57 protein-coding genes, 2 tRNA genes, 1 other RNA gene, 1 riboswitch and 1 other annotated feature (2 of these 62 cut by a window edge) are annotated in these 57,671 nt (G+C 41.6%); of the genes, 54 read left to right on the forward strand and 6 right to left on the reverse strand.

Annotated elements, in window-relative coordinates:
* From Ga0466249_RS12695 to Ga0466249_RS12745, 11 genes are all read left to right on the forward strand, one after another.
* Positions 1-557, forward strand: partial view of an HD family phosphohydrolase gene (locus tag Ga0466249_RS12695; protein WP_215829837.1) — the 3' end only. The gene continues 1,630 nt to the left of window position 1, outside the view; only the last 557 of its 2,187 coding nucleotides appear in the window; the start codon falls outside the window, past its left edge; the stop codon is at positions 555-557.
* Positions 517-933, forward strand: a complete 417-nt coding sequence (gene ybeY / locus Ga0466249_RS12700; protein ID WP_246588682.1) for an rRNA maturation RNase YbeY — start codon at positions 517-519, stop codon at positions 931-933. The genes Ga0466249_RS12695 and ybeY overlap by 41 nt, the downstream gene beginning before the upstream one ends.
* Before the next feature lie 64 nt (positions 934-997).
* On the forward strand, positions 998-1,894 hold the full coding sequence (gene era / locus Ga0466249_RS12705; RefSeq protein ID WP_215829839.1) for a GTPase Era: 897 nt from the start codon (positions 998-1,000) through the stop codon (positions 1,892-1,894).
* A gap of 180 nt (positions 1,895-2,074) precedes the next feature.
* Positions 2,075-3,367: a hemolysin family protein gene (locus Ga0466249_RS12710; protein ID WP_215829900.1), complete on the forward strand. Its 1,293-nt coding sequence runs from the start codon at positions 2,075-2,077 to the stop codon at positions 3,365-3,367.
* A gap of 55 nt (positions 3,368-3,422) precedes the next feature.
* Entirely contained in the window at positions 3,423-4,157 is a 735-nt protein-coding gene (gene recO / locus Ga0466249_RS12715) for a DNA repair protein RecO (RefSeq protein WP_215829840.1), read from the forward strand.
* A gap of 33 nt (positions 4,158-4,190) precedes the next feature.
* Entirely contained in the window at positions 4,191-4,634 is a 444-nt protein-coding gene (locus Ga0466249_RS12720) for a DUF4342 domain-containing protein (RefSeq protein ID WP_215829841.1), read from the forward strand.
* 303 nt (positions 4,635-4,937) lie between these two features.
* Positions 4,938-5,816 (forward strand): glycine--tRNA ligase subunit alpha, encoded by an 879-nt coding sequence (gene glyQ / locus Ga0466249_RS12725; protein WP_215829842.1) that lies wholly within the window; start codon positions 4,938-4,940, stop codon positions 5,814-5,816.
* The gene (gene glyS / locus Ga0466249_RS12730) at positions 5,816-7,873 is read left to right on the forward strand and encodes a glycine--tRNA ligase subunit beta (RefSeq protein ID WP_215829843.1); all 2,058 of its coding nucleotides are present in this window, start codon (positions 5,816-5,818) and stop codon (positions 7,871-7,873) included. Before glyQ ends, glyS begins: the two co-directional genes overlap by 1 nt.
* 370 nt (positions 7,874-8,243) lie before the next feature.
* Complete coding sequence (ppsA, locus tag Ga0466249_RS12735; protein ID WP_215829844.1) at positions 8,244-10,634, forward strand: phosphoenolpyruvate synthase; 2,391 nt, start codon at positions 8,244-8,246, stop codon at positions 10,632-10,634.
* A 34-nt stretch (positions 10,635-10,668) separates the two neighbouring features.
* Positions 10,669-11,313, forward strand: coding sequence for a transcriptional regulator CcpN (gene ccpN / locus Ga0466249_RS12740; protein ID WP_215829845.1), 645 nt, complete (start codon positions 10,669-10,671; stop codon positions 11,311-11,313).
* Between the two features lie 14 nt (positions 11,314-11,327).
* Complete coding sequence (locus tag Ga0466249_RS12745; RefSeq protein ID WP_281422638.1) at positions 11,328-12,137, forward strand: pyruvate, water dikinase regulatory protein; 810 nt, start codon at positions 11,328-11,330, stop codon at positions 12,135-12,137.
* Positions 12,138-12,183: 46 nt separating this feature from the next.
* Here the strand turns inward: Ga0466249_RS12745 and Ga0466249_RS12750 are convergent, their stop codons facing one another.
* Positions 12,184-12,681, reverse strand: a complete 498-nt coding sequence (locus tag Ga0466249_RS12750) for an LptA/OstA family protein (protein WP_215829846.1) — start codon at positions 12,679-12,681, stop codon at positions 12,184-12,186.
* Positions 12,682-12,873: 192 nt separating this feature from the next.
* On the opposite strand from Ga0466249_RS12750, the gene Ga0466249_RS12755 reads away from it, so the two are divergent.
* The 21 genes from Ga0466249_RS12755 (at position 12,874) to Ga0466249_RS12855 (ending at position 30,237) form a co-directional block, all read left to right on the forward strand.
* Entirely contained in the window at positions 12,874-13,872 is a 999-nt protein-coding gene (locus tag Ga0466249_RS12755) for a deoxyguanosinetriphosphate triphosphohydrolase (protein WP_215829847.1), read from the forward strand.
* Between the two features lie 230 nt (positions 13,873-14,102).
* A complete protein-coding gene (dnaG, locus tag Ga0466249_RS12760; RefSeq protein ID WP_215829848.1) occupies positions 14,103-15,905 on the forward strand; it encodes a DNA primase in 1,803 nt (600 codons plus the stop codon).
* Positions 15,906-15,967: 62 nt separating this feature from the next.
* Complete coding sequence (rpoD, locus tag Ga0466249_RS12765) at positions 15,968-17,059, forward strand: RNA polymerase sigma factor RpoD (RefSeq protein WP_215829849.1); 1,092 nt, start codon at positions 15,968-15,970, stop codon at positions 17,057-17,059.
* Positions 17,060-17,133: 74 nt separating this feature from the next.
* A tRNA-Asn gene (locus Ga0466249_RS12770) sits at positions 17,134-17,209 on the forward strand.
* A gap of 45 nt (positions 17,210-17,254) precedes the next feature.
* Positions 17,255-17,329: transfer RNA gene (locus Ga0466249_RS12775), tRNA-Ile, on the forward strand.
* 85 nt (positions 17,330-17,414) lie between these two features.
* Complete coding sequence (locus tag Ga0466249_RS12780; RefSeq protein WP_215829850.1) at positions 17,415-18,122, forward strand: tRNA (adenine(22)-N(1))-methyltransferase; 708 nt, start codon at positions 17,415-17,417, stop codon at positions 18,120-18,122.
* A complete protein-coding gene (locus Ga0466249_RS12785) occupies positions 18,113-19,216 on the forward strand; it encodes a Nif3-like dinuclear metal center hexameric protein (RefSeq protein ID WP_215829851.1) in 1,104 nt (367 codons plus the stop codon). The genes Ga0466249_RS12780 and Ga0466249_RS12785 overlap by 10 nt, the downstream gene beginning before the upstream one ends.
* 39 nt (positions 19,217-19,255) lie before the next feature.
* Positions 19,256-19,608, forward strand: an RNA gene (gene rnpB, locus Ga0466249_RS12790) — RNase P RNA component class A.
* A gap of 231 nt (positions 19,609-19,839) precedes the next feature.
* Complete coding sequence (trxA, locus tag Ga0466249_RS12795; RefSeq protein WP_215829852.1) at positions 19,840-20,163, forward strand: thioredoxin; 324 nt, start codon at positions 19,840-19,842, stop codon at positions 20,161-20,163.
* Positions 20,164-20,269: 106 nt separating this feature from the next.
* Complete coding sequence (gene nirJ2 / locus Ga0466249_RS12800; RefSeq protein WP_215829853.1) at positions 20,270-21,253, forward strand: putative heme d1 biosynthesis radical SAM protein NirJ2; 984 nt, start codon at positions 20,270-20,272, stop codon at positions 21,251-21,253.
* 167 nt (positions 21,254-21,420) lie between these two features.
* Positions 21,421-21,720, forward strand: a complete 300-nt coding sequence (locus Ga0466249_RS12805) for a hypothetical protein (RefSeq protein ID WP_312889767.1) — start codon at positions 21,421-21,423, stop codon at positions 21,718-21,720.
* A gap of 34 nt (positions 21,721-21,754) precedes the next feature.
* On the forward strand, positions 21,755-22,120 hold the full coding sequence (gene aroH / locus Ga0466249_RS12810) for a chorismate mutase (protein ID WP_215829854.1): 366 nt from the start codon (positions 21,755-21,757) through the stop codon (positions 22,118-22,120).
* Between the two features lie 113 nt (positions 22,121-22,233).
* Positions 22,234-23,187, forward strand: coding sequence for a glycosyltransferase family 2 protein (locus tag Ga0466249_RS12815; protein ID WP_246588685.1), 954 nt, complete (start codon positions 22,234-22,236; stop codon positions 23,185-23,187).
* 45 nt (positions 23,188-23,232) lie between these two features.
* Positions 23,233-23,365, forward strand: a riboswitch (cyclic di-AMP (ydaO/yuaA leader).
* A 9-nt stretch (positions 23,366-23,374) separates the two neighbouring features.
* Positions 23,375-24,046: a C40 family peptidase gene (locus Ga0466249_RS12820; RefSeq protein ID WP_215829856.1), complete on the forward strand. Its 672-nt coding sequence runs from the start codon at positions 23,375-23,377 to the stop codon at positions 24,044-24,046.
* A 91-nt stretch (positions 24,047-24,137) separates the two neighbouring features.
* Entirely contained in the window at positions 24,138-25,853 is a 1,716-nt protein-coding gene (locus Ga0466249_RS12825) for an ABC transporter ATP-binding protein (RefSeq protein ID WP_215829857.1), read from the forward strand.
* Between the two features lie 78 nt (positions 25,854-25,931).
* On the forward strand, positions 25,932-26,858 hold the full coding sequence (locus tag Ga0466249_RS12830) for a metal ABC transporter substrate-binding protein (protein WP_215829858.1): 927 nt from the start codon (positions 25,932-25,934) through the stop codon (positions 26,856-26,858).
* 11 nt (positions 26,859-26,869) lie between these two features.
* Entirely contained in the window at positions 26,870-27,319 is a 450-nt protein-coding gene (locus Ga0466249_RS12835) for a Fur family transcriptional regulator (protein WP_215829859.1), read from the forward strand.
* Positions 27,312-28,028 carry a metal ABC transporter ATP-binding protein gene (locus Ga0466249_RS12840; protein ID WP_215829860.1) on the forward strand — a complete coding sequence of 239 codons (717 nt, stop codon included), beginning with the start codon at positions 27,312-27,314 and terminating at the stop codon, positions 28,026-28,028. The genes Ga0466249_RS12835 and Ga0466249_RS12840 overlap by 8 nt, the downstream gene beginning before the upstream one ends.
* A 22-nt stretch (positions 28,029-28,050) precedes the next feature.
* A complete protein-coding gene (locus Ga0466249_RS12845) occupies positions 28,051-28,869 on the forward strand; it encodes a metal ABC transporter permease (RefSeq protein WP_215829861.1) in 819 nt (272 codons plus the stop codon).
* A gap of 109 nt (positions 28,870-28,978) precedes the next feature.
* Positions 28,979-29,569 carry a spore protease YyaC gene (gene yyaC, locus Ga0466249_RS12850; protein ID WP_312889768.1) on the forward strand — a complete coding sequence of 197 codons (591 nt, stop codon included), beginning with the start codon at positions 28,979-28,981 and terminating at the stop codon, positions 29,567-29,569.
* Positions 29,570-29,763: 194 nt separating this feature from the next.
* Positions 29,764-30,237 carry a sigma-70 family RNA polymerase sigma factor gene (locus Ga0466249_RS12855; protein ID WP_215829863.1) on the forward strand — a complete coding sequence of 158 codons (474 nt, stop codon included), beginning with the start codon at positions 29,764-29,766 and terminating at the stop codon, positions 30,235-30,237.
* Here the strand turns inward: Ga0466249_RS12855 and Ga0466249_RS12860 are convergent.
* Positions 30,215-31,798: a recombinase family protein gene (locus Ga0466249_RS12860; RefSeq protein ID WP_215829864.1), complete on the reverse strand. Its 1,584-nt coding sequence runs from the start codon at positions 31,796-31,798 to the stop codon at positions 30,215-30,217. The genes Ga0466249_RS12855 and Ga0466249_RS12860 overlap by 23 nt on opposite strands.
* Positions 31,799-31,970: 172 nt before the next feature.
* Here Ga0466249_RS12860 and Ga0466249_RS12865 point away from each other — a divergent pair, with 172 nt between their 5' ends.
* Positions 31,971-32,159: a hypothetical protein gene (locus Ga0466249_RS12865; protein WP_215829865.1), complete on the forward strand. Its 189-nt coding sequence runs from the start codon at positions 31,971-31,973 to the stop codon at positions 32,157-32,159.
* 65 nt (positions 32,160-32,224) lie between these two features.
* Here the strand turns inward: Ga0466249_RS12865 and Ga0466249_RS27800 are convergent, their stop codons facing one another.
* The 3 genes from Ga0466249_RS27800 to Ga0466249_RS27200 all read right to left on the reverse strand — a co-directional run bounded on the left by Ga0466249_RS27800 (position 32,225) and on the right by Ga0466249_RS27200 (position 33,004).
* Positions 32,225-32,572, reverse strand: coding sequence for a YbaK/EbsC family protein (locus Ga0466249_RS27800; RefSeq protein WP_376769301.1), 348 nt, complete (start codon positions 32,570-32,572; stop codon positions 32,225-32,227).
* Positions 32,542-32,676: a hypothetical protein gene (locus Ga0466249_RS27195; RefSeq protein WP_281422639.1), complete on the reverse strand. Its 135-nt coding sequence runs from the start codon at positions 32,674-32,676 to the stop codon at positions 32,542-32,544. Before Ga0466249_RS27195 ends, Ga0466249_RS27800 begins: the two co-directional genes overlap by 31 nt.
* Positions 32,677-32,872: 196 nt before the next feature.
* Positions 32,873-33,004, reverse strand: coding sequence for a hypothetical protein (locus Ga0466249_RS27200; protein WP_281422640.1), 132 nt, complete (start codon positions 33,002-33,004; stop codon positions 32,873-32,875).
* 268 nt (positions 33,005-33,272) lie between these two features.
* Between Ga0466249_RS27200 and Ga0466249_RS12875 the strand changes: the two genes are divergently transcribed.
* Together Ga0466249_RS12875 and Ga0466249_RS12880 are read left to right on the forward strand one after the other, a co-directional pair.
* Positions 33,273-33,422, forward strand: a complete 150-nt coding sequence (locus Ga0466249_RS12875) for a hypothetical protein (RefSeq protein WP_215829866.1) — start codon at positions 33,273-33,275, stop codon at positions 33,420-33,422.
* Positions 33,423-33,611: 189 nt separating this feature from the next.
* Positions 33,612-33,869 carry a sigma-70 family RNA polymerase sigma factor gene (locus Ga0466249_RS12880; RefSeq protein WP_312889771.1) on the forward strand — a complete coding sequence of 86 codons (258 nt, stop codon included), beginning with the start codon at positions 33,612-33,614 and terminating at the stop codon, positions 33,867-33,869.
* Positions 33,870-33,972: 103 nt separating this feature from the next.
* On the opposite strand, the gene rbr is transcribed toward Ga0466249_RS12880, so the two are convergent.
* Positions 33,973-34,557 (reverse strand): rubrerythrin, encoded by a 585-nt coding sequence (gene rbr / locus Ga0466249_RS12885; RefSeq protein WP_215829867.1) that lies wholly within the window; start codon positions 34,555-34,557, stop codon positions 33,973-33,975.
* Positions 34,558-34,766: 209 nt separating this feature from the next.
* Between rbr and Ga0466249_RS12890 the strand changes: the two genes are divergently transcribed.
* The 19 genes from Ga0466249_RS12890 to Ga0466249_RS12980 all read left to right on the forward strand — a co-directional run.
* Positions 34,767-35,945 carry an exonuclease SbcCD subunit D gene (locus tag Ga0466249_RS12890; protein WP_215829868.1) on the forward strand — a complete coding sequence of 393 codons (1,179 nt, stop codon included), beginning with the start codon at positions 34,767-34,769 and terminating at the stop codon, positions 35,943-35,945.
* A 2-nt stretch (positions 35,946-35,947) separates the two neighbouring features.
* Positions 35,948-39,094, forward strand: coding sequence for an AAA family ATPase (locus Ga0466249_RS12895; protein ID WP_215829869.1), 3,147 nt, complete (start codon positions 35,948-35,950; stop codon positions 39,092-39,094).
* 23 nt (positions 39,095-39,117) lie between these two features.
* On the forward strand, positions 39,118-41,604 hold the full coding sequence (hrpB, locus tag Ga0466249_RS12900; protein ID WP_215829870.1) for an ATP-dependent helicase HrpB: 2,487 nt from the start codon (positions 39,118-39,120) through the stop codon (positions 41,602-41,604).
* A 46-nt stretch (positions 41,605-41,650) separates the two neighbouring features.
* Positions 41,651-43,120: a CCA tRNA nucleotidyltransferase gene (locus tag Ga0466249_RS12905; protein WP_215829871.1), complete on the forward strand. Its 1,470-nt coding sequence runs from the start codon at positions 41,651-41,653 to the stop codon at positions 43,118-43,120.
* A 23-nt stretch (positions 43,121-43,143) separates the two neighbouring features.
* Positions 43,144-43,926, forward strand: a complete 783-nt coding sequence (locus tag Ga0466249_RS12910) for a D-alanyl-D-alanine carboxypeptidase family protein (RefSeq protein ID WP_215829872.1) — start codon at positions 43,144-43,146, stop codon at positions 43,924-43,926.
* Between the two features lie 138 nt (positions 43,927-44,064).
* On the forward strand, positions 44,065-44,394 hold the full coding sequence (locus tag Ga0466249_RS12915; RefSeq protein WP_215829873.1) for a GRAM domain-containing protein: 330 nt from the start codon (positions 44,065-44,067) through the stop codon (positions 44,392-44,394).
* 79 nt (positions 44,395-44,473) lie between these two features.
* Positions 44,474-45,385 (forward strand): putative sporulation protein YtxC, encoded by a 912-nt coding sequence (gene ytxC, locus Ga0466249_RS12920; RefSeq protein ID WP_215829874.1) that lies wholly within the window; start codon positions 44,474-44,476, stop codon positions 45,383-45,385.
* Between the two features lie 342 nt (positions 45,386-45,727).
* Positions 45,728-47,641, forward strand: coding sequence for a threonine--tRNA ligase (gene thrS, locus Ga0466249_RS12925; protein WP_215829875.1), 1,914 nt, complete (start codon positions 45,728-45,730; stop codon positions 47,639-47,641).
* Between the two features lie 63 nt (positions 47,642-47,704).
* Positions 47,705-47,822: a sequence feature (ribosomal protein L20 leader region), on the forward strand.
* 34 nt (positions 47,823-47,856) lie between these two features.
* The gene (gene infC / locus Ga0466249_RS12930) at positions 47,857-48,360 is read left to right on the forward strand and encodes a translation initiation factor IF-3 (RefSeq protein ID WP_215829905.1); all 504 of its coding nucleotides are present in this window, start codon (positions 47,857-47,859) and stop codon (positions 48,358-48,360) included.
* Positions 48,361-48,378: 18 nt separating this feature from the next.
* Entirely contained in the window at positions 48,379-48,576 is a 198-nt protein-coding gene (gene rpmI, locus Ga0466249_RS12935; RefSeq protein WP_215829876.1) for a 50S ribosomal protein L35, read from the forward strand.
* A gap of 27 nt (positions 48,577-48,603) precedes the next feature.
* Positions 48,604-48,957: a 50S ribosomal protein L20 gene (rplT, locus tag Ga0466249_RS12940; protein ID WP_215829877.1), complete on the forward strand. Its 354-nt coding sequence runs from the start codon at positions 48,604-48,606 to the stop codon at positions 48,955-48,957.
* Between the two features lie 199 nt (positions 48,958-49,156).
* Entirely contained in the window at positions 49,157-49,975 is an 819-nt protein-coding gene (locus Ga0466249_RS12945) for a TrmH family RNA methyltransferase (protein ID WP_215829878.1), read from the forward strand.
* Positions 49,976-50,050: 75 nt separating this feature from the next.
* Positions 50,051-50,143: a YqzL family protein gene (locus tag Ga0466249_RS27805; RefSeq protein WP_215829879.1), complete on the forward strand. Its 93-nt coding sequence runs from the start codon at positions 50,051-50,053 to the stop codon at positions 50,141-50,143.
* 256 nt (positions 50,144-50,399) lie between these two features.
* Positions 50,400-51,422: a phenylalanine--tRNA ligase subunit alpha gene (gene pheS / locus Ga0466249_RS12955; RefSeq protein ID WP_215829880.1), complete on the forward strand. Its 1,023-nt coding sequence runs from the start codon at positions 50,400-50,402 to the stop codon at positions 51,420-51,422.
* 23 nt (positions 51,423-51,445) lie between these two features.
* The gene (gene pheT, locus Ga0466249_RS12960; protein WP_215829881.1) at positions 51,446-53,878 is read left to right on the forward strand and encodes a phenylalanine--tRNA ligase subunit beta; all 2,433 of its coding nucleotides are present in this window, start codon (positions 51,446-51,448) and stop codon (positions 53,876-53,878) included.
* Positions 53,879-54,114: 236 nt separating this feature from the next.
* Entirely contained in the window at positions 54,115-54,369 is a 255-nt protein-coding gene (locus Ga0466249_RS12965; RefSeq protein ID WP_215829882.1) for a cell division protein ZapA, read from the forward strand.
* 50 nt (positions 54,370-54,419) lie between these two features.
* A complete protein-coding gene (locus Ga0466249_RS12970) occupies positions 54,420-55,082 on the forward strand; it encodes a DUF421 domain-containing protein (protein ID WP_215829883.1) in 663 nt (220 codons plus the stop codon).
* Positions 55,083-55,134: 52 nt separating this feature from the next.
* Entirely contained in the window at positions 55,135-56,046 is a 912-nt protein-coding gene (locus tag Ga0466249_RS12975; protein WP_215829884.1) for a metalloenzyme, read from the forward strand.
* Positions 56,039-57,671 carry the 5' portion of a U32 family peptidase gene (locus tag Ga0466249_RS12980; protein WP_215829885.1) on the forward strand. Its footprint extends 866 nt past the window's final position, so only the first 1,633 of its 2,499 coding nucleotides appear in the window; the start codon lies at positions 56,039-56,041; the stop codon falls past the right edge of the window. The genes Ga0466249_RS12975 and Ga0466249_RS12980 overlap by 8 nt, the downstream gene beginning before the upstream one ends.

The raw sequence follows: 57,671 nt of genomic DNA on the forward strand, positions 1-57,671 counted from the left end.
GTACACTCATTGTCACATCACATATAAAAGATGGCAGTGATTTGTGTCGTGAATACAAAATTCCTGAGCGTATTATTGATGTAGTACAACAACATCATGGTACGACACTCGTATCCTATTTTTATCATTTGGCGACAGAAAATGATCATAGTGAGTGTATTATTGAATCTGATTTTCGTTATGAAGGTCCACGGCCTCAATCGAAAGAAGCAGCGCTGATTATGCTTGCAGATAGCTGTGAAGCTGCTGTACGGTCGATTTCTAAACCAAATGTTAATCGGATTGAAGCGACAGTTCGTAAAATTGTCAAACAGCGTCTTCATGATGGTCAACTGGACGAATGCAATTTGACGCTGCGTGACTTAAATAGTATTGGCGATGTGTATATTCGCGTCCTGTCAAGCATGTTTCATAAGCGAATTGAATACCCCGACATGAAAGATTTTGAAAGGAGAAAGATAAAGAATGGAAATCAATGTAAGCAGCTTGTTGTCCGAGGTGACAGTATTGCCTGCGATGGAGGAGACAGTTCGGACCGTTTTACAAAAAGCAGCTGAATTGTATGGATTGAGTCAGGCCGCAGAAGTCAGTGTAGCCCTATGTGACGATGCAACCATTCATCAGCTGAATCGTGATTTTCGCAAGGTCGATCGTCCGACAGATGTACTCTCTTTTGCTTTAAATGAAGGGGAGGAGCCTGAAATTGTTGATGGTCCGGCTGAAGAGCTTTTAGGTGATATTATTATTTCTGTTGACACATTAACAAGGCAAGCTGAGGAATATGGACATAGCCTTGAACGGGAATTGGCTTATCTGACGATTCATGGTTTTTTGCACCTTATGGGGTATGATCATGAAACAGAGGACGATAAACTTGAAATGCGCAAAGAAGAAGAGGTTGTTTTAAGTGCCTTAGGGATGAACCGATCATGAAATAATGTGTCACAAATTAATTATTATGGCCAATATGGCCTAACTTTTAGGAGGCTTTGCTAAATTGAAAGAATCGTCAGCTTTTCGCTCGGGATTTGTTGCCGTTATTGGCCGCCCCAATGTGGGAAAATCCACCCTTGTGAATAGTATTATTGGTCAAAAAATTGCCATTATGAGTGATAAGCCGCAAACGACACGTAATAAAATCATGTGTGTATTAACAGCTGAGGACTATCAGATGCTTTTTGTTGATACACCTGGAATTCATAAGCCAAAACATAAGCTGGGTGAGTTTATGGTCAAGGCTGCGGAGTCGACGCTAAAAGAAGTGGATGCCGTCTTATTTGTTGTGGATGCAACAGAAAAACTCGGTGCTGGGGAACATTATATTATTGAACATCTCAAGGAGATTAAGACACCCGTATTTTTGGTTGTCAATAAAATTGATTTAATTAGTAAGACTGCATTACTGCCTATCATAAGCAGCTATCAGACGCAGTATCCTTTTCAGGCCATTGTCCCTGTATCAGCGAAGGATAAAATTAATTTGGACAAGTTGTTGGGGGAAATTCAAAAATTTCTGCCTGTTGGGCCAAAATATTTTCCTGATGACATGATCACGGACCAACCGGAGCGCTTGATTATTGCGGAACTGATTCGTGAAAAAGCTTTGCACTTGACAAGAGAAGAAATTCCTCATGCGATTGCTGTGGATATTGAAGAGATTGCCTCACGACCCAATGATCAAATTTATGTACGGGCTGTTATTTATGTGGAGCGCGATTCGCAAAAGGGGATTATTATTGGTACGGGCGGAAAACTTTTAAAGCAGATTGGTCAGCAAGCCCGCCTGGATGTGGAAAATCTACTCGGATCGAAGTGCTATCTTGATCTTTGGGTAAAGGTGAAAAAGGATTGGCGCAATCGTGATTCTATTCTAAGATCTTTAGGGTATGAGTAATCATGCCTTTTTTTCTTCTCTTTATTGACCATAGCAGTGCAAAATGCTATCATCTTGTTAAGAGGGAATACATATTAGAAGTCATGATATTTGAGCGAATTGTCATGAAAAATTTGGGAGAGATGCTCTATCGATGGTATAGATGGTCCATTATTTAGTCTTATCAAACTGGCTGCAGCGATTTGTTTAGTCTTAATCAATGGATTTTTTGTGTTAGCGGAGTTTGCATTGGTAAAAATTCGTAAAACACGGTTGCAAGAACTGATTCATCAGGGAGATAAACGAGCTGAACTGGCTATGAATATTGTATCCACCTTGGATACGTATTTAGGTGCAACACAGCTTGGAATTACGTTGGCTTCACTAGCATTAGGGTGGCTGGGAGAATCTACTATATCGGCGCTCCTTGAACCGATTATTAACCAGTATTTTTCTGGGTCTACCTTATTGCATAGTACCATTAGTATTACTTTAGGTTTTCTTATAATTACTTTTTTACATATTGTTATTGGTGAACTTGTACCCAAATCAATTGCAATTCAACGGACGGAACAAATGGCCATGTTTGTTGTTTGGCCTTTATATATTTTTCATAAAATCGGGTTCCCAGTCATCATTTTATTTGAACGCGCTGCCAATGCGATTTTAAGTCTCATTGGTATTCCAAAAGCACATGAAGCGAATTTGGCTTTGTCTGAAGAAGAACTCCGGCTTATTGTCAGTGCTAGCACGCGTGGTGGTGTGTTAGATAAGATGGAAAGTGAGTTAATTGACAATGTCTTTGATTTTGCAGACCGCACGGCCCGCGAAGTCATGGTTCCTCGCCAGGATATGGTGTGTTTATTTATGGAAGATTCTTTAGAAGAGAATATGAAGGTTGTTAGAGAAACAAGTCATACTCGTTACCCCCTTTGTTCGGAAGATAAGGATCATGTACTTGGAATGGTTCATTTGCGTGACATCATGGAGCTTGATGTAGAGCACAATGGTTCGAGGGATTTGCATTCTCTTATGAGGGAAATTCTTGTTGTTCCTGAAGGATTATCTGTGGCAAGTGTGCTGCAAATTATGAAGAAAAAGCGTACCCATTTGGGTGTGGTTATTGATGAATTTGGTGGAACAGCCGGTCTTGTAGCGATGGAAGACGTGTTGGAAGAGATTGTGGGAAACATTCAAGATGAACATGATGAGGAAGAAGGGCTGGAAATTCAGCGTTTGTCTGACAATAGTTATGAATTTGATGGTCGTGTTTTGTTGGAAGATGTTGCAGAGCTACTTCATATTGAATTAGAAGAACATCAAGAAGATACGATTGGTGGCTATATGTTTGGGCATCTTGGACGACGCCCAGAACTGAACGATAAAATTATATTTGGCAATTATGAGTTTTCTATTTTGGCTGTCGCTGGATTTCGCATTGTACGGGTTAGGGCCAGTTTAATTGATAATTCTGCAGAATTTAGACAAGAATAAGATGTAAAGGGATGAGTGACATGAACTTTCATGCACCAACCAGTGTGAATCTCTAATGGCCTTATTACAGACGGAAGGGTTTATCCTGAATTGTAAAAACGTAGGTGATGCAGACAGACTCATTACGTTTTTATCTATTGATCAGGGCATGATGAAGTTATTTGCGCGTAATGTTCGTCGCGCCAAGAGTCCTTTAAGCGGTTTGTTGCAACCCTTTGTTCATGTTGAAATTTTTTATACGCAAGGAAAAAGTTGTTCCTTGCGGCAGTGCACGATGATTGAACCTTTTTACCTGCTAAGAGAAGATTTAACCATTATGGCTTATGCTTCTGTTGTGGCGGAACTGGTTATTCAGTTTTGGCCGGAAGGTGAGGGCGATGGGGGCCTAGTTGAATTTGTTGCACAGGTATTTCATGTAATTGGCGAAAAAAATCCCCGTCTTGTTGCTTTAGCAGCCAGTTGGCAATTGTTAGTGATGGCTGGGTTTGCGCCTGAACTCACTGTCTGTGTTCATTGTGGCAATCAGGTGGCTATGCATGACACTTACTTGTTTTCGCCATCTGCAGGGGGGGTATGCTGTACAAAGTGTGCGACAGCAGAGGCCGCAGAGCTTCCCTCATCTACCTTTATCTTACTAAAAAAACTCATAACGCTTGATTGGAAGCACCCTGATTCTTTTTCTGTTACAGGGAGTGATTTGATGCAGGTGGAGAAAATATTTCTTGATTATCTGTTGTGTCATTCGGATCAACCATTGAAATCTTTAGCTTTTATTCATAGTATTGCTTAGCTAGCTCAATAAGAAAATATAGGAGGCATGATCATGGAAGAAGTAACATTGGAAAAGATTGACATACTTCGTTCGCGGACAAATGTGAGTTACAAAGAGGCCAAGGAAGCGTTAGAACTTCATCATGGCAATGTTATTGAGGCGCTCATTGATCTTGAGAAAAATCAGGGCGAGAGCCAATCGCATTGGACAGAAGAGTTTACGGTCAAGTCTAGTGAAGCTATTGATAAGGTGAAGGAACTCATCAAACAAGGCAATGTTCATCGCATACGTATAAAAAGTGATGATAAAGTGATTGCTGAAATTCCTGTGTATGTGGGTGCTATTGGGGCGTTACTTGTTCCGCAAATGGCATCGTTAGGCTTTATGGCGGCATTATTTAAAAAATGCACCATTGAAGTGATCAGGAAAGAGGATATTGTTGATGTAGAGCCGACGGAGGAGACCAGAGACGGCGAAGAAGAGCCGAAATTATAAGACGTGGCTTGCATTTTACGTGAAAATTGGGTACACTATCAATAGATTGATATATGCTAAGCGATGATAGAAAGAGTAGTCTAGTGAAAAAAAAGCGAACTGAGGATAGTGAAAGCTCAGCACCATTAGATGAAAGGCCTTCTAGAGCTGCGAGAGGAAATCGTAAGAAAGTAAAGCTCGCAATCAATAAAGTTGGACCTCGTGAAAGGTCAATCAGGGTGGAACCGCGGGATAGCGTCCCGTCCCTGTAACGTTACTGTTACAGGGACGGGACTTTTTTTGTGTAAAATTAGGAGGGATAGTATGACATTTCAAGAAATCATTCTTTCATTACAGACCTATTGGGCTGGGCAGCATTGTATTATTCAGCAGCCTTATGATGTAGAAAAAGGAGCGGGAACGATGAATCCAGCAACTTTTTTACGTGCCCTTGGACCTGAGCCATGGCATGTGGCTTATGTGGAGCCATCACGCCGTCCGGCAGACGGGCGCTATGGTGACAATCCTAACCGTTTGTTTCAGCATCACCAGTTTCAGATCATTATGAAACCATCGCCAGCAAATATTCAGGAACTTTATCTTAGCAGCTTAGAACGATTAGGTATTCATCCTGAGGAACATGATATTCGCTTTGTTGAAGACAATTGGGAATCACCGACGCTGGGGGCTTGGGGTCTTGGCTGGGAAGTTTGGCTTGACGGCATGGAGATTACGCAGTTTACCTATTTTCAACAGGTAGGCAGTATTGATGTGAAACCTGTGGCAGTCGAGATTACCTATGGATTAGAGCGTTTAGCCATGTATATTCAGGGGAAGGAAAATGTTTATGATCTAGAATGGGTAAAGAACATTACTTATGGTGATGTGTTTCATCAAAATGAAGTAGAACAATCAAAATATAACTTTGAAGTAGCTAATACAGATCTTTTATTTACGTTATTTGATCAGTATGAGCAAGAAGCAATCCGGGTGATTGGCGAAGGGCTTGTATTGCCTGCCTATGATTATGTGCTGAAATGTTCTCATACATTTAACTTGCTTGATGCCCGCGGTGCTATTAGTGTTAGTGAAAGGACGGCTTTTATTGGTCGCGTAAGGAATATGGCACGTCTTTGTGCGCAAAATTATCTTGCACAACGTGAAAAACTCGGATTTCCATTGCTCAAAGGGGGGCAAGCGTAATGGCAAATGATGTATTGCTTGAAATGGGTACAGAAGAAATACCCGCCAAATTTATGCCGGATATTTTATCTCAGTTAGAAAATTTGGCAAGGCAAAAGTTAAGTGAACTTAGAATAGATTATGGTGATGTTAAAACATTTGGAACACCACGACGATTTTCCTTATTCATTGCGCAACTCGCTGATAAGCAGGGTGATAAGTCGGCTGAAACCAAGGGGCCTTCTTTGAAAGTGGCTTTTGATCAGGACGGGAAGCCAACAAAAGCGGCTCAGGGATTTGCGCGGGGCCAAAAAGTGGATGTAAGCCAGCTTGTTGTGCGTGAGGGATATGTTTATGCTCAGGTATTTGAAGCGGGGCAGGATGTGGCTGGATTGCTGCCTGACATACTGATAGAGATCATTGGGCATCTATCTTTTCCTAAAAATATGCGCTGGGCTGATTTAGATGTTCGGTTTGTGCGTCCCATTCGCTGGATTGTTGCCCTTCATGGCACAGAGATTATTCCCTTTACTATTGCGGAAGTTAATAGTGGACGTATAACAAGAGGGCATCGTTTCTTAGGTGCCACATCCATCACGGTGGATAATCCTCAGGATTATTTTGTAAAACTCAAGGAAAATTTCGTTATGGTTGATCCAAGTGAACGTCGCACCGTTATTACTAAGCAAATTAAAGAGCTTGCTGTTGCCCAGGGCGGGACAGCGACAATTGATCAAGATTTACTTGAAGAAGTTGTTTATTTAGTAGAATATCCTACAGCTCTTTGTGGTCGGTTTGAAGAAAAATATTTAACTTTGCCACCTGAGGCATTAATTACACCCATGCGTGAGCATCAACGGTATTTTCCGGTTTTTGCAGCGGATGGCAAGCTGATTCCTGTATTTATTACTGTTCGTAACGGAGGCCGCGAACATCTCGAAATTGTTCAACATGGTAATGAGCGAGTGCTCAGAGCACGTTTGGCTGATGCGGAATTTTTCTTTGAAGAGGATAAAAAAATTCCCTTAGACGATCAAGTGAATAAACTTAAAACGATTGTATATCAAGAAGGACTTGGAACATTATTTGACAAGACGCAGCGAATGGAAAAATTGGCACTTTTGGTAGCACGTGAGGCGCAGATTGCAGTGGATCAAACGATTCTTAGCCGTTCAGCTAAATTAGCAAAAGCCGATTTAGTTACGGGGATGGTTTGTGAGTTTACAGAATTGCAAGGTGTTATGGGAAGATCTTATGCACTGTTGCAAGGCGAAAAAGAGGCTGTTGCGGAGGCAATTTTTGAACATTATCTGCCACGCTTTGCGGGTGATATTTTGCCAAAGACAGCTGCTGGTAGGGCCATTGGTATTGCTGACAAACTTGATAATATTGTGGCGACATTTAGTCGTGGTCTTATTCCAACGGGTTCGCAAGATCCCTATGCCTTGCGTCGTCAGGCCCTCGGCATTGTAAATATTTTACTCAATGGCAAACTGCACATGTCACTTCGTACTCTTATTGATCAAAGCATGGATTTGTTGAATTTGCCAGGCAGTCAGGATCGTACGGAACTACGCCAGAATGTATTGGACTTTTTTGCACTTAGACTAAAAAATGTCCTTGCTGAAAATCAGGTGCGTTACGATCTGATTGACGCTGTACTCGCTGAAGGTGTTGATGATTGCTATGCTAGCTATTTGAAGGCTGGGGCTCTATCAAAGTTCGCTGCACAAGAATCGTCTACAGCTCTTATTCAAGCGCTAGTACGTGTCAACAACTTGGCGAAGAAGGATCAGGAGCAAGCGATTGATTCAATCTTGTTTGTTGAGCAGGCAGAAAAGACGTTATACCAAGCCTTTTTACAGGTTAGGCAACAAGTTGAATCCTCGAAAGGCCAGTACAATTTTGAAGGACTTCTTGCGGCGCTTGAGGCTCTCCGACAGCCGATTGATGAATTTTTTACAGGTGTTATGGTGATGGTAGAAGATGAAGCTGTGCGAAATAATCGTTTGGCTTTACTCAAAGCGATTAGTGCCTTGTCAGGATTGGTAGCTGATTTTAATAAAATTATGGTCTAATCGTTTATCGGGCGAGCGAAAAAGTACAGGAGAGTCATGCTGAACGTAAGTTTCAATATGACTCTCCTGTTTTTTTATGCATGGAAAGTAACAGTGGAAACGGTACAGGAATCGTATTACAGGCGTTCCACCGTTCTACTTAACTTCTGCTTATAGTAAAAGATTTCTGTATCTGTTTGTTAGATTAAAGACTGTATGTGCAGTTTTTCTTAATAGGACTTACAGTTACCTTTTAGTCAGATAAAAAATAGATATTTTTTCAGACTAAAAAGAGGAGAAAACAAACTTATATAGTATATACTAATAAGGTTATTTTATTTAATAATATATACTGATTGGCGAATTATAATCATCTGAGGAGGAATTTAATATGAATAAAGCGGAAAAAGTAGTGCTGTGGTTTAATGAAATTAATAAAACAGAGGTTGATCTTGTAGGGGGAAAATCAGCATCACTTGGAGAACTTACTTCACGTACAAAGGTGCCTGTTCCTTATGGATTTGCTACAACTGCTCATGCTTATCGATTATTTGTGAAAGAAACAGGTCTTGATAATAAGATTGCCGAACTTTTATTAGGTTTACCTGATGTGGAAGATAGTTACCAGTTGCGCACGGTTAGTGCTGATATTCGCCAAGCCATTATGGATACGGTTATGCCAGAACATATTGCAGCGGATATTCGAGTTGCCTATGATGAGCTCGCAAAAAAAGTCGGAGAAGAAGCCCCATTTGTTGCTGTGCGTTCTAGTGCGACAGCGGAGGATTTGCCTGATGCTAGTTTTGCGGGGCAGCAGGAAAGTTATTTGAATGTGCGCGGAGCTGAAGAAGTAATTGAACGGGTGAAGGAATGCTATTCTTCCATGTTTACCGATCGTGCTGTTTATTATCGTGTAAAGAAAAATTTTGATCATTTAAGTGTTGCTTTAAGTGCTGTTGTTCAGATGATGGTGTTTTCTAAAGCCGCCGGGGTTATGTTTACTGTCGATGTGGCCACAGGAAATGATGAAAATATTCTAATAGAAGGTTCGTGGGGACTTGGTGAATATATTGTGCAAGGCACTGTAACGCCTGATAGTTTCTTGGTTGAGAAGAAAGGGCTCACTGTTCTCAATCAAAGTGTTCACGAAAAACCAATTATGTTGGTACGTAAGCCAGGCGGCGGCTGTGAAGAGCAGAAAGTTGCTGTTGAACTTAGTAAGTCACCTGTTTTAACAAATGATCAAATTCATCAGCTTGCTGAGTATTCGCTGGCGATTGAGAAGCATTATGGCTGTTATATGGATATTGAATGGGGGATTGATGAACGGGACGGCAAGCTTTGGATTTTGCAAGCACGGCCTGAAACAGTTTGGTCACGACGTAATAAAGAACAGGGAGGAAAACAAGGTACTGCTGTTAAATCTACCGAACTGACGGGACGTAAAGTCATTACGAAGGGTTTGCCTGCTAGTCCGGGGCGAGTAAGTGGCAAGGCCCATGTTATTTTAAATCCAAGCATGATTGATAGTTTTAAAGAGGGTGAAATTTTAGTTACGGAAATGACGGCACCTGATTGGGTTCCGGCTATGAAAAAGGCTAAGGCTATTGTAACAGATGCAGGCGGCATGACGTGTCATGCTTCGATTGTAAGCCGTGAGTTGGGGATTCCCTGTATTGTGGGTACAAAAAGTCGTGGCGTACAAGGAACAGTGAGTATTAATAACGGACAGGAAATTACGATTGATGCAACGAATGGTATTATATATGATGGTCTTATTCAAGATTTGGTTAAAAAAGACGAACAGTCGGCAGCCAGTGTACAAATTATGGAAACCTTTCCTGTTACAGGAACAAAGATTTACATGAATCTGGGTGACCCCGATTTGGCTGATCGCTATGCAGCGCTTCCTTGTGATGGAATTGGCTTGATGCGCGAGGAATTTATCTGGACAACGACCATTCATGAACATCCCCTTTATTTGATAGAGACAGGCCGTGCTGATTATGTCATTGACTCATTGGCTGAGGGCATTCGTAAAGTTTGCCAGGCACTAGCACCTCGTCCTGTTACTCTTAGATTTAGCGATTTTAAATCAAGTGAATATCGCGATTTAAGAGGCGGTGAAAAATATGAGCCATTCGAACCGAGTTCTTTACTCGGCTGGCGTGGTGCGTCCCGTTATTATGATCCAATCTATACTGAAGCATTTAAATTGGAGCTACAGGCTGTCAAAAAAGTTCGTGAAGAATTTGGTTTCAAGAATCTTCATGTGATGATTCCTTTTTGCCGGACTGTAGAAGAAGCGGAAAAAGTTACATCACTCATGGCAGAGCAGGGTTTAAGGCGCGGTGCTGATTTTAAGGTATGGCTCATGGCAGAAATTCCTGCGAATATTATTCTCGCTGACAAGTTTAATCAGTTTGTTGATGGTTATTCTATAGGTTCAAATGACTTGACTATGCTTGTTCTTGGTTGTGATCGTGACAATGAGACTGTGTCTCATCTCTTTAATGAACGGGATTTGGCTGTTCGGCGGGCTATTCGCCACTTAATTGACGTGGCTCATCAAGCTGGCAAGACTGTGTCTATTTGTGGGCAGGCTCCAAGTGTGTATCCCGATTTTGCGGAGTTTTTAATAAAGAGTGGAATTGATTCCATTTCTGTAAATCCTGATGCAGTGAAGATGACGAAGAAACTTGTAGCTCAAGTGGAACAGCGACTTGTGCTTGATAAATTAACAGGGCGTGGTGTGATGAATAAAGAGGATGACGCCTGGTAAGAAAAGGAGAGCCATTCTCGAATAAAGAAAGGAGATGGGCATCTCGCTTACAGCAAGACAGGAAAAAATAGTAGAAATTGTTCGTACAAGCGGCCCTATTGCTGGTGAACATATTGCAGCACAGCTCAGTGTGACGAGAGCAGCGCTTCGTTCTGATCTCGCTATATTGATTATGTCTGGACTGATTGACGCCCGTCCCAAAGTAGGTTATTTTTATATTGGAAAAAATACACTCCATGTTATTGCGGAAGAACTTGATCGGATTGTTGTAGGTGATATTCAGTCTGTTCCTGTTGTTGTTCCTGTGGAATGCTCCGCTTATGATGCTATGGTCACGCTCTTTTTAGAAGACGTGGGGTCACTTTATGTGGTGGAAAAAGGTGGTATTTTATCTGGTGTAGTTTCACGGAAGGATTTGCTTAAAACGGCTATGGGAGGAAGTAATTTGGCAAAGCTTCCTATTAAGGTGCTCATGACAGCCATGCCGAAAATTGTGATGACGACAAAAGATGAACCTGTTATTGTTGCAGCTAAAAAATTAATTGACAATGCTGTAGACAGTTTGCCTGTAGTACAGGCTGCCGCAGGTAGCCTTGGGTGCTACGAAATTGTGGGACGCTTGACAAAAACGAATATTGCCCGTTTATTTGTTGAAATCGGGGAAGAGAAGAGGAGGTAATTGTTATAGCTACTTTGCCTGTTATTTATGCGTTATCCGATTCCATTGGGGAGACAGCTGAAATGGTGGCGCGGGCAACAGCCAGTCAGTTTGATGCAGGGTCTTTCGATATTATTCGTATTCCCTATATTACTTCGGTAAAACAAGTTGAAGAAACAGTCCGAGAGGCAGTGGAACGGGAAAAATGCATTATTTGTCATACCCTCGTTTCCCCTCATTTGCGTCAAGCATTACTTGAACTTGCTGAAAAAAATCATATTAAAACAGTGGATATTATGGGACCTGTGATTGATTCTATCCAAGAAATGTCTGGTTTCCAACCGAAATTGAAACCTGGACTTGTTCATCGTTTGGATCAAGATTACTATAAGCGGGTAGAGGCTGTTGAATTTGCTGTAAAATATGATGATGGTAAAAATTCTTGGGGATTGCTTAAAGCGGATATGGTGATTGTGGGTGTATCTAGAACATCAAAAACTCCCTTGAGTATGTATTTGGCTCATAAGAAACTTAAAGTAGCCAATGTGCCCCTTGTTCCTGAGGTTCCCCCGCCACCGGAATTGTTCCAAGTTGAACCACACCGGATTATTGGTCTTGTTATCGATCCATTTAAATTGAATGAAATTCGAGCGGAACGACTCAAAGTAATGGGATTGGCATCAAATGCCAGTTATGCTAATTTAGATCGTATCATGGAAGAACTTGAGTATGCGAAGGCCATTATGCGGAAATCTCATTGTATTGTTATTGATGTTTCTAATCGGGCTATTGAAGAAACGGCTAATCGAATTTTAGAGATTGCCCAAAAGAATGATATTATATAAAATAATCCCCGGCATTTGCCGGGGATTATTTTCATACGATAGGGAATTATTTTTGGGAAGAATCGCTGTCAGGTGTAACGATATTTGCTACGATGTCATATGTAACGGAATTGTAAGTTTTACTGTCGTTACCTTGAATGACTTGAACATTGCCAGTGAAAACGGCCTGTTTTGTTTTCCAGTTAAATGTAGCTTGGTCGGATGTAATACTCAAGCCAGAACGCACGAAAATAATATTGCCGTTAACTTCGGCTTTGCTGGCTGTTCCGTATACAAATACATTGTCACCGCTGAATTTGATGTCATCTTGAGTGACAGTAATGCCTCCTGAACCGGAGACTTCCATGCTTGCCATATTTACCTTGGCCTGTCCAGCAGTGATGATACGGTTGCCTACTTCAATATAAACATTGCCAACGAGGTTGTAGAGGCCTGTGGCAACATCAAAGTAGGTTTTATCGGCAGTAATAATAGGTTTGGCTAATGCAGTGCTCGTTAGGAGTACACAGAGCAGTAACATTAGTAATGTTATTTTTTTTATCATTTATGTTCACCATCCTTCATTTTAGTATAGCAGAATGAATGTTAAAATTCTATTCAAGGTTTCTTCCTCTTTTTGGGCGTTCTTGGAGATTGTATAACTTCAGACAAAGGTGACGTAAGTTATCTATAATACAGGTGAAAAATGTTATAATAATTATAAGGGATTTGTTGCCAAGCGAAAGGGTGAATCAGTGTGATTGTACGCGAAAGATTGGAAAAACAAGAAATGCAATTTTTGTCGGTTTTTGCTGCTAAAAGTAGTGAGGCACGGCGTGAACGGGAGGAAGAGCCGTGTAAATTTCGAACGGCCTTTCAGCGGGATCGCGACAGAGTGCTTCATTCCAAGGCCTTCCGCCGTCTTAAACATAAGACACAAGTTTATATTTCACCAAGTGACCATTATCGTACGCGCATGACTCATAGTTTGGAAGTGGCACAGATTTCACGCACCATTGCTCGGGGGCTCTCTTTAAATGAGGATTTGACAGAAGCCATTGCCTTAGGTCACGATGTCGGGCATACGCCTTTTGGGCATGCAGGAGAATTTGCTATTCGAGACTGGCTAGGTCATTTTAATCATAATGAACAGAGTCTGAGAGTCGTAAAGCATCTTGAAAAAGATGGGCTGGGTTTAAATCTGACGTTAGAAGTTAAAGATGGTATTTTAAATCATACAGGAAATACTAAGCCTTTGACACTAGAAGGAAATATCGTCAGGATTGGCGATCGCATGGCTTATTTATGTCATGATTATGACGATGGTATTCGGGCGGGGATGTTAAAGGCTAGCGATTTACCTTGTGGTGTAGCGCAGGTTTTTGGCACGACGCCTTCTCAGATGATTACTGTCATGGTGTCTGATATGATTAAATGTTCAGCAGGGAAAAATGATATTAAGCTGTCTGATGTTGTGCAACGAGGCATGGATGATTTTCGCGTATTTATGTTCAATAAGCTTTATTGGAGCGATTTATTAAAAACAGAACGGGATAAAGCTCGTTATATTATTATTAAGTTGCTAGAATATTTCATGGAAAATCCCGTAGCTTTGCCAATTGAATTCCGTGATCAGGAAGCGCGCTGGGGCTTAACAACAACAGTTGTTGATTACGTGGCAGGTCTGACTGATTACTATGCCATTCACTTGTTTGAAAATTTTTTTATACCGCCTGTAGGAGGATACAAATATTAAACGGCCTTGGGCCGTTTTTTTTCTTAGCAAATGATTTCTTTTTTGTCAAGGGGAAAAAAGGAGGATTTATGACACGCGTATGGAATATTAATATATCCATAAAGAAACAATAACTGATCCCAACTTAGCTCCAAGCAGGAAAAATATATTCATTGTAGAATATAATCAACTCTTAAACAGGCAATAGTTAATGTGGTCAGTCAGAGCTGCTTATAAGATAGGGGATCAACATGAAAAATACGAATGATGATTTCGTTGACAGGCTAAGGAGCGAAAGTGACATTGTTAGTGTCGTGTCAGATTATGTGCCACTAAAGAAAAAGGGAAAAAATTATTGGGGTTGTTGTCCCTTTCATCATGAAAAAACGCCTTCTTTTTCCGTTGCACCTGACAAGGGTTTTTTTTATTGTTTCGGTTGCGGTGCTGGTGGCAATGTTTTTAACTTTCTTATGAAAATTGAAAACATTGATTTTTTTAGTGCCGTGAAACTGCTAGCAAAGAAACTAAATATCTCGTTACCAGAAAAAGAGAAAACTACTGAGGAAAAGAATCACGACAGAAAATATGAGCGTTTGTGTCACGTAAATCAACTAGCAGCTGATTTTTTCCATTCTTGTCTTACAAAAACGACCTATGGAAAAGATGCTTTAGCGTATCTTGTTCAGCGGGGAATTACGTCAGCAGTTATTGACGAATTTCAGTTGGGATTTGCTCCTCCATTATGGGATAAATTATCTCAGTCTTTTACAAGTCGGGGTATTGCAACGGAAACGCTAATTGATAGTGGTCTCAGCGCTGCTCGTACGTCAGGCGGTGTATATGACCGTTTTCGTAATCGTATTATTTTTCCCATTGCAAATTTGCGGGGGCAAGTGGTGGGATTCGGTGGACGCGTACTTGATGATAGTCAACCAAAATATTTAAATTCGCCAGAAACGCTGCTTTATAATAAACGGCGTGAATTATATGGACTTCATAAAGCTTTCAAGTCGATTCGCGAGCAGGAACGAACCATTGTTGTGGAAGGTTATCTTGATCAAATCAGTGTCTATGGTGCTGGAATTACAAATGTCGTGGCATCGCTAGGAACCGCTTTTACTGTGGAGCAGGCCAAAATGTTATTAAAGCTGGCCCCGGAGATATTATTCGCTTATGATAGCGACGCTGCCGGGCAAAAAGCTACTTTACGGGCCTTAGCAACAGTGAGTGAACTAGGAGCCAAGGTAAAAATTATTCAGATTCCAGATGGCAAAGATCCTGATGAATTTATTCGTAAGCACGGTGCTAGTGCGTTTCAGTTGCTCGTGGACAATGCTTTATCTTTTATTGAATATCAAATTGAACGGGCTTTGACGGAAGGAGACTATTCTCATCTGGAGGGAAAAGTTGCTGTTATTAATCAGGTCATTCCTTCTTTAGCATTGTCTGAGAATGTTGTAGAGGAGAATGCCTATATTGCTCATTTGTCAGCCGTACTTACGATTGATGAGGGTTCCATTCGGGAAGAACTAAAAAAATATCGGTTTGTTGCTAAAAAGGATAAAAATGTAAAACTTGGGTACACTACTTCTGCCTTTTCTCTTGCTAAAAAACCGATAGTAGCAGCAGAACAAGCAGAAAGACAGTTGATTTACTTCTTATTTCAGGACAACTCGATTATTCCTTACGTCCAGTCTCTGTTACGTGTGGAACATTTTCAAAATTCTTTTCGTCAGGAAATAATGAATCAGCTACTTATTGCGTATAATATGGGAAAAGTCATTGAACCCGCACAGTGTTCATTGTCAGTCAGTACAGAGGCAGCAACTGAATTGTCTCATATTATGCTACTTGACAATCCTTGCGAAGATAAAGTTAAAATGGTTGATGATTATATTCGGACCATTCAATTAGCCTATTTACGAAATCAGTATGAAGAACATCGCCTAAAAGCCGATGAATTAGAACGCATGGGGGATAGTCGCTTTTTGCAGGAATTAGCAGAAAGTCAGCGAATTAAACATGAAATTAGCAAACTACATTCTTTGGAATAAACGATTACGATGTATTTTATGGGTCCCATTGACCATTTTTGGGCAGGGGAGGGGGGAATAAAGTGACAGATAAAAAAAATCAGACGACAGATCATGTAAATGAATTGTTGCATCGTGGTAAAAAACGTGGTGGTGTATTAACTTATGCCGAAATCATGGATGCTTTTCAAAACGATGATTTAACACCGGATGAAATTGAAGAACTTTATGAAATTTTTACCAATAAGGGTATTGAAATTCTCGATGAGATCCCTGAGGTAGAGCACACGGAACATGCAGATACACATGAAGAAGTGGATATAGACCTGTCAATTCCTGAAGGAATTAATATTGATGACCCTGTCCGTATGTATCTGAAAGAAATTGGGCGAGTGCCACTTTTGACGGCAGATGAGGAAATTGTTCTGGCGAAAAGGATGGAAGAAGGCGACGAAGAAGCGAAGCGTCGTTTAGCTGAAGCAAATTTGCGCCTTGTTGTCAGTATTGCCAAACGTTATGTTGGGCGCGGCATGCTTTTTTTGGATTTAATTCAAGAAGGTAACTTAGGTCTGATTAAGGCGGTAGAAAAGTTTGATTACAATAAGGGATATAAGTTTTCTACTTATGCCACTTGGTGGATTCGTCAAGCGATAACAAGGGCTATTGCCGATCAGGCTAGGACCATTCGTATTCCTGTGCATATGGTCGAAACGATTAATAAATTAATTCGCGTTTCCCGGCAACTCTTGCAGGAATTGGGGCGTGAACCAGCACCGGAAGAAATCGCTAAAGAAATGGATATTACAGTAGAACGTGTTCGCGAAATCATGAAAATTGCTCAAGAACCTGTTTCACTTGAAACACCGATTGGCGAAGAAGAAGATTCTCATTTGGGTGATTTTATTGAGGACCAAGATGCTCCGGCTCCGGCTGAGGCAGCATCCTTTATGCTCTTAAAAGAGCAACTGGAAGACGTTCTTGAGACGCTGACTGATAGGGAGAAAAAAGTGCTTCGCCTTCGGTTTGGCTTAGATGATGGTCGGGCACGTACATTAGAAGAAGTAGGTCAGCATTTTGGCGTAACACGTGAGCGTATTCGTCAAATTGAAGCCAAAGCACTCAGAAAGCTTCGCCATCCGAGTCGCAGTAAGAAATTAAAAGACTTTTTGGAATAAAAAATACAGTTTTTTGTAAGAACTACTTGACGTAACATGGAGACTGTATTATAATAAATCCCGTTGATGAATATTCCTCGATAGCTCAGTTGGTAGAGCAATCGGCTGTTAACCGATCGGTCGTAGGTTCGAGTCCTACTCGAGGAGCCAATGTTTTTAACAGGCTTTCTACGGAAAACCTGTTTTCATATCTTTGGGCCTATAGCTCAGCGGTAGAGCCGCCGGCTCATAACCGGCTGGTCCCTGGTTCGATCCCAGGTGGGCCCACCAAATCCGTATAAACAGCGGGGTTTCTTGTGTAAAACGAGAAATTCCGCTTTTTCATATGAAAAAAAATTGTAAGCAAGGTGATGAGATGAAATTAGGGGAAAGGCTGGCGGCTATTGCCCAGATGGTACTACCAGGTGCAACTATTGCTGATATTGGAACAGATCATGCCTATTTACCTGTTGAACTGATTCGTCGAGGCAAGGTAAGCAGGGCTATTGCTGGTGATATCCATGAGGGGCCTTATCAGGCAGCAACGGTGACTGTGAAGGAGGCAGGACTTTCCAAGCAGATTTCTGTTCGCCTGGGAGATGGTCTTGCCGTATTGGAGCCGGGCGAGGTTGACACAGTGATTCTTGCCGGGATGGGCGGCAGTACTATGATTCAAATTTTAGCTGCTCAAGGGAATGTTACAGCCAGCCTGAAGCAAATAATTCTGCAGCCCATGAATGGGGCTGCTTTGCTCCGTGAATGGCTTCATAAGCAGAAATGGCTGTTTGTTGAGGAAACATTGGTTGAAGAAGAGGGCCATTTGTATGAAATCATTCGTGTTATGAAACAATCAGAACAAATGGAGCGGGCAGTTCAGCCGTTAAAGCCAATTTTGTATGAAGTGGGTCCACTGCTATGGCATAACAAGCCTCCGCTGCTTAGCCGTCATTTATTGCTTAAGATCCACTCATTAGAGGGAGTTCTTGAGCAACTGAAACGATCTACTTCGCTTGCAGCCGCTCAGAAATCTAAGTTTTATCGTGGGAAACTGGATGAATTAAGGGAGATGATGGCATGTCTGTAACATGTAAGCACATTATGCAGGCCATGGAATGCTTGGCACCACAAAATTTAGCAGAAGAGTGGGATTCGGTAGGACTCATGGTGGGAAATCCTGATAGGCAAGTAAGAAATGTATGGACAACACTGGATGTTACGCTGGAACTTGTTGAAGCGGCAGTGGAAGCCAAGGTTGATATGATTGTTTCACACCATCCTTTGATCTTTAAGGCCATCAAGCGGCTTGATACAAGTACGGTTTCAGGAAAAATAATGGAAAAACTAATGCAAGGGAATATTGCTGTTTTTTCTGCTCATACAAATCTCGATTGTGCCGTAGGTGGTGTGAATGATATACTCGCACAAATGCTTCATTTACAAGATATTCAGCTGTTAACAGTGAATCGTTCGGAAAAATTGGTAAAATTTGTTGTTTTTGTTCCGAAAGATTATGAACAGGTTGTTTTTGCAGCTATTACAAAAGCAGGTGCTGGCCATATTGGACGTTATAGTCATTGTACATTTGCATCATCTGGTACAGGCACTTTTCTTCCTCTGGAGGATACCCATCCTTTTATTGGTCGGCAGGGATCACTTGCTAGAGTCGATGAAATGCGTATGGAGACGATTTTGCCTGAAAGACTTATAATCCCTGTTCTTGAAGCCATGCATGCAGTTCATCCTTATGAAGAAGTGGCTTATGATCTTTACCCGCTTTATAATCAGCTTCAGACTACCGGTTTAGGCCGGATAGGGACAATTCAACCTGTTTCTTTGCGGAATTTTTCTCAACAAGTAAAGCAACTGCTACACACCGATGTAGTGAGCATGGTAGGGCGGTCGGACCAAATGATTCATACTGTGGCTGTGTGTGGCGGCAGTGGTGCTGATTTAATTAAACAGGCTAAGAAAAACGGCGCAGATGTTTTTGTTACAGGCGATGTGAAATATCATGATGCTTTAGATGCAGCGGCCCTTGATTTGGCGATTATTGATGCGGGCCATTATCCAACGGAGCAGCCTGTTGTGGCTCGGTTGTCTCAATATTTGAGTGAGAAATTTCCGCTTCTCGAAGTAAAATCAAATATTTCCCAGAAAAATATTTTTCAATTGTGTTGACGATTGCTCCATGTTAAGATATAATAAGATTCTGCGTCATGAGTATGAAAAGTGATCGCGAGTGTCTGACGGCATTCGAGGAAAGTCCGAGCTCCGTAGGGCAGGGTGCTGGATAACGTCCAGCGAGGGTGACCTTAGGGAAAGTGCCATAGAAATGTAAACCGCCGACTTTCGTCGGTAAGGATGGAACGGTGCGGTAAGAGCGCACCAGCAATTAGGTGACTAATTGGCTTGGTAAACCCCACCTGGAGCAAGACCGAATAGGGAAGGGATGAAGTTGCCCGCAGAACCTTCCGGGTTGTGTCGCTAGAGTCAACAGGTAACTGTTGGCGTAGATAGATGATCATTGCCGCGTAAGCGGAACAGAACTCGGCTTAGTGATTACTCGTGTACGTGTTCCAATAAAGAAACCGCTGCTTGTCAGCGGCTTTTTTAATACATCAATAAGAATGCATCCATTAATATGATAGAAAAATCGTCGGGGCAATTTGTATATGATTGATATGCTGGGCAATTAATAATGACTTTTTGTTGACAAATTCAATGATATTTTTTACAATAACTGCATAGACTTGTTTTATCAGCTTACTTGTAAGCTGAAATGAATAGAGGAGGTAAAACAGATGGCTGTTGTTACTGTACATAATTTTGACGAGTTTACTGCATCAGTATTAAAGTCTGATAAACCTGTTCTTGTTGACTTTTGGGCATCTTGGTGTGGTCCTTGTAAAATGATTGCGCCGGAAGTTGAGTCCATTGCAACATCTTATGAAGGAAAGGCTGTTGTCGCAAAGGTCAATGTAGACGAAGTTGCTGATCTGTCGGGAAAATATAATGTCATGAGTATCCCCACTTTGCTCGTTTTTAAAGGTGGGCAAGAAATTAATCGCCTTGTTGGTTTTAAGCCGGGATCAGAACTTGCAGCTGCACTCGATGCTGCACTGTAAGGGTCATGCGAAAAAGCCTCTGCTGAAGCAGAGGCTTTTTCGACAATATCAGAAAGTATTCATTAAAAGGATCTGAATCATATGGACAACGAAGGGAGGGGAATTTATGATTATTTCTTGGAATACAACGCAAGCCTGTAACCTTCATTGTCGTCATTGCTATCGTGACGCAGGGTCGAAATATGCTGATGAATTAACAACAGCCGAAGGAAAAAAACTACTAAGTGAGATGGCACGAGCTGGTTTTAAAATTATTATTTTAAGTGGCGGCGAGCCTCTTATGCGCCCGGATATATATGAGCTTATTTCCCATGCACGATCGATTGGTACTCGGCCTGTTCTTGGCACGAATGGGGTGCTTATTACGCCTGATGTGGCTAAACGTCTTAAAAAAGCGGGCCTTGCTGTGGCGGGAATTAGCTTGGACAGCTGTGATCGTGATCAACATAATCATTTTCGTCAGTCAGCGATGGCCTGGGACAGTACAGTTGCTGGAATGAAAGCCTGCAGGGAAGTGGGTCTTAAATTTCAGGTTCATACGACAGTGATGGACTGGAATGCTTCTGAAGTGACGGATATTACCGATTTTGCCGTTAAGCAAGGTGCTATTGCTCACCATGTGTTTTTTTTAGTACCCACGGGACGCGGAAAGGAAATTGAAAATATGACACTGAAAGCTCAGCAGTATGAAGCGTTGTTGACGCGTATTCTTACAAAGCAGTCTGAAGTGCCTATTGAATTAAAACCGACTTGTGCGCCGCAGTTTATGCGTATTGCTAAGCAAAAAAATATTCCCACGCGTTTTACAAGAGGTTGTCTGGCGGGTATTGCCTATTGTGTCGTTATTCCAAGTGGGTTTGTGCAGCCTTGTCCTTATTTGCCGATTAAAGTAGGCAATGTGAAGGACACGCCTTTTGATGAAATTTGGCAAAACAGTCCGCTCCTTGATGACTTGCGATTTAAGCCGTTGAAAGGTGGCTGCGGTCATTGTGGATATGATAAGATTTGTGGTGGGTGCCGGGCTCGGGCCTATTATTACTCGCAGGGCGACTATCTCGCCGAAGAGCCTTGGTGTGAATATGGGCGTTAAAAGCAGGAATTGTTTTTTTTAGCACGAAAAGAACTAACTGGTTCTCCTTTTCCACTGACCATTGTTGTGAGCCGCTTTTTTTGTTTTCGACATCTGGCTGTTGAAGGGTGGAATTTGATTTGACATAGTTTGTTCTATTACCTCATATTGTTAGTGAGGTGATAGGTGTGTATAGTAAAAATTTACAAATTATTATGACGTTAAAAACAGAACCCGAGTCTTTTAATGTGGAAGATTGTCGTGTGAATGCTGAAGGAGAAAATGAGCTGCTTATTACCTTTTTTAAACAAAAAGTATGGGTGAATGCCAGTCAGGTAAAACTTTGTAAGACTGCAGGCACTGCTTTTTGTTGGAAAGATTCTGAAGAAAATCGTTATATTGAACTGAATCATACCTGTGAAGTCTGTCCGATCTGTTTGTGGTGGAAATGCCCTCACTGCGGATCTTGTGGTTGTAATAAACCTTAATATAAGAAAAAATAGTTATTGCAGGAGAGAAAGGATGATTGTTTTGCTACGGGGAATTCGTGGAGCGACAACAGTAGAAAAGGATGATAGTATTAACGTTGCAGAAGCTGTACAAGAAATGTTGACTGCACTCATCGAGGCGAATCAATTGGATACGTCAGATATTGGAGCGGTTATTTTCAGTTCAACACCTGATTTAAATAGTGCTTTTCCTGCTGCTGGGGCAAGGGCACTGGGATGGTCTGATGTGCCATTATTTGGTACAGTGGAAATTGACAACCCTAACGGCATTATACGTTGTATTCGAGTGCTAATCTTATATAATACAACGAAAAGTCAACAGGAAATTCGGCATGTTTATTTGCGGCGAGCGACTGCGCTTAGGCCGGATATTGCGTAGTTTATGAAGGTCTGATCATTCTATTTTTAAGACCGAAGCTTTTTTATAAGCTTCGGTCTTTCTTGACCTCATCCGCTGAATCATGTAATATTGGATGAATGGAGGTTATAACAATGCTTATTTCGATTGTTGTCCCTGTTTTTAATGAGCAGGATAATGTGGATATTTTTACTGCTGAAGTGATCAAAAGCATGCAGTCCAGTGACTATGATTTTGAAATCCTCTTTGTTGATGACGGATCAAGTGATGCTACACCGCTTATTTTAGACCGCATTTCACAGGCTGATTCACGTGTTAAGGCGTTTATTTTGGCTCGGAATTTTGGTCATCAAGTTGCATTAAGCTGCGGTCTTGATCATGCTTTCGGTGATGCTGTTATTACGATGGACGGTGACTTGCAGCATCCACCGGAAATGATTCCCTTGTTACTTCAAAAATGGGAAGAAGGCTTTGAAGTTGTACAAACTGTTCGGAAAAGTACCGAAGGTGTTTCATGGTTTAAGACAGTTACATCAAATTTGTTTTATAAATTGATTAATGCCATGTCGAATGTGCAAATTATTGCTGGTGGCTCAGATTTTCGTTTGCTTGATCAGAAAGTGGTTCAGAGTTTTCGACAATTTAAGGAACGCGCGCGGTTTATTCGGGGGATGATCAGTGATATTGGTTATAAACAGGTTCAAATTGAATTTGTTGCACCGCCGCGTTTTGCGGGTACATCTAAATTTTCTATTCGTAAAATGTTGAATTTTGCTTTAGACGGTATTACGGCTTATTCAAAAATGCCTTTGCGGTTTGCCTTGTATTTAGGTGTGCTGTTTGGTGTGTTTAGCTTATTAGTTATGTTGCAGGTCGTTTATATTAAAATATTTACTGAAGAAGCTGTACCTGGTTGGGCGACTACGGTTGTGAGCATTCTTTTATTAGGCGGCGTTCAACTGATCGGCATGGGCATCATTGGTGAATATGTGGGGCGAATTTTTGAAGAAGTAAAACAACGTCCGCTTTATTTAGTTCGTGCTGAATTAAAAAAAGACAAAAAAACAGACAAAAGTCACACATCTTGAATTTTTTGCAGGACTTTAGACTTTTATGGCGTATATTTATAAATGAGTGCAGAGAAGCCGAATCCAACTCAGGTACGGGGAAACCGTTTATTTAGGGGTGAAGCTCACAGGATGTGAGCCGGGTCTGTTCTTCTTCCCGAACCCGTCAGCTAACCTCGGAGGCTAACGTAGAGGAAGGAGTTTTTCTGTGAAACATTTTTTCCGAATCTTTTTTTGTTTGTTAGTGTTTATCAGTTTCGTTTCCCTAGCTTCTGCATCAGGTTCTTATCAAGAAGGTGACCAGGGTCAAGAGGTTGCCGCAATACAAAAACAGCTTGATGCGCTCGGTTACAATGCAGGTTCTGTCGATGGTGATTTCGGTTCACAAACCACTGCTGCAGTAAAAGCTTTTCAACGCGACCGTGGCCTTGATTCAGACGGGGTTGTCGGTTATGCTACATATCGTGCACTTATGGGGCGTGACATTCCAGTAAGTCGTGATTCTTCGAGTGTTTCATCTGCGCGAGGAATCATACAAACAGCCTTAAATTTCCGGGGTGTTCCTTATAGTTTTGGTGGAACAACACCGGATGCTTTTGACTGCTCTGGCTTTACTCGTTATGTTTATAGTTCCTATGGTGTATATTTACCTCGTGCAGCTGATGAACAGTTCGATGTCGGAAGAAGCGTATCTTATAGCAGGCTACAGCCTGGGGATCTTGTTTTCTTTTCGACTTATGCCGAAGGTGCTTCTCATGTCGGTATCTATCTTGGCAATGGACAATTCATTAGTGCAACAACTAGTCGCGGTGTAGCTGTGGATCATCTTGAAAGCAGTTACTGGGGCTCACGGTATATTGGTGCTCGGCGTGTATTGTAATCGATAGGGAAGGCGTAAGCCTTCCCGATTTTATTTATCGCTTAAGGGAAATACTAATGATCATCGTTTCCTATTTGGAGGATCTTAATAGATGTTTAAACAATATTGGTCTCAGTTTATCAGGCCTTATGGGCCTGTCGTGTTTACAGCTGTACTTTGTTTTATTCTTTCAAGTGCGGCTAATCTTGCTGCGCCTATTATTATTAAATTTTTAATTGATGGGGCTTTATCGAGCAATGATTTTACTTACTTGCATATTATTACGGCATCCATTGTGGTCCTGTATTTTTTTCGAGGCGTTTTTTTCTATTTCTATAACTATCTCATGGCTAGAGCTGGTAATAAAATGATTGCCAGAATGCGACAAGACATGTTTGCTGTTTTGCAAACCCATGATTATGCCTATTTTCTTAATAAATCAACAGGTGATATTATGTCCCTTTTTACGAATGATCTAATGCTTATCCAACAAGCTGTGACTGTAGGTATTCCTGATATTGTTGTGGAGTCCATTAATGTTATGGCTATTATGATTATTATGGTTTATTTTGACTGGAAATTAGCCGCCGTTACTTTTGCAACGTTGCCGTTTATTATTATTGTCATTAGTTTTTTTAATCGCAAAATTGCTTGTCTAGGGATGCTCGTTGAGCAGACACTTGCTAAAATGACTACCATTGTTCATCAATCACTCTTATCTGTTATGGTTGTTCAGAGTTATGTCAGGGAAGATTATGAGTATAAAAAATTCAGTCAACAAATTCACGAAGTGGCAGATAATTTACTGAATGTCCAGCGTATGAATGCCATTTTCATTCCTTTTGTAGAATTTTTAGCGGCTATTGGTTTGACAATTATTATTTGGTATGGCGGACGTGAAGTAATTTATGGTCAACTCACTATTGGCGGGATGTTTGCCTTTTTGGTATATATTATCAATGTTCCTACGCCAGTGAGAAAAATCAGTGAAGCCATTAGCAAAATGAAAATGGGGATGGTAGCCTGGCAGCGTATTGATGAGTTGAATCATGACCAGCAGCCCATGCTAGACGGAACAGAAGTGCTAGCAGCTGTTCGTGGTGAAGTCCATTTTGATCAAGTTTCTTTTCAATATCAGCCTAACGCAGGCATTTTAAAAAATATTTCTTTTATAGCTAATCCTGGTGATGTCATTGCTGTTGTCGGGCCAAGTGGTGCAGGAAAATCTTCTTTCGCTAATTTATTGCTTCGTTTTTATGATCCAACAGCAGGAAAAATTTATATAGATGGTAAAAATATTAGGAATATAACTATTCAGTCACTTCGTAGTCATATCGGTTTTATCCAACAAGACCCGATTTTATTTAATGCGACAATTTATGATAATATTCGTTATGGTCGTCCAGCAGCAACTTACGCGCAAGTCGTTGCCGCTGCAACGCTTGCAAATGCCCATGAGTTTATTATGGAACTTCCGTTGGGCTATGATAGCGTTGTGGGTGAATTAGGTGGGAATTTGTCAGGCGGGCAACGGCAACGCATTGCTATTGCTCGAGCAGCTGTGATGGATCCGAAAATTTTATTACTTGATGAACCGACAGCGGCTCTGGATACGCAAGCAGAGAAACAGGTTATGGAAGCTGTTCGTAAGGTCAGTGGTGGTCGTACAACTTTTATAATTACGCATCGACTTTCTACTCTTGCAACAACAGACTACGTGATTTATCTAAGCCACGGTGAAATTGTAGAGTTTGGTACGCATTCGGAATTGGCTGCCCGGGGCGGTTTGTACGCGAAGGCATTGCATTTAGGAGAAATTCAAGTATAATATATTTATACTTGTTTTTCTCAGTTTTTTTTATCGAGTAGATAAGAACGTTCTTATTTAAAAGTGGGGGTTTTCTGTATGAAGAAAGTGTTGAGTTGTTTGTTGCTATTTTGCTTGGTGAACCTGATTGCTGGTTGTGCAGGGGGAGCAATAACTCAAACAAGTTCAAAGAAGCTGAAAGTGGTTGCAACGGTTTATCCTGTTTATGAATTTGCCAAACAAATTGGCGGTGATAAGATCGATGTATTACTTATGACGCCAATCGGTGCAGAGCCTCATGATTGGGAACCAACAGCCAAGGATTTAGTAAAAGTTCGTGAAGCAAAATTATTTATTTATCAAGGCAATGGGTTAGAGCCTTGGGTGAGTAAGATGTTGACGCAAAATAAAACAACAGCTGCTATTGCTGCCAGCCAGGATATTCCCACGTTAGCAGCTTCTCTCGATGAAGAAAATGAACCAACTGTACCATCAGATCAAACAGCTGTTGATCCACATATCTGGCTTGATCCAGTACTTGTACAGCAAGAAGTGAAAAATATTCGGGATGCACTCATTTCAGCAGATCCGGATAATGAAAGTGTTTATAGGACTAATGCTGAACAATTGAAGGATCGCCTTGTAGCGCTTGATAATGAGTATCGTGATACAGTGAGTACATTTACTAAAAAGGACATTGTGACAACACATGCGGCTTTTGCTTATTTAGCCAAAAGATATGGTTTGAATCAAGTGCCTCTCATGGGATTGGCACCAGATGCTGAGCCAACACCGGAGAAAATTGCTCAAGTGGCGGAATTTTGTAAAAAAAATTCGGTGAGAGTCGTTTTTTTTGAAACACTTGTTTCACCCAAATTAGCGAGTATGATCAGTCAAGAATCAGGTGCGCTGACGATGGTCTTAAATCCTCTGGAAGGTTTGACAGAGGAGGAACGTAAAGCAGGTAAAGATTATTTTTCGATTATGAGAGAAAATTTAGCTAATCTTAAAGCTGCACTAAAGTAAGGGAGTTAATAATGAATATTACGGATGTAACAAATAAATTAAAGGAAAAGGGTTATCGCCTTACGCCACAGCGATTGGCGATTATTCATGCTTTCATGGAATCAATGACTCCCTTGAGCGTTCATGAAGTCTGGCAATGCGTACAGACCAGCTACACCGATATTAGTTTAGATACAATTTATCGTAATTTAGCGACAATGGTAAAATTAGATTTATTACATAGTATTGCGAGTGTTGGTAAAGCTGGAGCCAGATTCGAATTTGAGTGGGGGCGTCATCATCATCATCATATTGTATGTGTACGATGTGGCGCAGTGCTTTGTTTGGATTATTGTCCTATTGATCCGGCTTTTGTGAGCATGGTGAAACAGCAGGGTTTTGATCTTGTACGCCATGATATTGAGCTATTTGGACTCTGTGAGGCCTGCAAGGCTAAAGAGGGGGAATTAGGTCATGTGTGAAATAACATTAGAGCGGGTCAGTTTTTATTATGGACCTGATGTAGTGCTTGAAAATCTTAATTTTACAGTCAAGCAAGGCGAATTTGTTGTTATTGTCGGGCCAAACGGTGGCGGAAAAAGTACATTAATTAAATTAATGGCTGGACTAGTGAGAACCGCGCAGGGAAGAATCACTATTGACGGACAAGATATTAGTAAGGCTCATCGCAATCAATGCATTGGCTATGTGCCGCAAAACTATCGCCAGAATACAGCGGATTTTCCTGCTACTGTAGCAGAGATTGTAGCACTGGGTCTTGTGGCAGGCACGGTTGGTAGTAAAAGGACGCCAGGAGAAAAGTCTCATATTGTCAAGCATACGCTCGAACTGGTTGGAATTGACGATTTGGCGAATTGTCGGATTGGTGATTTAAGTGGCGGCCAGCAGCAACGCGTTATGGTTGCCCGGGCTTTAACTGGCAACCCATCTTTACTACTCCTTGATGAACCGATGAGCGGTGTCGATGTACAGGCGAGTGAAACAATTTATGAACTTCTTGCCGAGTTGAATAGCAAATTAAGTATTACAGTGGTTCTTGTGTCGCATGATGTGGAAAAGGCCACGCAGTATGCCAGTCAAGTAGCCTGTATTAATCGTATACTGTGTTTTTATGGTACGAAAGAATTATTTCGTGTCCATCATTTGAAATCTAGTCACTTGTGGTATTAACCAGCTGGAAGAAGGAGTAACTGTGGATTTTTTGCAATATGATTTTATGCAGCGTGCTTTTATGGCTGGTCTTATTACGGCAGTCGTTTGTCCGCTTATTGGAATGTTTGTTGTTGTTCGCCGTCAGTCCCTTATCGGGGATGGCTTGGGACATATTGCTTTTGCGGGTGTTACTGGCGGCTATTTACTAGGCATTTATCCGCCGTTTGCAGCGACAATATTAACAGTGGGGGGCGCTGTGGGGATTGAATGGCTTCGGCAAAAGCATCGAGAATATGGCGATATGGTACTTGCTATCTTTTTTTATGCTGGTATTGCAGCAGCCATTATTTTTAGCAGTATGACTAAGATGCCTAGTGTGGGTTTATTGAACTTTTTATTTGGCAGTATTATTACTGTGACGAATAAAGAAATTATGCTGATTTTGGTTGGGACAGTGATTGTTGCTGTTACACTGTATTTGTTTTTTGATCGGCTTATGTTGATGGCGCTTGATGAAGATGTTGCGCGTATTTCTGGTGTCAATATTGGTCTTGTTAACTTGGCGTTTGCCGTTGTGACGGCGTTGGTCGTTGTTGTTGGTATGACAGTGGCTGGTATTTTACTTGTCAGTGCCCTGATGATTGTTCCTGTAGCGACAGGGCATTTGTTAAAACGGGGTTTTAAAACTACCCTTTTTTATTCTATCGGTTATTCCGTGTTTTCTGTTACTTCGGGGCTTACGATTGCCTATTATTTAGATATTGCACCAGGTGGAACCATTGTCATGAACGCTATTCTTTGCTACCTTATTACGCTATTCGTTAAGCAACTGCATTACCGTTATAAAACAATCGGTTGACCTGCTGTTTCGATTTATTTTTTCGAATAGCAATAAAAAAGGCGCAGTCATGAAACTGCGCCTTTTCCCATATCTTGTACAAAAGAGTAGCAAGAGAGGGGATAGGGACGTGAAAAAACAGGCAGATAAACTGAATCTATATTATTTAGCACCGAATATTGATATTATAGGCTGTAAGTATCTACTGAAACTATGGAGAGGCCAAGACGATTTTGCTAGGCGTCCACTTGTTTTTTTATGTATTGGTTCGGATCGCTATACAGGAGATGCGTTAGGGCCCCTAATTGGTAGTTACCTTGAAGAAAATATCGACAGTATTGTTTATGGCACACTGGAACGACCCGTTCATGCCGGAAACTTAAAGGCTGTGATCATAGAGATTGGCCAGCGATTTTTTCGCCCCATGATTATTGCAGTTGATGCCTGTCTGGGACAGAAAAATGAGATTGGCCATATTGAAATTTGGGAGGGAACCATTGAAGCAGGCATTGCGGTCGGGAATAAACTACCTAAAACAGGTGATATTGCTATGATTGGTATTGTGAATGCTGCTAGTTCCCTGGGGTACCGAGAGCTGCAAAGTACTTCGCTCGCTCTTGTAATGAAAATGGTGAAAGCTCAGAGCCTCATTTTGCAAAACTTTTATCGTGAGGCTAAACGGGAACAAGCCGGGCTGCTCGGAGAATTATTCGGGAAATAGGTGATCCCAATTTAAATACAAAATGATTAAACACGCAGCAAATAATACACCTAAATCACCAATGATTTTTTCCATTCGTCATCCTCCAATGTTGGTTTCCTTGATTTACCATAGAAAAATAAGTCGATACAGGCACAGCAAGCAATCCTTCCCCATAGAATGAACAGATAGACATTGCGGGGGTGAATAGCTTGGTGTCTTTTTTATTAGTATTGGCAAGCACCGTTGTTAAAAGCATTGCTTTACTTGTATCCTATGTGACTAGCAATACCTTTCCTATGCCTTTAAGTGAAAAAGATGAAAAGGTTTATCTGATTAAACTGAAAGAAGGAGATGAACAAGCACGCAATGTATTGATTGAGCGGAATTTGAGACTCGTAGCACATATTGTGAAAAAATTTGATAATACGGGCGAAGATATGGATGATCTCATCTCAATTGGAACGATTGGACTGATTAAAGCTATCAATACCTTCGATCCGGCGAAAAAAATTCGGTTAGCCACTTATGCTGCTCGCTGTATTGAGAATGAAATTCTCATGCATTTGCGTAGTACCAAACGTACTCGTTCGGAAGTCAGCTTGTATGATCCTATTGGAATTGATAAAGAAGGAAATGAGATTCCTTCTTTGGTTTATCTGTTATTTAACGATCTAATAATAATTTAGGCAGGCGGGGATAAAGTACTAAAGTAAAGTCATCATTTTTTTGATGTGCTTCTTTTCGGTAAGTAGCCTGCTCAAGTACGGATTTAAGCAGCTTATTTTTTATTGCTGCGTCAGCAGTTTCTTTATATACATCTAAGACATGCTCTAACTTTGGGACGATGTCTTTGCGTGCTTTTTCATGTTGTAGCTCCTTGGCCAACAATTGTCTTGTTTCTAATATAGCCGTCTCAGCCTTTGATATTCGTTCTGATAACTTTTTAGACCTATCCCGGTATATTTTTTCGTCATAGATGCCCTTTTCTAAGAGATCATACAGTTTATTTTTTTGTTGCTCAAGCCCTACTAATTCTTTTTGTAAATTATGATAGGCTTTGTTCTTCCTATTTATTCTATTATCTTGTCTTTCTGGCAACCTAAAATTTTCCCATTGAGTCTGATATTCATCAAGCCACGTCGTCAGCCCTTCTATGACTTCTCTTTCTACATATTCGAATCTGCAGCTTTTATTGGTACAATGTCTATTGTAACACATAAGATGAGGATATTGTTGGTGAACGTAGGGCCTATATATCATAGAACTGCCGCAAAGGTCACATTTGATTAAGCCCGCTAATGGATTGGTGATTCCATTCAGTAGCCGATAGGGAGGATGATATCTTTTTGCAAGCATATCCTGGACTTTATTAAATTCTTCTATTGTTACATAAGGCTCATGTGCATCATACACCCAGATTTGCTCATTACGAGGTCGGGAGCGAGTATCGCGCTTTTTTCCAGGCACAATGGATTTTTTTTGTTCTTTTTTTTTCCACGCAACGATTCCTGCGTAGACGGGATTTTTTAGAATGACAAGAACGGAAGGGGCAGTCCAGATTTTTCCGGTGTAGGATAAATAACCAAGACGGTTCAATTCGTTGGCTATTTTACTTGTGCCCATATCTTCATGGCGATATAGTCGCCAAATGAGGGCTGTTGGCTTAGCTTGTTTTGGGTTCTTGATAAGATATCGCTTACGGTCTTTTTTCTCAATCAGATAGCCATAGGGAGGCAGAGTGCCAAGATAATTGCCATCTTCAATAGAGCGCAGTCGGCCGCCCTGCAACCGCCTAGTAATGATTTTTAATTCTTTCCGCGCCATGAAGGCTTCGAATTCGGTATATTCTTCATCAAGGTCATCATCTAAATCGTAAATTTTGCGTGGCGTAACAATTTTAGTATGTGAATTTTTAAATGTATCAATAATGAGGCCTTGATCTTGCATTTTACCGCGACCAAGGCGATCAATATCCATACACCATACGGAGTTCCATTTGCCTTCTTCGACTTCTTTTAATAGTTCTATTACTACAGGCCTGTGAATGACATTTTCACCAGAGACTACCTCTTCAAATACTTTTGTTATAGCAACGCCATACTCTTTTGCTAATTTAAATAAAGCTTTACGGTGTTTAGACAATGTTTCACCTTCGCCGCGTGCTTCGGCTTCTTGGTCTTCACGAGACTTGCGGAGGTAGAAGCAAGCGGGTCCTAGGTCTTTATCATTATTACGCCTATTATTCAAGATCATCGCCTCTTCCTGATACGCTATGCATTTTTAGTCTCATTATAAGTCCCTTTTCTATAAATATAATATTGAATGTGCAAATAGATTCCATGTAAAACAATGAGAGAGCGCCTGTCCAATCAGTGTTGTCCATACGAGTCATTCGCATAGGATGTCTAGAGGTGATTCGATGGAACGGAAGTATGATGTTACATACAAATTTAGAAAAGCTGTTGTTCACGTCGTAGCTCCTGCAGCGATGACGGAAAAGGAACGGTTGAACCGAGTTTGCGAATTTCATCATGCCGCTTGGGAGGCATGGAATTCACTACCGGAGCAGAAACGTCTTGAAATTAATGCAGCTTGTAAAAAAGGGTGAACCTTATGTCTAGACCTGTAAATTCTCGTTTAGATTAATGAAGTATGGAAGTAGAAACTTTTTTGTTAGTCACTCTCTAGAAATGCGACGGGTTGATTTAACTTTATTAGTGCAAGGGGGGATAGCTTCAGTGTTCGATTCGGTTGCCTGGATCCTCCGTATACAAAGGAATATTGCAAAAGTCTTTTATCAAATATAGTTGGAATATTTAAGCCGACCATGGGGGTGTCGCCAGGATCAAAACCCGTGATTTTACGGATCTTGTCCTTATTTGCCAGTTTAGCTTGAGAAACATTGACAATTTTTGCAATGAGTTCAAAGTCAATACGACTACGGCTTCCTGAGAAAATGATTGAGAAATATCCCTTGTCAGTTTTAGTAATTAAAGTGGGCGCAGTCTGTCCGGCTTCAATTCCGAAGTATTCAGCTCCTTCAGTTGCTGAGTAAATTTGTTTTTCGTGGAATATAAATTCATAACAAAATTGGACTTTTCCAAAATGTCTTTAATGATATCCATTTTAAGGCTCCTTACAGTTTTGGTTTATTTTAGCATAATTAACAATTACTTTGTTTATTTTTTTAGCTATTGTAGAAGTTTAGTTGATGCGGTTTTAGGCGTTGATCGGTTTCTTTGCATGGAAAAGCCAGAGTATTTCCCTACGATAAGGAATCTCTGGCAAACTGTTGGATACTGAGCGGTTAGGCATGATATTTTATTTTGAATTTTTCTCTTGTTTAGGATAGACAGAATTTTTAATATCGGGTGGTGCAGCTTTACCATTTAATTGTGAAATGACATGTGTTGCGCGATCAAATTTTTTGGTTTGGTCATTTGCTTTTTTCAAAGAAGTCACCTCCTTAGCGTAGTTTTTCCAAAATCTTTGGATCATTATTCGCAAAATATCTTCCTGAAAAATGGATATAACGAATTGAGAGTATCTATTGTGTGAACTAATGATATTAATAAGAGTGAGGTTGATGATATTATTATTCGTTGATTTATTTGGTATTAAAAAAAATTTAAAAATTTAGCTGATTTATGTTAAGTTTTTCTTAATTTATATCGATAATATAGGAAATAAGTCCTGTTGATAGCCAAGGAGGGCGATTAATATGATTTTAAAAGTAGAACTTTCACAGCCTATATTTGACAACTATAAGCGTGAGCCTCAGACATCCAAGGATGGAGTAAAAAAGAAGAACACGAATTCATTTGCAAATGTCTTGGAAAATACAATTAAATCAAAATCTACTGGCAGTTAAGTTTTATAGAACCAATTTCTGTTAACTTGGGCTTTGGTTAGAAAAGCATTGGTTATGATAGTGCCGCTGGTGTCGAGCGTTCAACCATGATTTTTTCGGTGTTTAGAAAGAATTTGCGATAAGTTAGGTGACAAGCATAGAAAATGATACAGATAAACTGACAAAGGGAATGAGATTACGTTGATTGATGTGCTTGGAACTGCGCCTGATGTTGTGGCAGACGCAGTAGAAAATCAGTGTGAACAGGAACGACTGGGGCGGCAACTGAATAAATTGAGCGGTAGGGAAAAGTGGGTGCTTGAAATGCGTTTTGGTATGCCCGGGGGGGCTAAAAAAACGCAGCGTGACATTGCTAAATTGCTGGGAATATCTAGAAGCTATGTTTCACGCATTGAAAAACGGGCGATAAATAAGCTAGGGAAGCATATGTCAGCAGAAGAACCTTAATTATCCCGGATGTGCGATCTGTAAATGTAAAATAGAATACGAAGCATACAAAAAAAGGCGGGTATCTTTTGATAGAAGAACCTGCCTTTTTCTATGTTTACAATTAATAGGTTTCAACAAAGACTTCAAAGTAGCCTTGTGGATGGGCACAAGCCGGGCAAGTCTCCGGGGCAGTGTTGCCTTCATGAATATAGCCGCAATTATTGCATTTCCAGCGCGTGGTGCCTACTTTTGTGAAGGTCTGATTATTGACTAGATTGTCATGGAGTTTATTAAATCGTTCTTCATGATGCTGTTCTACTGTGGCGATTTCTCTAAATACCGTTGCAATCAGGTTAAATCCTTCTTCTTGGGCAACATCTGCAAAATGAGGATATAATTTACTCCATTCTTCATTTTCACCAGCCGCAGCAGAAACTAAATTTTCTTTCGTGTTGCCCAGGGCGACAGGAAAATCTGCCTCGATGGTTACCGTTTCCTTATTCAGACTTTCTGCCAAAAATTTAAAGAACCGTTTGGCATGTTCTTTTTCATTGTCGGCAGTTTCCGTAAAGATGTTGGAAATCTGTACGTAGCCTTCGTTTTTGGCTTTAGATGCATAATAAGTGTAACGATTTCTAGCTTGAGATTCACCTGCAAATGATTTCATTAAATTTTCAGATGTTTTTGTACCTTTTAAGGATTTCATAGTAAAACCTCCTCGCACATGTAATTTGTTAATAGCAAAAATTGTAACATTTAACTTATTCTTTGCGAAACATTGAAATCCTATGAGAAAAAAATTTGTTATTTTATAGTTTACGCATTGGTCGCAAGAAGAGCCTTAGGCAGGATTATGTTTTTTTATTGTGGAATGAATGAAAACAGTGTTAGTTGATCCTGTGGAGGTGTTCTGACTTGAAAATATTGCATACAGCAGATTGGCATATAGGTAAGATTGTGAATCAAACGCATCTGACAGAAGATCAGAATTTTGTACTTCATTCATTGATTGAGCTGATTCAAAGTGAAAAACCGGATGTGCTTGTGATAGCAGGTGATATCTATGATCGGGCCATACCTCCTGTTGAGGCTGTTGATTTATTAGATGATGTATTGAGTAAGGTTTTGCTGGAATTAAAGGTGCCGGTGCTGATGATTGCGGGCAACCATGATAGCCCTGATCGTTTAGGTTTTGGCAGTCAGTTGTTAAAGGCCAAGGGGCTGCATATTGAGGGGCGATTTCAAAAAGAGTTACAGCCCGTTGTTTTAACAGATGAATATGGGCCAGTCAATTTTTATTTAGTTCCTTATGCACCGCCGGCGATTGTGCGTGATATTTTAGGGAGGGACGATGTAGTCAATCATGACACAGCTATGCAGGCTGTCATCGATGTGATTGAAAAGCAATGGGATCCGAAGGCGAGAAACGTGCTTGTGACGCATGGTTTTGTGCGAGGCATGGCCGACTTAGAATATAGTCAGTCGGAAAAGTCTCTTTCCACGTTGGAGTCGCTAGGTGGAGCCGATTATGTTGATGTAAATCGTTTCAGAAGATTTACTTATACGGCACTGGGGCATTTACACGGACCACAAACAGCAGGTTGTGAGCGAGTGAGGTATGCGGGATCACTGCTTAAATATTCTTTTTCTGAAACGAATCAGCATAAATCTGTTACACTGGTTGAATTAGGGGCCACAGGGGACATTACTTTAGAATGTAAAGTTCTTACGCCTCGGCGGGATATGAGAAAAATCAAAGGGCAGTTGCACCAGTTGCTGGACCCTGCCGTTTATACAGGAACGACTGTTGATGACTATCTTCATGTTACCTTGACTGACGAGGGCGAACTAATGGAGCCTATGAGTAAGCTAAAGTCTGTTTATCCCAATGTTCTTTCGCTGGAGTATGAAATCAAGGAACGCTGCGCAGGCGAAGATAAGACATCAGCTGGTGCAGAATATAAACAGCAGTCGAAATTAGAACTTTTCAAAGACTTTTATTCAGATATAACGGGACTTACCTTTGATGAATGCAAGACGGCGATTGTGGCGGAAGCGATTGCTGCAGTGGACGCAGAAGACAGGGGGCGCTAGGAGTGAAACCGCTTAAATTGAAAATGACAGCTTTTGGCCCTTATGCCAAGGAACAGGTGATTGATTTTACAGAACTCGGGGCTCATCAGTTGTTTGTTATTACAGGGGATACAGGTGCTGGAAAGACGACGATTCTGGATGCTATTTCCTATGCTCTGTATGGTAGAGCCAGTGGTCGTGACCGAGATAATGACAGTTTGCGCAGCCATTTTGCTGAATTCGATTTACTGACGTCGGTTGAACTTGATTTTGAAATTGGCGGCGAGCGATATTGGATTCGGCGCTTGCCTAAGCAACAGAAAGCGAAGTCTCGGGGCACGGGCTTTACGGAGCAAAATGCAGAGGCTGAGCTTAAGTTTTTTGATGGACAAACCTCTGTTATAGCGGGTGTGACAGAAGTTAATAATAAGATGATCGCGCTCATGGGGCTGACTTATGAACAATTTAAACAAATTATTATGATTCCTCAGGGGGAGTTTCGTGAACTCTTAACGGCAGATAGCAAGGCGCGGCAGGATATTTTGCAGAAAATTTTTGGTACGGAAAGTCTACGCCGCATTCAGGAATTACTGGAGAATAAGGCGACAGCATTAACACGAGAGGTGGCTGTTTTAAGTAATCAACGTGATGAGTTTATTCGAAGTATCGATGGTAGTTGTTTTGTTGAACTTCAAGAACTCCTTGCACGTGATGCCTATGCAGTACCCGCTGTTCTTGCCGCATTAACGAAAGCTATTGCGTCAGATGAGGCAGCGGCTCAAAAGCTCCAAGCCGGAATTGTTGACAAGGAAAAAGCTCTTGCTGACAAGCAGGCGGAGATTTTCCGTGGGCGTGAAATAAATGGTAAACTCCTGGAGCGCGATGAAGCACTGCAAAAAAAGCAGTACTTAGTAGCTCGTCAGACTGAAATAGAGCACAAGAAAAACAAGCTGACGAATGGTAGAAGGGCATTAAATTTACAAACTGTGGACAGGGAGTGCCAAAGCCGTAATCGTGTTGTTCAAGATAAAAAAAACCAGTTAGAGAAGGCGCAGAGTCAAGTTGTAGCGGCTGTAGCGGCACGAAATGAAGCCGAACAGTTGTACCGATTAGAAAAGGATAAAGAGGCTGAGAAAAATAACCTGTTGGCAGAGATGACTCGCCTTGAGGGACTGCGTGCTAAAGTAGCTGATTGGGATGTTAGGCAGAGACAGGTTGTAACATTACAGTCAAAATTGATAAAGGTAAAACAAGATAAAGAAAAAGCCGAAATTTTATTACAGGAAAACCGCACCAAATTGATGGTCTGTCAGGATGATTTAAACAAGGCTCAAGCCGATGCTGTCAAATTTGTTCAATTAACACTGGCGCTGACTGAAGCGACTGAGCGTTACACAAAGGTCCAAATGCTAGAGCAGGAAAACAAGCAGTTAGGTGTGCTCCGATTGATCTATAGCCAAGGACGTCATGAAGAGAATGAGAAACGGAAAGACTATGAACAGGCTCAGTTAAATTATGAAGCGGCACAACGTGTTTTTCTCGAAGGGCAGGCGGGTCAATTAGCGGCGCGTCTTATTTCGGGTCAGCCATGTCCTGTATGTGGTTCGATAGAACATGTTCGTCCGGCTGTTATGCAGGGGAATATTCCTGATGATTTGGCACTGAAAAAATTAAAGAAAGTGGAAAAAACAGCGCAAGCGGCTTGGGAAAAGGTCAATCAAAAGTATCAACAAGCGCAGGTAAGAGGTAAGTCGCAAAAGGAAATTGTTGAGCGGCTGAAGCAGGAACTTGATGCTCTTGTGGACGAAGATCTTAGCAGTTTAGACAAGGAACAATTAACAAGCTATCTTGCAAATACAGTACCGAAACTCAAAGAGAGAATGACCGAACTTTCTCGCCTGAGGGAAAAGCTTGCAGCTCATAATAAGCCAGAACAGGCGTTGCGGGATCAGTTGATTAAAATTAATAGCGATATACTCGACATGGAAAAGCAAGTTACTACTTTAGGTGAGGAATATACACAAGCTTTTTCTGAATTTCAGAGTACTCAAATTTTAGTAGAAAATTTATCAGGAGAATTAGAACCTGCTATTCGTTCGACAGCTAAGCTGGAACAGGCCATTCAGCAGATAAAAAGCCAGTTCGATTTGTTAAAGAGCAGACTGGAGCAAGCGGAGCAGCGCATGACAGCAAGTAAAGTTGATTATGCTAAAAAAAGCTCTGAAAAAGAAGGGGCTTTGGCCACTGTAGCAGAAGCCCAGAATGAAGTAGAATTGGCTGAAAAACGATTTTTGGCGGCTCTCGTTGCGAGTGGATTTGATGGGAAAGACGATTATGAACAAGCGAAGCTTGATGAATCCGCTATTCAAGCTTTAGATAAAGAAATTGCGGCTTATTACGAAGAACTTCGTTCAGTGCAGGATCATTGGACGCATTTGGAGCAGCAAGTAGCAGGACTACATGTAGTGCTTATTGAACAGCTGGAAGTCGAGCGGTTGGCTTTAGAGACTGAAAAAAGTCGGTTAAGTGAGCTTAGGACAACTGTTTGGACGAGAAAATCACTGAATCAGAAGCTATTTGAACGCATCATCAAACTCAATACACAGATTGAAAAGCAAGAAGAGCAGCACCAGTTAATTGGTCATTTAGCGCGAATTGCCAAAGGCGATAATGCGCAGAAGGTTAGTTTTGAACGCTATGTACTTGCGGCATTTTTTAATGATATTATTCATGCTGCCAATATTCGTCTGGATACCATGACGGGCGGGCGGTACCGCATGAATCGTATTGTGGAAAAAGGCAAGGGAAGTGGCCAAAGCGGCTTGGAAATTGAAGTGTTTGACTATTATACAGGTCAAGCTCGCCATGTGAAAACTTTGTCAGGTGGAGAAAGTTTTAAGGCGTCCTTGGCGCTTGCTTTAGGGTTGGCAGAAGTCGTGCAATCTTATGCTGGAGGTGTTAGTCTGGAAACGATGTTTGTTGATGAGGGATTTGGCACGTTGGACCCGGAATCACTTGATCAGGCCATTCAATGTCTCGTTGATTTGCAGCATTCAGGTCGCTTAGTCGGCATTATATCGCATGTACCGGAGCTCAGGGCTAGTGTCGATGCAAGACTCGAAATTGAGGCTGGAAAAGATGGCAGCAGCGCGCACTTCTGTGTGTTGTAGCCTTTCAAAGAGAGGGGGGAAATATGAAAACATTACCCATTGATGATGTATTAGAAGAAATAAAGACTACCCTTCAATTACAATCCCGGTTGGTTCTTGTTGCTCCGCCTGGGGCAGGAAAAACAACAAGAGTTCCACTTGCTTTGTTAAACGAACCATGGCTGAGTGGAAAGCGTATGATTATGTTGGAGCCTCGGCGACTCGCCGCACGCAGGACTGCATCTTATATGGCATCCTTACTCAAGGAACCGGTTGGACATAATGTTGGTTATCGCGTCAAATTTGACACAAAAGTAGGACCGGCTACGCGGATTGAGGTAATTACAGAAGGTGTCTTTCTTCGCATGATTCAACAAGATCCGGCATTGACCGGCGTGGGACTGGTGATTTTTGATGAGTTTCATGAGCGAAGTCTTGACGCTGATTTAGGTTTGGCACTATGTTATGAGTCTCAAAGCATTTTACGCGCTGATTTGCATATGCTAGTGATGTCAGCTACGCTTGCTGCCCAACCGATAGCAGACTTGCTCGGTCATGCGCCTGTCATTGTGAGTGAAGGGCAGCTGTTTCCTGTGGAAACGCGTTATCTTGAGCGACGGGCATCTGAGCGAGTGGAAGATCTCGTTACACTCGCTGTTAAGAAAACGTTGCAGCACGATAAGGGAGATGTTTTGGTATTTCTGCCTGGAGCCGGAGAAATTCATCGGGTGAAGCGAGCATTGGAAGCTTTTGAGCGCGATAATTCTCTTCACATTCTGCCCTTGTATGGCAATTTGTCGCAACAGGAGCAAGATCGAGCTCTTGCTCCGACCAAACAACAGGGCGAACGAAAGGTCATCTTAGCTACTTCGATCGCAGAAACAAGCTTGACAGTAGAAGGTGTCCACGTTGTGATTGATTGCGGTCTCATGCGCCAGCCGCGGTTTTCGCCGCGCACAGGTATGAGCCATTTGGATACGTTTCGTGTTTCGCGTGCTTCAGCTGATCAACGTCGCGGACGGGCGGGGCGATTAGGTCCAGGCATTTGTTATCGGTTATGGACGAAACAAGACGATAGTCATTTGCTTCGTGAAACAGTGCCGGAAATTCTTGTTGCCGATCTTACGGGTTTGGTTCTTGAACTTGCCTTATGGGGTGTGAAAGATTCGGCGGAACTTGTTTGGCTGAATCCTCCGCCTGCCGCCGCTATTCAACAAGCTCAAAAGTTGCTTACCGAGCTTGGCGCTTTAGACGTTTCTAACGGCATTACGCCGCATGGTAAACAAATGGCTGCAGCAGGAATTCATCCGCGTCTTGCTCATATGATTGTTAAGGCCAGAGAACTTGGTTGGGGCTTCTTAGCCTGTAAGTTAGCAGCTGTTCTTTTGGGGCGGGAGTTGTTTACTGCTAATGGGGCTGGTTCTGATGTTGATTTGCGGTGGCGCATTGAGGCCTTGCAGGGAAGACACCCTCAGGCAGTTAACATTATTGTTTGTCAACAAATAAAACAAGAGGCAGCTCTTTTAGAGCAAAAATTTGGTCTTGCCAAGGAAGAGCAATTTGATCTTTCTGTGTGTGGTTTGCTTTTGGCGTTTGCCTATCCTGATCGTATTGCTAAGCGGCGCAGTGATGGCAGATATTTGCTGCAAAATGGTCGAGGTGCCAGGTTAAGAGGGGATCAACTGTTTGGCCGAGAGTCTTATATTGTAGCGGCAGAACTTGCTGATACAGGGGTAGACAGTTTGATTTATTTAGCAGCACCGGTGTCTGAAGCGGAACTGTTTCAGTATTTTTCTGATCAGATGATTAAAGAGGAACTTGTGGAATGGGATGAAGTGTCGCAGTCTGTTCAAGCCCGCACATTGGAATGGTTTGGCGCTTTGCTGATGAAAGAACGTCCCTTATTGCATCCAGCTGCTGAACGTGTTCTTGAAGCTTTACTTAAGGGTATCCGGCAAATAGGATTGTCCATTTTACCCTGGACAAAGGGAGCACAGCAACTAAGGTTACGGTTGGCTTTCATGCATGCTTATGCCCTCAAGGATTGGCCGGATATGTCTGATGAAAATTTGCTTTTATCTCTTGAAGAGTGGCTTGCTCCCTATTTGATGGACTTGTCTCGACGCAGCGATTTACAACGGCTGAATCTGGTGGATATTTTAATGGCCCGGTTGACGTGGCAACAGCAGAAGGAACTCAATGTTTGTGCGCCTACACATATGATTGTCTCAAGAGGACAGAAAATACCGATTGACTATTCTAATCCGAGAGTACCTAGATTATCTGTTCGTCTGCAACAACTGTTTGGTCAACTAGAGACGCCCAAAATTATGCGTGGCAAAGTAGCGCTTACGATTGAATTGCTATCACCTGCTGGACGTCCCGTACAGATTACGCAAGATTTGTTGAACTTTTGGCAGACTACCTATTTCGCAGTCAAAAAGGATCTCATGGGCAGGTACCCAAAACATTATTGGCCGGAAGATCCATTGACAGCTCTGCCTACCCATCGGGTTCGTCCCAAGACTTAAGCAAATGAATCTGATTCGAATATTTTTCTAGAGGGTGAACAAAGGGGTGAATCACAACTTGATGGATAGTACGATCAATGAGGCACAGTGTCTCATGCAAGCACTCCAGTCGGCAGGATTTGCGGCCTATCTTGTGGGCGGGGCTGTAAGGGACTTATTGCTTGGTCGTGTTCCTAAGGATTTTGACATTGCTACAGCCGCTCTGCCTGATCAAGTCATAGCCGTTTGTCGCAGTCGCGGCTGGAGCATTATTGATAAACTAGGAAAAAATTTTGGTGTTACAGCTGTTATTGTTAAAGGCGTAACCTTAGAGGTGGCGACTTTTCGCCGTGAATGTTACGGCGAAGATGCTCATCGTCCTGAACAGGTTTGGTATGGCACTTCGCTTAAAGAAGATTTAGCGCGGCGTGATTTTACAATCAATGCCATGGCCCTATCACTTCAAGGTGACATCATTGATCCCTTCGGGGGACAGCAGGATTTGGCGCGCCAGCTTATACGTACGGTAGGAAACCCTAAAGAACGGTTTCAAGAGGATGCGCTGAGGATGTTTCGCGCCTGCCGCTTTGCGGCCCAACTTGGTTTTATTGTAGATGAAGCCGCGCTTGTTGCTTTGTCTGAGTTTCATACGCGGGTGAGAGGATTGGCACTAGAGCGTGTAAGAGATGAAATTTCGCTAACCTTAATTGCTGATCAGCCTGATGTTGGACTTGGGATACTTGTTCATGCAGGCTTGATTTTAGAAGAGTGCCGGATCAAGGTGCAAGGCGTTTATCACCCCGTTCCCCTTTTGTCTGAACTGGGTGACCTTGTAGATGTACCGCAAAATCCTGCTTATCATGTTCATGATGTTTGGCGGCATACACTAGCTGCTGTACAAGCTGTGCCGCCAAAACTTGTTTTGCGTTGGGCGGCGCTTCTTCATGATGTGGCTAAAGGACGGCAAGGTGTGCGGGGTCAAAATCAAGCGGGGCAGCCCACCGATCATGGTCATGATCGTCAGGGAGCTGTGCTTGCCGAAAAAATGTTAAAACGTCTGGATTTACCTGCTCGGTTTAGAACTCGTGTCGTTTGGCTGGTACTCAACCACATGCGGTTTCATATGAATTTTAACAGTGTATTAGATGGACAGGGTCTGACGAGTTTGAAACACTGGGTGAGGGAAGAAGCTCGTTCCGGCTTGTTTCGTACAGCAGAAGAAATGCATGAAGCTTTTGACCAATTAGCTGTTCTTTGTGCTGCTGATGCTAAGGCTACTGGAAGGCAGTTTGGTCATGAGCATGAACGTGAAAAATTTTTACTGATTCTTGCCGATATCTTACAATCTATGCCTGTTCATTCGCGTGAATTGCGACTTGTTGTTGACGATATTTTTCAAGAAGAAACTGAGCGAAGGCTTATTGGCCCATGTCTCAAAGGATTGCTATTACGTGTTCAAGATGGAATGCTTTCAAATGAACGTCAAGAGTTAACAGTAGCGGCACGAAAATGGTTAAAAAAACATAAGCAATTGTAATTATTTTAGAAGGGACTAAGGAAATGATTAAATTAAGAAATTGGTTATGGTTTATTTGTTTTATCCTCATGATACAGCCCGTAGCGGCGGCAGCAGCTATTACGGCGCACTACGCAGTTGTTATGGATGCTTCTACAGGAAAAGTTTTATATGAGAAAAATGCTCACGAGCGTGCCTATCCGGCAAGTACGACGAAAATCATGACGCTCATTACGGCATTAGAAGAAAGCGATATACATGATGACTTATTAGTCAGTGCTGAGGCGGCAAATACGGAAGGTTCTAGTCTCGATTTGAGGACTGGAGAAAAAATGAGAGAAATCGATATGCTTTTTGGCATGATGCTTGTCTCAGGTAATGATGCAGCAGTAGCCATTGCTGAGCATATTTCAGGATCACCAGGGGATTTCGCAAAATTGATGACAGAGAAAGCTCACTTATTAGGGGCTACTGATACGCATTTTGCTAATCCTAATGGATTGCCTGATGACAATCACTATACAACAGCATATGATTTGGCTGTCATAGCGTCTCACGGCTATACTAATCCGTGGTTTCGCCGCATTATTCAGACGCGATCTTATTCAATGCCGGGTCATCAAGTTGAAAATACGAACAAACTTTTGACCCAGTATGATGGAGCCAATGGCGTTAAAACGGGGTGGACAGAATCGGCGGGGCGTTGTTTAGTTGCGGGAGCCAAACGAAATGGAGTGCAACTCATTGCCGTGGTTTTAAATAGCGAGGATATATGGGGAGAAGCAGCGACGTTACTTGATGCTGGTTTTGATCAGTTAGGCAAGTAGTCGCATGTACAATGATTAGATAAGCTGAATTTGATGAAATATTGCAGGTTCTTCGCTTGTTGTATAAAAACCCCCAGGATTTTTTTAGCGATATCGCGAAACATTGAGCAATGTAAGATGCAATTAAGGAGGCTTGTGATGTATTCATTTAACATGCTTGAAAACGAGAAAATTCTTAAAAAAGACCTATGTAATTTGGCCATTGAGGGAACCGTTCTGAATGGCGCTTTTTATTTGACAAATGAAAGGTTAGTTTTTGTTGGGTACTTGTTAGATCAAGCGCATAAGCATTTTACTGATCTATCGCTGGTTCATATTGATGAAGTACGTCGTGAAAAAACATTTCGTTTCATTCCAAATGTTCTTATTATTCATAGTATACAAGATGTGGAATGGAAACTGACTCTTTCAGGTCGTGATGACTGGTATGATGCGGTTCAGAAGCAACTTTCCGTAATCGAAAAATAACCTGTTAGAGGTTTGACGCCTATTTCGTATGCAATGCTAATGAAAGACATATACTATTAGCACGAAGGGAGTGAAGGCGGTGAAACTTCTAACAATTGGGTTTAAGGATTGTGATGAGGAAAATGACAAGCTAAAGAAAAAAATGGAAGATCTTTGTGAAAGCTTAGGATATAGTGGATATGTTGTTGTTATAGAGGATGTAGTCAAGGGCAGTTACCGATTTATTGGCTATTATGTCAATGAAGGAGAGTTGTCCTTTCGCAATTATGAACAAGTTAAAGGGCAGATAAAAAAAATGGCAGTGAAGCTTTTGGCAGATCATGTTGTGCGTGTAGAAGAAAAAAGGTTAATTAAACGGATGATTGAACGGGAGTATGTTTATTTTAGTGACAAGGAACGACAGCAGGTTTTTGAAAGTGTCGTGAGTCGTTATGACCATGATGTTGCCAATTGTACAGAGTTTAATCTTCCCACGCGGCGACAATATATTGCTGAAAAAATGCTGGATTATTTGGAAAATTCCCATGACATTGTTTTAGAGGGATTCATTAATTTTCGGTTGAAAGAATATCGGAAACATATGATGGAGGCTGTTGATAAGGCCGTAGATGATTTTATGATGGAACTGGAATACCAAGAATTTATCCGCGTGTTGCGTTATTTTGTCGATGTGCAGCAACCTAAAATGGAAGAAGTTCATGTGGTTATGATGGCGAGTGGCAATTTTAAAATTCTTGATTCGAAAGGTGAGGTGATTCGTAGTCGTTCCATTGAAAATGTGGATCGGGAAGGAATGAGTTATCAAGATCTTTTAATTAGCTCGCTCATTACGCTTGCACCCTATACGGTTATGCTGCATTTGATTCATCCAAGTATGTCTGAGGAGCTTATTATGACAATTAAAAGCGTCTTTGATGGTCGCGTGATTGTATGTGACGGTTGCGATCTGTGCCGCAACGTTTATGCCAATCAACTTCAGCCAAAGTCTTAATATAAAGTAAGATAGTTATACATTGACTTTCGTGTTCATTCGTTTTATAATTGAGAACAAATCCATAAACAAAAGTAATGCCGAGGATATGATAACAAACAAAGTAGCACCAGAGAATAGATGCCGTGGCTGTAAGCATTTTTGCTTTATGTTCGTTGTTACCCCCTCGAAACTGCTTCTTGGAAATTTGAGTATAAGAAGCCGGAGTAATTTTCGTTACTAAATTATGAGCTACGTCCATTTTCTTGGCGTAATCAGGGTGGAACCACGGGTATTTAACTCTCGTCCCTATTGGGATTGAGGGTTTTTTATTTTTTACTGTACTTTACAGGAGGAGTTAAAATGGCAAAGATTGAGCTTATTTTAAAAGATGGCAGTGTAAGGGAAGTGGAGTCAGGAACAAGCGTTCTTGCTGCAGCCCAGTCCATTAGCCGCAGTTTGGCTAAAGCAGCACTTGTTGCAAAACTGAATGGCACTTTTGTTGATTTGATGCACAATTTGACGGAAGGTGGAAAAATTGAGTTTTTTACTTTTGAAGATCAAGAAGGCAAGGACGCTCTGCGACATAGTGGTTCCCATTTGCTTGCTCAAGCTGTGAAACACTTGTTCTCTGATGTCAAGTTAGGCATTGGACCTGCTATTGCTAACGGATTTTACTATGATTTTGACACAGAACATACCTTTACACCTGATGATCTTGTGAAAATTCAAACTGAAATGGAAAAAATCGTAAAACAAAATCTGCCTATTGAGCGTAGTGATGTGAGTCGGAAAGAAGCTATTCAAGTATTTAAAGAACTTGGTGAGAACTATAAATTAGAACTTATTAATGATTTACCTGCTAATGCTCAGATTTCTATGTATCGCCAAGGTGATTTTGTTGATCTTTGTGCAGGCCCTCATGTGCCTTCCACAGGACGGCTAAAAGCGATAAAATTGCAAAGTTTGGCTGGCGCTTACTGGCGCGGCGATGAAAAACGTAAAATGCTGCAACGTATTTATGGTACGGCCTTTGAGAAAAAAGCCGATTTAGATGCTTATCTGACCATGCTTGAAGAGGCAGCTAAACGAGATCACCGCAAACTAGGCCGTGAATTAGACCTATTTAGCATTCAAGAAGAAGGTCCTGGGTTTCCTTTCATTCATCCCAACGGAATGGTTATTCGCAATGAACTCGAATCTTTCTGGCGGAAATTGCATATTGAATATGGTTATGAAGAAATCAAAACACCCATGATTTTGCATCAGTCACTTTGGCAGCAATCGGGTCATTGGGATCATTACCGCGAAAACATGTATTTTACCAAAATTGATGGCGAGGACTATGCAGTAAAACCCATGAACTGTCCAGGCGGCATCTTAGTTTACCGTACGCAGCAGCATAGTTATCGTGACTTGCCACTGAGAACATGCGAATTGGGTCAGGTTCACCGTCATGAACTGTCAGGTACCTTACACGGCTTGATGCGTGTAAGAAGCTTTACGCAAGATGATGCTCATATTTTTATGCTACCGTCACAAATTAAAACAGAGATTCAAAAGGTTATTGACCTTTTTGATACAGTTTATCGTGTCTTTGGATTGACTTACCATGCTGAACTGAGCACGCGTCCTGATGATGCTATGGGTTCAGACGAAGTTTGGGAGACAGCAACGAATGCGTTGCGTGAGGCACTGGAAGATCGCAAAATGACTTATAAAGTCAATGAAGGTGACGGCGCTTTCTATGGTCCTAAAATTGACTTCCATTTGACAGATTCCATTGGTCGGACTTGGCAATGTGGTACGATTCAGCTGGATATGCTTATGCCGGAAAAATTTGATTTAACCTATATTGGCGAAGACGGTCAGAAACATCGTCCTGTGATGATTCATCGTGTTGTCTATGGCAGCTTAGAGCGGTTTATGGGGATTTTGATTGAACATTATGCTGGAGCTTTTCCTGTATGGCTGGCGCCTGTGCAAGTCAAGATTCTGCCTATTACGGATCGTCAGGCAGGTTATGCGGCTGAACTCGCGCAAAAAATGCGCAAAGAAGGTCTCCGCGTCACTGTTGATGATCGCAGTGAAAAAATCGGTTATAAGATTAGAGAAGCACAGCTGCACAAAGTTCCTTACATGCTTGTTGTAGGGGACAAGGAAATGGAGAGTGGCCTTGTTGCTGTCAGAAAACGTGGTGAAGGCGATATTGGCGCACAGGATGTAGCGACTTTTACAGCCTTGGTAAAACAGGAAATTGCTGAAAAAAAAGCATAGAAGTCAAGAATAAATCTTGACAAAACAAAAAGTAAATGATAACATTAACAAGTCAATAAATGAATCGTTAAGCAGAAGCCATCCGCTTCTCACCTTACAACCTGTTGTTCGTAAGGTTTGCTAGTCAATACGAGAGTGTTACTATGCGGGTGGAAAATGCCACCCGCTTTTTTATATTGATTTGAAAGAGGTGAATGATAATTAGCAAAGATAGTTTGAGGGTGAATGAGGAGATCCGTGTCAGGGAAGTACGGGTTGTCAGCGATACTGGTGAACAGCTTGGTATTATGCTCGCTCGAGAAGCTATTCGATTAGCTGGTGAACAACAGCTTGATCTTGTGGAAGTGGCACCAACAGCTAAACCACCCGTTTGTCGTATTATGGATTTTGGAAAATTTAAATACGAACAACAGAAACGGGACAAAGAAACAAAAAAGAAGCAAAAAATTGTTTCTTTGAAGGAAGTAAAACTTCGTCCCGGTATTGAAGACCATGATTTTGATGTCAAGCTAAAAAATGCGCAGCGCTTTTTAGCTGACGGAGATAAAGTGAAGGTAACGATCATGTTTCGCGGTCGTGAACTTTCGCATCCTGAGCTTGGTAGACAGTTGCTTGTCAAAATGGCTGATATATTAAAAGAAACAGTCAATGTTGAGCGCGAACCAAAACTTGAGGGAAAAAATATGATTATGATTGTCGCTCCAAAGCAACATAATTAATTAAGGGGGATTCTCGCTATGCCTAAAATGAAAACACGTAGAAGTGCGGCCAAGCGGTTTAATATTACCGGAAGCGGTCAATTTAAACGTTCTAAAGCATTTAAAAGTCACATCCTGGAGAAAAAATCTCCAGCCCGTAAACGTAATTTACGCAAAGCTACGCTTGTTAGCAAATCAGATTATGATCGCGTAGTAAAAATGTTGCCTTACGCATAAAATTTACATTGAAATGAGGGATCGCACATGCCAAGAGTAAAAAAAGGCGTGACTGCACATCGTCGTCATAAAAAGATTCTTAAGTTAGCGAAAGGCTATAGAGGATCGAAAAGTAAACTGTTTAAAAAGGCCAATGAAACGGTAATGAAAGCATTGTATTATGCTCGTCGTGACCGTCGTGCGAAAAAAGGGGAATTCCGTAGATTGTGGATCGCCCGTATTAATGCAGCTGCCCGCACACAAGGTATTTCTTACAGCCAGATGATTAATGGCCTCAAAAAGGCTGGTGTAGAAGTCAATCGTAAAATGCTTGCTGATATTGCTGTTAACGATATGACTGCTTTTGAACAGCTTGTTGTTACAGCCAAAGAAAATATCTAAGCAAACAATATGTTGTTATCAAGAAAGGGTCTGCATAAGCAGATCCTTTTTTTCTAAGTATAGAAATTATAAGCTGAAACGGTACAGAAATCGTATTGCAGGCGCTCCAACATTCTACTTGACTTTCGCTTATAGTAATATGATTTCTTGAGCGTATTTAAGATATCACTTCAGCGTTTTTTTAGCAACAGGAGGAATTATGATGGAATCCATTCAAAGCACGCAAAATCAGTGGGTCAAGCTAGCAGCTTCGCTGAAACAGAAAAAGTATCGCGATGAATCGGGCCTGTTTTTATTAGAAGGTATTCGTTTAGTAGAAGAGCTTGTTCAATCTAATTGGCAGATGGCTTTTGCTTTTGTGACACCTGAAATGACATCAACAGACAGGGGACGAAATTTAATCACTCAGTTGGAAAAAAAAGGTCCTCTTTATCAGATTTCAGTAGCAATGGCGGAAAAAATTTGTGATACAAAAAATCCCCAGGGCGTTGTGGCTGTGGCCAAGCAGCAACTTGCCGATTTTGACGAAGTACTACCTTCTGTTCAGTTGGATAATGAGAAAAGAAAACCATTGCTGTTGCTTGCCGACGGTATTCAGGACCCTGGCAATCTAGGTACGTTGCTTAGAACAGCTGATGCCGCAGGGTGCCATGCTGTAATTCTTATCGACGCTGTTGATGTATTTAACCCCAAAGTCGTTCGTGGCTCTATGGGCTCTTTATTTCATTTGCCTATTATTGTTGCTAGTGAGGCGCTTTCCTTGGCTTGGTTAGAAGAACATCAGATTTCTTTGTATGGAACCTCTCTTGAAGAGTCTGTTTTATATTATGATGTGGACTTACGGCAAAGTGTTTGTATTATTTTTGGTAATGAAGGCCAAGGTGTAAGGGAAGAACTTTTACAACGTTGTAAGCAAAATATTCATATTCCATTATTAGGTAAGGCCGAATCGCTTAATGTGTCGAGTGCGGTAGCTGTTGTCTTGTACGAAGCTGTAAGACAACGTTATCAGGCTTGAATTCTTGTGATTCCTATGCTATAATAATCTCAAATAACTGATATTTCCTAAAGTCAACAGGAAAGGTGTGGTCTAATGGTGATCCCCGCCGAGGTCTTTTGGAAGGTATTTAAAGAAACCGGTTCAGTTGTGGCTTATTTAATGTATAGGAAGTTAAGACTTCAATAATAATTGTTGTGATGATGAAGAGAGTAAGACAGTTAAGATTGTACAGGGATGTTGCCGTCATGGACTGAAAACGGTGCTTAATGCTTGTTGTCTGAAATTCACTTTGGAGCATTTTGGCTGAAAAAATTTTGTGTAGGCCAAACGCATTTTCAGCGTTAGCGGAAACCAAGACAGTAATTTGGGTGGTACCGCGGAAGCTAGACTTTCGCCCCTTGATGGGGTTGAAAGTCTTTTTATTTTGTTAAGGAGGGTGTCTATGGAACAGCAATTAAGACAGCTTAGTAAAGATGCACAAACTGAGATTAGTCAAGCAACGTGTGTAGAAAATTTGCAGGAAGTGCGTGTTAAGTACTTAGGTAAAAAAGGTAGTTTAACAGTCCTACTGCGTGGTTTAGGCAATTTGAGTAAGGAAATGCGGCCTAAAATGGGGCAAGTCGTCAATGAAATTCGGTCGGAGCTAGAAGGTGCATTGAATGAGAAAACAAGTGAACTGAAAGCGAGCGAGTTAAAGAATCGCTTAGCTAAGGAGAAAATTGATATTTCTTTGCCAGGACGTAAGGTTCCAAGCGGTCACTTGCATCCCTTGTCACTGACGCTTAACCGAATTAAAGATATTTTTATGAAACTGGGTTTTCAGGTTGCGGAAGGTCCGGAAGTGGAGCAAGATTATTATAATTTTGAAATGCTCAATTTCCCGAAAGATCATCCTGCTCGTGATATGCAGGATTCCTTTTACATTACGGAAAATATTTTGCTTCGTACCCATACGTCTCCTGTTCAGGCACGGACATTGCAGGCTCATGAACCCAATTCGCCTGTTCGGATTATTGCTCCAGGCAAGGTTTATCGCAGTGATTATGATGCAACGCATTCTCCCATGTTTCAACAAGTTGAGGGACTTGTTGTTGATAAGGGCATTCGCTTTTCTGATCTGAAGGGTACACTGGAATTATTCCTTCATGAAATTTTTGGCAGTAGCGTTGCTGTGCGCTTTCGTCCGAGCTTTTTCCCCTTTACGGAGCCAAGTGCTGAAGTAGATATTTCTTGTGTTATGTGTGGGGGAAAAGGCTGTCGTGTTTGTTCCGGAACAGGCTGGCTGGAAATCTTAGGTTCAGGTATGGTTCATCCCAATGTTTTAACATTGAATAATTATGATCCCCAGGCTGTAAGTGGTTTTGCTTTTGGTATGGGTGTAGAACGGATTGCTATGCTAAGTTATGGCATTGATGATATGCGACTGTTTTTTGAAAATGATGTGCGGTTTTTGCAACAATATTGAGATGGATATAAAGGAGGATTTCTATGCAGGCCTCGATTGAGTGGTTAAAAGAATATGTTGATTTTCAGGCTGATCCGGATATATTGGGAGAAAGTTTAACAATGGCAGGTATTCCTGTTGAACATGTGACCCATTTAGGTCAAAATTTGGAACATGTTGTGACAGGAAAGGTTAAGGAAATTTATCCTCATAGTCATGCGGATAAGCTAAATGTCTGTAAAATTGATGTGGGTAGTGAAGTACTGACAATTGTTACTGGGGCAAAAAATGTAACAGCAGGAGCTGTTGTTCCTGTTGCTCTTGTGGGTGCGCTTTTGCCGAATGGCATGAAAATTGAAGAAGCCGATTTGAGAGGAATGACTTCTTACGGCATGCTGTGCTCAGCAAAGGAATTGGCTTTGGATGATAAAACCTTATTGCCAGAGGAGAAGAACGGTATTTATTTGCTGCCGTCTGATACGCCCATTGGCGAAGATATTCATCATGTTCTGGGATTAGATGATGTTATTTTAGAATTTGAATTGACCCCTAATCGTGCCGATTGTTTTAGTATGATCGGTGTGGCACGGGAAGTGGCTGTTTTGACAGATGGGATACTCAAAAAACCGATGCTGAATGTTCATGAGACAAGTGAAATTAAGGTATCGAGCATGATCACTGTCAATATTACGGATCCCGAGATATGTCCTCGCTATGCAGTAAGGGTGCTGACGGATGTAAAAGTAGGTCCGTCCCCTGCCTGGCTCAAGCGCCGGCTGAGATCAGCGGGCATTCGTTCAATTAATAATGTTGTTGATGTAACGAATTTTGTCATGCTTGAACAGGGGCAGCCCATGCATGCCTATGATCATGCCATGCTATCAAGAAATGAACTGAATGTTCGACTGGCCCAAGCGGGTGAAAAGGTAACGACGTTAGATGATGTAAAACGTGAACTGACGGATGAAATGATTGTCATTGCCGATGCCGGCGGCGTCGTAGGTGTTGCGGGTGTAATGGGTGGATTATGCAGTGAAGTGACAAAAAACAGCAAGACTGTTGTTCTTGAGGCTGCGGCGTTTAATAGTGCCCGTATTCGGCGGACGGCTCGTAAATTGGGCCTAAGATCTGAAGCTTCCGGCAGATTTGAACGAGGCGTTGATGTTAGTCGCGTCACAGGGGCTTTGGATCGAGCAGCTCAACTATTAGAAGAGATGGGAGCTTGCAAAGTTTGTACAGGTATTGTGGATGCTTATCCAAATGTTGTGCTGCCACGGCAGTTTTCGTTTACAGCTCAGCAAGTGAATAATTATTTAGGTACCAATTTCTCCGCTTGTGATATGGCTGTTATTCTTAAAAAACTTGATTTTGATATCGAAGAATCGGCAGGTACGGAGCTGTTCAAAGTGACTGTCCCCTCATGGCGCGGTGATGTAACAGGTATGGCTGATATTGCCGAAGAAGTGGCCCGCTTAAAAGGGTACGATCAGATTCCGGCGACCACTCCTTCAGGAGTTATCGTTTCAGGGGGCCAAAGTACTGAAAATAAAATTTGTGATCAATTAAAGAGGACCCTTTGTTCAGCGGGATTTTGTGAAGTTATTACATATAGCTTTATTCATCCCAGTGTTTTTGACAAATTACTTGTGCCGAAAGAGGATGTTTTACGGCAGACGGTGCCGCTTTTAAATCCCATTGTTGAGGAATTTTCGGATCTTCGGACGACCTTGCTTCCAGGCATACTAGAAACAGTGAATCGCAACCTATCGCGGAAAAATAATGATCTGAAAATTTTTGAATTGAGTACGGTTTTTTCTCCTAATGAAGGCGTTGATGTTTTGCCTGATGAGTCGCTTCATTTGTGTGGTGCTTTAGTGGGGAAACGAGCTGAAACGAGTTGGAATCAAGGCAAGGAAGAAAGTGATTTTTATGATGCAAAAGGCGCTGTTGAACAGGTTTTTGCTGATCTGGGTATCAGTGATGTTACTTTTGTTCAAGAAGCAACCAATTCTATGCATCCAGGAAAATGTGCGGTTATTCAGTGTGATGGACAGATCATCGGTGTTGTCGGTGAAGTTCATCCCCAGGTTATCAGTGCTTTTGATATTACGCACAAAGTCTATGTCTTTGACTTAGCAGTGAATGCGCTTATTTCAGCGGCTCAGCGAGTTCGGCGTTATCAGCCTCTCCCGAAGTTTCCGGCGATTGTTCGTGATTTGGCGCTTGTGTTGCCTCAAGAGACGCCCGCACAAACAGTAACGGAGTTTATTGCTAAGACAGGTGGACCTCTTTTGACTGATATTCGTCTGTTTGATGTTTATACAGGCGAGCAAGTGGAGGCGGGTTACAAGAGTCTGGCTTTTTCCCTCGTTTATCGCAGTGCGGAACGGACTTTGACAGATAATGAAGTGGAACCCCTTTATAAGGCACTTGTCGATGCGGTGAATGTTGCCATGAGTGCGAAAATAAGAGAATAGTGTTTCTATATTTTAAAATAGAATAGTTAGTAATGATAAGGAACAGGAGAAGGCTGCGGCTATTCTCCTATTCTTTTTTAGATGGGTACATTTTTACCAAAGAATTTGTTTCAAATTGCTACAAATTTTTTGGGGCTTTTTTCATCTTTTATTGTAAGGCAGGAAAAAAGTTTCATTCAGTCGAATCATTTTACTATTGTTATATTTAATCATGTTATAATTGTAAAGGTGAGAAAATGGATGCAAAAAACTGTAAGAGTTCAGTAAATCTGTTGGGGCAAACTTATCATATTAAGGGAGATATTGATCCAGGACGTCTCGAACTTGTGGCTGCTATGCTTGACAAGCGGATGAAGGATGTTGCTCAGAAAAACTTTCGCTTTTCTCCAGAAATGGTTGCCATTATTACAGCTCTGAATCTTGCTGATGAATTTATACGGCTACAGGAAGATTATCAACAACTGATGAAAATGATAAAAGAAGATCATTAAGTATAGGGTGTTCTCTGTTCGCTCATAATAGAGTTGACAGGGGGGATATCATGTTTTTTTATGATGAATTTGGTATTTATGTCATCAGAATTGTTATCTTATTTACAGCATCACTCATGGTTGTACGGTTTATGGGTAATCGTGCTGTGGGACAATTGTCTCCCTTTGATTTTGTTATTATGGTTGGTATTGGTGATTTGCTTATTACCATTTCCATGGAATCTGGGAAAAATCTATTGTCAGGTGCTGAGGCACTTGTCACACTCTTAGCATTGCAGCAATTATTATCTCACTTGGCGCTGAAAAATAAAGTATTACGTAAATGGTTTGAAGGGACGCCTGTTACACTTATTCAAGATGGCAAGATTTTGAGGGAAAATTTTACTAAAACACAATTTAATTATGATGACTTGCGGCAGGAGTTACATAAACTGGGGATGGATATGACCAATTTGCCTCAGATTAGGGTGGCGCGGATCGAAAGTTGTGGTGCTTTTAGTCTGATTAAAGAACCTCAATGTGAGCCTGTGACCAAGCAGGATATTGAAAGTTATCTAACAAATATTATGGAAAATCCCTTCAGTCCAGTGGGTGCTAAGTGGAAGCAGATTGAGCAGCTTGCAAAGGATGTGCCAGTACTGATTGAGCTTATCAAGCAGCAAAGGCCATCTGCTGATGCCTTGTCTACTAATGAAAAACAGCTACATTCATGAGGAAGGGATGCCCCTTCTTCTTTTCATTCCGTGGGTGGACAGAGGAGATAAAATGCATATTTTATTAGTATTTATTGATGGATTTGGACTAGGCGAAGCAGATGGTGAGATTAATCCGCTTGTGCGATTTTGTCCGACCTTTTTTCATTCTTTGTTACAGCAGCCCTTAACGAAAGCTTGCGGACGAATCATAAGTGATGAGGTGTGTCTTGTTCCAACTGATGCTACACTGGGGGTGTCAGGACTGCCGCAAAGTGCGACAGGACAAACAGCTTTATTTACAGGCATTAATGCTGCCAAGAAACTGGGTCATCATGTGCAGGCCTTTCCAGGACCACAGCTGGCTAAGATTATTGCCGAGCAGGGAATTTTAATGCAATTACAGCAGCAAGGTTATGGAGTAACTTCAGCGAATGCCTATTCACCTGATTATTTTGAATTAGTTGCCAAGCGGCGCCGTCGTCATTCCGTGACAACACTCACTATTTTAGGCGCGGGTCTTTTTTTACGATCTTTTGCCGAGCTCAAGAAAGGACAGGCTGTTTATCAGGATATTACGAATGACATGCTTTCAGCCTGTCATATCCCCGTTATTTCAGCAAGGCAAGCAGGAATAAACTTGGCGAAAATTGTAAAGAAACATGATTTAACAATGTATGAGTACTTTCAAACAGATCGCATTGGACATAAACAAAATTGGTTGAAGGCGGAGCAGATAGTACAGGATTTAAATGACCTTCTCTGTGGTTTTTGGCAGGAGGCTCACGGTGATTGTATGATGGTCTTAACGAGTGACCATGGGAATTTTGAAGATTTGTCCGTAAAAACGCATACACTCAATGATGTTCCCATACTTATTGTTGGCCAAGATTGCCAGAAAATAGCCGTACAAATTACGGATTTAACATCTGTTACGCCAGCCATACTTTCTGTAATGCAAGAAGGAGATGAAAGAAATGACTGAATTATTAGCTCCTGTTGGAAATTGGGAAGCTCTTGTTGCTGCTGTTGAAAGTGGTGCACAAGCTGTCTATTTAGGTGGAAAGGCTTTTGGTGCTCGTCATTATGCAGCAAATTTTGATGATAAAGAGCTAAGTGAAGCTGTGCGTTATGCCCATCTTCGCAAGGTGCTCATTTATGTTACGGTGAATATATTAATTGATACAGCGGAATTAGAAGAGCTAGCTTCTTATTTACGGCGTCTTTATACTATCGGCGTAGATGCAATCCTTGTGCAGGATATTGCAGTGGCCAAGATTGCCAAACAAGTTGTACCTGATTTGCCACTTCATGCCAGCACACAAATGACGATTCATAATTTGGCTGGTGTCAATTATTTGGCTTCACTTGGGTTTTGCCGTGTCGTGCTTGCCAGAGAAGTGTCACTCGATGACATTCGCACTATTTGTAAACATAGTTCCGTGGAAATCGAAGTATTTATTCACGGTGCTCTTTGTGTTTCTTATTCCGGTCAATGTTTGATGAGCAGCCTTATTGGCGGGCGCAGTGGTAATCGTGGGAAATGTGCTCAGCCATGTCGGCTTCCTTATGAACTTGTCGATGGCAAGGGCAACAACGTGCTTATGGGCAAAGATGCCGGCGAATATTTACTAAGTCCTAAAGATCTAAATACGCTGGAGTTATTGCCGGAGCTCGTCAACGCAGGTGTAACGTCGTTTAAGATTGAAGGCCGTATGAAGCGACCGGAATATGTCGCTGTTGTTGTTGATTCTTATCGTCGCGCTTTAAATAGTGTGCTTGCTTCAGGCCAAACGAATGCTGATGATACGGTGCAAAAAGATTTGGCTCAGGTTTTTAATCGTGATTTTACGACGGCCTATTTACAGGGAAAGCAAGGACGGGCTATGATGAGTGATCGTCGCCCTAATAATCGTGGCACAAAACTCGGTCGGGTTCTGTCTTACGATCGAACAAATAAACAAGCAACGATTCAGCTTGACGAAGAATTAGCTATCGGTGATATTGTTGAGGTATGGGTAAAAGTTGGCGGCCGTGTCAATATTACAGTGCATGATCTTATTGTTAATGGTGAGGATGTTCAAACAGCGCCAGCGGGTGCAATGGCAACAGTAAATGTTCCATCTCTTGTACGGGCAAGTGACAGGGTATTTAAAACGTTTGATGCTAAATTAATGGCAAGAGCCAGGTCCTTCTTTAGTCATCAGGAAAGTCTTAAGCGTGTCGGCGTTTATGCTGAAGTGACAGGCAAAATCGGCGAAGCTCTGAGCATTACCTTGACAGATGAAGACGGTTACGTGGGAACAGCGCAGACGAATTTTATTTGCGAACAAGCGCGTAATCGTCCCTTAACAGAAGCGACGCTTCGTAAACAAGTGGAACGATTAGGTACGACGGGCTTTTTGCTGCTTGGGCTTGTATGTCATATCGAGGGCGAACTAATGGTTCCTGTCAGTGAAATCAACGAGGCGAGAAGGCAAGCCGTAGAGGCGTTGGAAGAAGCTAGGCTGAGCCCTTTCCGGCGTCCTGCAGCTTCCCAAGAGCCCATTGCCATTAAATCGTTGTTTTTGCCTTCTTTGCCACTTAAGCAGAAGAGGCCACAGCTTGTTG

It is taken from the genome of Pelorhabdus rhamnosifermentans, from assembly GCF_018835585.1.
Lineage (GTDB): Bacteria > Bacillota > Negativicutes > UMGS1260 > UMGS1260 > Pelorhabdus > Pelorhabdus rhamnosifermentans.

Bases quoted from the DNA above. Each gene is read 5' to 3' on its own strand.
- ybeY (WP_246588682.1), top strand. From the start codon at position 517: ATGGAGGAGACAGTTCGGACCGTTTTACAAAAAGCAGCTGAATTGTAT.
- recO (WP_215829840.1), top strand. From the start codon at position 3,423: ATGGCCTTATTACAGACGGAAGGGTTTATCCTGAATTGTAAAAACGTA.
- Ga0466249_RS12720 (WP_215829841.1), top strand. From the start codon at position 4,191: ATGGAAGAAGTAACATTGGAAAAGATTGACATACTTCGTTCGCGGACA.
- glyQ (WP_215829842.1), top strand. From the start codon at position 4,938: ATGACATTTCAAGAAATCATTCTTTCATTACAGACCTATTGGGCTGGG.
- glyS (WP_215829843.1), top strand. From the start codon at position 5,816: ATGGCAAATGATGTATTGCTTGAAATGGGTACAGAAGAAATACCCGCC.
- ppsA (WP_215829844.1), top strand. From the start codon at position 8,244: ATGAATAAAGCGGAAAAAGTAGTGCTGTGGTTTAATGAAATTAATAAA.
- ccpN (WP_215829845.1), top strand. From the start codon at position 10,669: ATGGGCATCTCGCTTACAGCAAGACAGGAAAAAATAGTAGAAATTGTT.
- Ga0466249_RS12750 (WP_215829846.1), bottom strand. From the start codon at position 12,681: ATGATAAAAAAAATAACATTACTAATGTTACTGCTCTGTGTACTCCTA.
- dnaG (WP_215829848.1), top strand. From the start codon at position 14,103: ATGAAAAATACGAATGATGATTTCGTTGACAGGCTAAGGAGCGAAAGT.
- Ga0466249_RS12780 (WP_215829850.1), top strand. From the start codon at position 17,415: ATGAAATTAGGGGAAAGGCTGGCGGCTATTGCCCAGATGGTACTACCA.
- Ga0466249_RS12785 (WP_215829851.1), top strand. From the start codon at position 18,113: ATGTCTGTAACATGTAAGCACATTATGCAGGCCATGGAATGCTTGGCA.
- trxA (WP_215829852.1), top strand. From the start codon at position 19,840: ATGGCTGTTGTTACTGTACATAATTTTGACGAGTTTACTGCATCAGTA.
- nirJ2 (WP_215829853.1), top strand. From the start codon at position 20,270: ATGATTATTTCTTGGAATACAACGCAAGCCTGTAACCTTCATTGTCGT.
- aroH (WP_215829854.1), top strand. From the start codon at position 21,755: ATGATTGTTTTGCTACGGGGAATTCGTGGAGCGACAACAGTAGAAAAG.
- Ga0466249_RS12815 (WP_246588685.1), top strand. From the start codon at position 22,234: ATGCTTATTTCGATTGTTGTCCCTGTTTTTAATGAGCAGGATAATGTG.
- Ga0466249_RS12825 (WP_215829857.1), top strand. From the start codon at position 24,138: ATGTTTAAACAATATTGGTCTCAGTTTATCAGGCCTTATGGGCCTGTC.
- Ga0466249_RS12830 (WP_215829858.1), top strand. From the start codon at position 25,932: ATGAAGAAAGTGTTGAGTTGTTTGTTGCTATTTTGCTTGGTGAACCTG.
- Ga0466249_RS12835 (WP_215829859.1), top strand. From the start codon at position 26,870: ATGAATATTACGGATGTAACAAATAAATTAAAGGAAAAGGGTTATCGC.
- Ga0466249_RS12840 (WP_215829860.1), top strand. From the start codon at position 27,312: ATGTGTGAAATAACATTAGAGCGGGTCAGTTTTTATTATGGACCTGAT.
- Ga0466249_RS12865 (WP_215829865.1), top strand. From the start codon at position 31,971: ATGGAACGGAAGTATGATGTTACATACAAATTTAGAAAAGCTGTTGTT.
- Ga0466249_RS27195 (WP_281422639.1), bottom strand. From the start codon at position 32,676: ATGGATATCATTAAAGACATTTTGGAAAAGTCCAATTTTGTTATGAAT.
- Ga0466249_RS12875 (WP_215829866.1), top strand. From the start codon at position 33,273: ATGATTTTAAAAGTAGAACTTTCACAGCCTATATTTGACAACTATAAG.
- rbr (WP_215829867.1), bottom strand. From the start codon at position 34,557: ATGAAATCCTTAAAAGGTACAAAAACATCTGAAAATTTAATGAAATCA.
- hrpB (WP_215829870.1), top strand. From the start codon at position 39,118: ATGAAAACATTACCCATTGATGATGTATTAGAAGAAATAAAGACTACC.
- Ga0466249_RS12910 (WP_215829872.1), top strand. From the start codon at position 43,144: ATGATTAAATTAAGAAATTGGTTATGGTTTATTTGTTTTATCCTCATG.
- Ga0466249_RS12915 (WP_215829873.1), top strand. From the start codon at position 44,065: ATGTATTCATTTAACATGCTTGAAAACGAGAAAATTCTTAAAAAAGAC.
- thrS (WP_215829875.1), top strand. From the start codon at position 45,728: ATGGCAAAGATTGAGCTTATTTTAAAAGATGGCAGTGTAAGGGAAGTG.
- rpmI (WP_215829876.1), top strand. From the start codon at position 48,379: ATGCCTAAAATGAAAACACGTAGAAGTGCGGCCAAGCGGTTTAATATT.
- rplT (WP_215829877.1), top strand. From the start codon at position 48,604: ATGCCAAGAGTAAAAAAAGGCGTGACTGCACATCGTCGTCATAAAAAG.
- Ga0466249_RS12945 (WP_215829878.1), top strand. From the start codon at position 49,157: ATGATGGAATCCATTCAAAGCACGCAAAATCAGTGGGTCAAGCTAGCA.
- Ga0466249_RS27805 (WP_215829879.1), top strand. From the start codon at position 50,051: ATGGTGATCCCCGCCGAGGTCTTTTGGAAGGTATTTAAAGAAACCGGT.
- pheS (WP_215829880.1), top strand. From the start codon at position 50,400: ATGGAACAGCAATTAAGACAGCTTAGTAAAGATGCACAAACTGAGATT.
- pheT (WP_215829881.1), top strand. From the start codon at position 51,446: ATGCAGGCCTCGATTGAGTGGTTAAAAGAATATGTTGATTTTCAGGCT.
- Ga0466249_RS12965 (WP_215829882.1), top strand. From the start codon at position 54,115: ATGGATGCAAAAAACTGTAAGAGTTCAGTAAATCTGTTGGGGCAAACT.
- Ga0466249_RS12970 (WP_215829883.1), top strand. From the start codon at position 54,420: ATGTTTTTTTATGATGAATTTGGTATTTATGTCATCAGAATTGTTATC.
- Ga0466249_RS12975 (WP_215829884.1), top strand. From the start codon at position 55,135: ATGCATATTTTATTAGTATTTATTGATGGATTTGGACTAGGCGAAGCA.